Source organism: Mesorhizobium sp. CA10 (genome assembly GCF_020165285.1).
In the GTDB taxonomy this organism is placed as follows: Bacteria; Pseudomonadota; Alphaproteobacteria; order Rhizobiales; family Rhizobiaceae; genus Mesorhizobium.
Map to the genome: position 1 here is coordinate 113,651 of NZ_JAIUHV010000002.1, position 57,069 is coordinate 170,719.

Annotated in this window: 54 protein-coding genes and 1 tRNA gene (2 of these 55 only partly in view); 37 read left to right on the top strand and 18 right to left on the bottom strand. The window is 64.7% G+C overall.

All coding sequences use genetic code 11. From position 1 onward, the window contains the following. A protein-coding gene (locus tag LB535_RS04035; RefSeq protein WP_140843796.1) for a hypothetical protein crosses the window boundary here: on the bottom strand, positions 1-271 show its 5' portion. It extends 926 nt beyond the left edge of the window; the window shows 271 of its 1,197 coding nt (coding positions 1-271); the start codon lies at positions 269-271; its stop codon lies off the left edge, out of view. A gap of 337 nt (positions 272-608) precedes the next feature. On the opposite strand from LB535_RS04035, the gene LB535_RS04040 reads away from it, so the two are divergent. From LB535_RS04040 to LB535_RS04080, 9 genes are all read left to right on the top strand, one after another. Then, positions 609-684 (top strand) — tRNA-Thr (locus LB535_RS04040). 1,500 nt (positions 685-2,184) lie between these two features. Then, positions 2,185-2,373 carry a YodC family protein gene (locus tag LB535_RS04045; RefSeq protein ID WP_095766010.1) on the top strand — a complete coding sequence of 63 codons (189 nt, stop codon included), beginning with the start codon at positions 2,185-2,187 and terminating at the stop codon, positions 2,371-2,373. Positions 2,374-2,527: 154 nt separating this feature from the next. Next, positions 2,528-2,971, top strand: a complete 444-nt coding sequence (locus tag LB535_RS04050) for an EF-hand domain-containing protein (protein ID WP_224631262.1) — start codon at positions 2,528-2,530, stop codon at positions 2,969-2,971. Between the two features lie 45 nt (positions 2,972-3,016). Further along, positions 3,017-3,556 carry an RNA polymerase sigma factor gene (locus LB535_RS04055; protein ID WP_224545200.1) on the top strand — a complete coding sequence of 180 codons (540 nt, stop codon included), beginning with the start codon at positions 3,017-3,019 and terminating at the stop codon, positions 3,554-3,556. Between the two features lie 74 nt (positions 3,557-3,630). Further along, on the top strand, positions 3,631-4,080 hold the full coding sequence (locus LB535_RS04060; RefSeq protein WP_224631263.1) for a hypothetical protein: 450 nt from the start codon (positions 3,631-3,633) through the stop codon (positions 4,078-4,080). After that, a complete protein-coding gene (locus LB535_RS04065; protein WP_224631264.1) occupies positions 4,077-4,520 on the top strand; it encodes a periplasmic heavy metal sensor in 444 nt (147 codons plus the stop codon). The genes LB535_RS04060 and LB535_RS04065 overlap by 4 nt, the downstream gene beginning before the upstream one ends. A 110-nt stretch (positions 4,521-4,630) precedes the next feature. Further along, a complete protein-coding gene (locus LB535_RS04070) occupies positions 4,631-4,918 on the top strand; it encodes a GCG_CRPN prefix-to-repeats domain-containing protein (protein ID WP_224603094.1) in 288 nt (95 codons plus the stop codon). Positions 4,919-5,015: 97 nt separating this feature from the next. Continuing rightward, complete coding sequence (locus LB535_RS04075) at positions 5,016-6,467, top strand: DUF1800 family protein (protein ID WP_224631265.1); 1,452 nt, start codon at positions 5,016-5,018, stop codon at positions 6,465-6,467. Between the two features lie 19 nt (positions 6,468-6,486). Beyond that, a complete protein-coding gene (locus LB535_RS04080; protein WP_224631266.1) occupies positions 6,487-7,725 on the top strand; it encodes a DUF1501 domain-containing protein in 1,239 nt (412 codons plus the stop codon). A gap of 348 nt (positions 7,726-8,073) precedes the next feature. On the opposite strand, the gene LB535_RS04085 is transcribed toward LB535_RS04080, so the two are convergent. Then, entirely contained in the window at positions 8,074-8,340 is a 267-nt protein-coding gene (locus LB535_RS04085; protein WP_224631267.1) for a GCG_CRPN prefix-to-repeats domain-containing protein, read from the bottom strand. Between the two features lie 271 nt (positions 8,341-8,611). Between LB535_RS04085 and LB535_RS04090 the strand changes: the two genes are divergently transcribed. Next, a complete protein-coding gene (locus tag LB535_RS04090; protein ID WP_224631664.1) occupies positions 8,612-9,058 on the top strand; it encodes a pyridoxamine 5'-phosphate oxidase family protein in 447 nt (148 codons plus the stop codon). A 24-nt stretch (positions 9,059-9,082) separates the two neighbouring features. Here LB535_RS04090 and LB535_RS04095 read toward each other — a convergent pair whose 3' ends face one another. The 5 genes from LB535_RS04095 to LB535_RS04115 form a co-directional block, all read right to left on the bottom strand. Further along, positions 9,083-10,657 carry an indolepyruvate oxidoreductase subunit beta family protein gene (locus LB535_RS04095; RefSeq protein ID WP_224631268.1) on the bottom strand — a complete coding sequence of 525 codons (1,575 nt, stop codon included), beginning with the start codon at positions 10,655-10,657 and terminating at the stop codon, positions 9,083-9,085. Next, a complete protein-coding gene (locus LB535_RS04100) occupies positions 10,650-12,803 on the bottom strand; it encodes an indolepyruvate ferredoxin oxidoreductase subunit alpha (protein WP_224631269.1) in 2,154 nt (717 codons plus the stop codon). Before LB535_RS04100 ends, LB535_RS04095 begins: the two co-directional genes overlap by 8 nt. A 45-nt stretch (positions 12,804-12,848) precedes the next feature. Then, the gene (locus LB535_RS04105; protein WP_140724517.1) at positions 12,849-13,331 is read right to left on the bottom strand and encodes a MarR family winged helix-turn-helix transcriptional regulator; all 483 of its coding nucleotides are present in this window, start codon (positions 13,329-13,331) and stop codon (positions 12,849-12,851) included. Beyond that, the gene (locus tag LB535_RS04110; RefSeq protein WP_224631270.1) at positions 13,331-14,902 is read right to left on the bottom strand and encodes a phytoene desaturase family protein; all 1,572 of its coding nucleotides are present in this window, start codon (positions 14,900-14,902) and stop codon (positions 13,331-13,333) included. The genes LB535_RS04105 and LB535_RS04110 overlap by 1 nt, the downstream gene beginning before the upstream one ends. A gap of 345 nt (positions 14,903-15,247) precedes the next feature. Then, positions 15,248-16,039 carry a cyclase family protein gene (locus LB535_RS04115; RefSeq protein ID WP_224631271.1) on the bottom strand — a complete coding sequence of 264 codons (792 nt, stop codon included), beginning with the start codon at positions 16,037-16,039 and terminating at the stop codon, positions 15,248-15,250. 121 nt (positions 16,040-16,160) lie between these two features. Here LB535_RS04115 and LB535_RS04120 point away from each other — a divergent pair, with 121 nt between their 5' ends. From LB535_RS04120 to LB535_RS04180, 13 genes are all read left to right on the top strand, one after another. Continuing rightward, positions 16,161-17,735 carry a phytoene desaturase family protein gene (locus LB535_RS04120; protein ID WP_224631272.1) on the top strand — a complete coding sequence of 525 codons (1,575 nt, stop codon included), beginning with the start codon at positions 16,161-16,163 and terminating at the stop codon, positions 17,733-17,735. A gap of 91 nt (positions 17,736-17,826) precedes the next feature. After that, positions 17,827-19,356, top strand: a complete 1,530-nt coding sequence (locus LB535_RS04125) for an ABC transporter substrate-binding protein (RefSeq protein ID WP_224631273.1) — start codon at positions 17,827-17,829, stop codon at positions 19,354-19,356. A 70-nt stretch (positions 19,357-19,426) separates the two neighbouring features. Further along, positions 19,427-20,434 (top strand): ABC transporter permease, encoded by a 1,008-nt coding sequence (locus LB535_RS04130; protein WP_224631274.1) that lies wholly within the window; start codon positions 19,427-19,429, stop codon positions 20,432-20,434. Further along, entirely contained in the window at positions 20,427-21,275 is an 849-nt protein-coding gene (locus tag LB535_RS04135) for an ABC transporter permease (protein ID WP_224631275.1), read from the top strand. Before LB535_RS04130 ends, LB535_RS04135 begins: the two co-directional genes overlap by 8 nt. Next, positions 21,272-22,150 carry an ABC transporter ATP-binding protein gene (locus tag LB535_RS04140; RefSeq protein ID WP_224631276.1) on the top strand — a complete coding sequence of 293 codons (879 nt, stop codon included), beginning with the start codon at positions 21,272-21,274 and terminating at the stop codon, positions 22,148-22,150. The genes LB535_RS04135 and LB535_RS04140 overlap by 4 nt, the downstream gene beginning before the upstream one ends. Continuing rightward, positions 22,143-22,967: an ATP-binding cassette domain-containing protein gene (locus tag LB535_RS04145; protein ID WP_224631277.1), complete on the top strand. Its 825-nt coding sequence runs from the start codon at positions 22,143-22,145 to the stop codon at positions 22,965-22,967. The genes LB535_RS04140 and LB535_RS04145 overlap by 8 nt, the downstream gene beginning before the upstream one ends. A gap of 79 nt (positions 22,968-23,046) precedes the next feature. Beyond that, positions 23,047-23,646, top strand: coding sequence for a VOC family protein (locus LB535_RS04150; protein WP_224631278.1), 600 nt, complete (start codon positions 23,047-23,049; stop codon positions 23,644-23,646). A gap of 192 nt (positions 23,647-23,838) precedes the next feature. Continuing rightward, positions 23,839-26,133: a bifunctional salicylyl-CoA 5-hydroxylase/oxidoreductase gene (locus LB535_RS04155; RefSeq protein ID WP_224631279.1), complete on the top strand. Its 2,295-nt coding sequence runs from the start codon at positions 23,839-23,841 to the stop codon at positions 26,131-26,133. Next, positions 26,130-26,903 (top strand): SDR family NAD(P)-dependent oxidoreductase, encoded by a 774-nt coding sequence (locus tag LB535_RS04160; RefSeq protein WP_224631280.1) that lies wholly within the window; start codon positions 26,130-26,132, stop codon positions 26,901-26,903. Before LB535_RS04155 ends, LB535_RS04160 begins: the two co-directional genes overlap by 4 nt. Then, positions 26,897-27,361 (top strand): MarR family winged helix-turn-helix transcriptional regulator, encoded by a 465-nt coding sequence (locus tag LB535_RS04165; RefSeq protein WP_140629264.1) that lies wholly within the window; start codon positions 26,897-26,899, stop codon positions 27,359-27,361. Before LB535_RS04160 ends, LB535_RS04165 begins: the two co-directional genes overlap by 7 nt. Beyond that, positions 27,358-28,170: an enoyl-CoA hydratase family protein gene (locus LB535_RS04170; protein ID WP_224631281.1), complete on the top strand. Its 813-nt coding sequence runs from the start codon at positions 27,358-27,360 to the stop codon at positions 28,168-28,170. The genes LB535_RS04165 and LB535_RS04170 overlap by 4 nt, the downstream gene beginning before the upstream one ends. Positions 28,171-28,401: 231 nt before the next feature. Further along, a complete protein-coding gene (locus LB535_RS04175; protein WP_224631282.1) occupies positions 28,402-29,550 on the top strand; it encodes an acyl-CoA dehydrogenase family protein in 1,149 nt (382 codons plus the stop codon). Positions 29,551-29,579: 29 nt separating this feature from the next. Beyond that, a complete protein-coding gene (locus LB535_RS04180; protein ID WP_224631665.1) occupies positions 29,580-29,975 on the top strand; it encodes a RidA family protein in 396 nt (131 codons plus the stop codon). Here the strand turns inward: LB535_RS04180 and LB535_RS04185 are convergent, their stop codons facing one another. After that, positions 29,976-31,067: an LLM class flavin-dependent oxidoreductase gene (locus LB535_RS04185; RefSeq protein ID WP_224631283.1), complete on the bottom strand. Its 1,092-nt coding sequence runs from the start codon at positions 31,065-31,067 to the stop codon at positions 29,976-29,978. A 119-nt stretch (positions 31,068-31,186) separates the two neighbouring features. Between LB535_RS04185 and LB535_RS04190 the strand changes: the two genes are divergently transcribed. The 5 genes from LB535_RS04190 (at position 31,187) to LB535_RS04210 (ending at position 36,412) form a co-directional block, all read left to right on the top strand. After that, on the top strand, positions 31,187-31,957 hold the full coding sequence (locus tag LB535_RS04190) for an HpcH/HpaI aldolase family protein (protein ID WP_224631284.1): 771 nt from the start codon (positions 31,187-31,189) through the stop codon (positions 31,955-31,957). Between the two features lie 160 nt (positions 31,958-32,117). Beyond that, the gene (locus LB535_RS04195) at positions 32,118-33,317 is read left to right on the top strand and encodes a pyridoxal phosphate-dependent aminotransferase (RefSeq protein WP_224631285.1); all 1,200 of its coding nucleotides are present in this window, start codon (positions 32,118-32,120) and stop codon (positions 33,315-33,317) included. A gap of 73 nt (positions 33,318-33,390) precedes the next feature. Further along, positions 33,391-34,188 (top strand): ABC transporter substrate-binding protein, encoded by a 798-nt coding sequence (locus LB535_RS04200; RefSeq protein ID WP_224631286.1) that lies wholly within the window; start codon positions 33,391-33,393, stop codon positions 34,186-34,188. A gap of 216 nt (positions 34,189-34,404) precedes the next feature. After that, positions 34,405-35,079: an amino acid ABC transporter permease gene (locus LB535_RS04205; RefSeq protein ID WP_095766038.1), complete on the top strand. Its 675-nt coding sequence runs from the start codon at positions 34,405-34,407 to the stop codon at positions 35,077-35,079. A gap of 43 nt (positions 35,080-35,122) precedes the next feature. Further along, positions 35,123-36,412: a cysteine desulfurase-like protein gene (locus tag LB535_RS04210; protein WP_224631287.1), complete on the top strand. Its 1,290-nt coding sequence runs from the start codon at positions 35,123-35,125 to the stop codon at positions 36,410-36,412. 208 nt (positions 36,413-36,620) lie between these two features. On the opposite strand, the gene LB535_RS04215 is transcribed toward LB535_RS04210, so the two are convergent. Genes LB535_RS04215 through LB535_RS04235 form a run of 5 tightly spaced genes read right to left on the bottom strand, consistent with a single transcriptional unit; the run spans position 36,621 to position 41,860 of the window. Next, positions 36,621-37,445, bottom strand: a complete 825-nt coding sequence (locus tag LB535_RS04215) for a dipeptide ABC transporter ATP-binding protein (RefSeq protein ID WP_224602721.1) — start codon at positions 37,443-37,445, stop codon at positions 36,621-36,623. Beyond that, on the bottom strand, positions 37,442-38,293 hold the full coding sequence (locus LB535_RS04220; protein ID WP_095766041.1) for an ABC transporter ATP-binding protein: 852 nt from the start codon (positions 38,291-38,293) through the stop codon (positions 37,442-37,444). Before LB535_RS04220 ends, LB535_RS04215 begins: the two co-directional genes overlap by 4 nt. Further along, entirely contained in the window at positions 38,293-39,201 is a 909-nt protein-coding gene (locus LB535_RS04225; protein ID WP_224602717.1) for an ABC transporter permease subunit, read from the bottom strand. The genes LB535_RS04220 and LB535_RS04225 overlap by 1 nt, the downstream gene beginning before the upstream one ends. Before the next feature lies 1 nt (position 39,202). Beyond that, positions 39,203-40,210, bottom strand: coding sequence for an ABC transporter permease subunit (locus LB535_RS04230; RefSeq protein ID WP_224631666.1), 1,008 nt, complete (start codon positions 40,208-40,210; stop codon positions 39,203-39,205). A 51-nt stretch (positions 40,211-40,261) separates the two neighbouring features. After that, positions 40,262-41,860 (bottom strand): ABC transporter substrate-binding protein, encoded by a 1,599-nt coding sequence (locus tag LB535_RS04235; protein WP_095766043.1) that lies wholly within the window; start codon positions 41,858-41,860, stop codon positions 40,262-40,264. A 457-nt stretch (positions 41,861-42,317) separates the two neighbouring features. Between LB535_RS04235 and LB535_RS04240 the strand changes: the two genes are divergently transcribed. The 6 genes from LB535_RS04240 (at position 42,318) to LB535_RS04265 (ending at position 47,846) form a co-directional block, all read left to right on the top strand. Continuing rightward, positions 42,318-44,267, top strand: a complete 1,950-nt coding sequence (locus LB535_RS04240) for a long-chain fatty acid--CoA ligase (protein WP_224631288.1) — start codon at positions 42,318-42,320, stop codon at positions 44,265-44,267. Next, positions 44,264-44,965, top strand: coding sequence for a class I SAM-dependent methyltransferase (locus tag LB535_RS04245; RefSeq protein WP_411969525.1), 702 nt, complete (start codon positions 44,264-44,266; stop codon positions 44,963-44,965). Before LB535_RS04240 ends, LB535_RS04245 begins: the two co-directional genes overlap by 4 nt. A 160-nt stretch (positions 44,966-45,125) precedes the next feature. Continuing rightward, positions 45,126-46,004, top strand: a complete 879-nt coding sequence (locus LB535_RS04250; RefSeq protein ID WP_224631289.1) for an alpha/beta fold hydrolase — start codon at positions 45,126-45,128, stop codon at positions 46,002-46,004. Positions 46,005-46,045: 41 nt separating this feature from the next. Beyond that, on the top strand, positions 46,046-46,372 hold the full coding sequence (locus LB535_RS04255) for a hypothetical protein (protein WP_224631290.1): 327 nt from the start codon (positions 46,046-46,048) through the stop codon (positions 46,370-46,372). Positions 46,373-46,382: 10 nt separating this feature from the next. Beyond that, entirely contained in the window at positions 46,383-47,279 is an 897-nt protein-coding gene (locus LB535_RS04260) for a DMT family transporter (protein WP_224602706.1), read from the top strand. Positions 47,280-47,291: 12 nt separating this feature from the next. Further along, positions 47,292-47,846 carry a CGNR zinc finger domain-containing protein gene (locus LB535_RS04265; protein WP_224631291.1) on the top strand — a complete coding sequence of 185 codons (555 nt, stop codon included), beginning with the start codon at positions 47,292-47,294 and terminating at the stop codon, positions 47,844-47,846. 24 nt (positions 47,847-47,870) lie between these two features. Here the strand turns inward: LB535_RS04265 and LB535_RS04270 are convergent, their stop codons facing one another. After that, positions 47,871-48,596, bottom strand: a complete 726-nt coding sequence (locus LB535_RS04270; RefSeq protein ID WP_140724452.1) for an HAD family hydrolase — start codon at positions 48,594-48,596, stop codon at positions 47,871-47,873. Positions 48,597-48,602: 6 nt separating this feature from the next. Then, positions 48,603-50,246 (bottom strand): glucose-6-phosphate isomerase, encoded by a 1,644-nt coding sequence (gene pgi / locus LB535_RS04275; RefSeq protein WP_318012016.1) that lies wholly within the window; start codon positions 50,244-50,246, stop codon positions 48,603-48,605. A gap of 432 nt (positions 50,247-50,678) precedes the next feature. Between pgi and LB535_RS04280 the strand changes: the two genes are divergently transcribed. Both LB535_RS04280 and LB535_RS04285 read left to right on the top strand, forming a co-directional pair. Continuing rightward, on the top strand, positions 50,679-52,172 hold the full coding sequence (locus LB535_RS04280) for a PLP-dependent aminotransferase family protein (protein ID WP_095766049.1): 1,494 nt from the start codon (positions 50,679-50,681) through the stop codon (positions 52,170-52,172). A 221-nt stretch (positions 52,173-52,393) separates the two neighbouring features. After that, a complete protein-coding gene (locus LB535_RS04285) occupies positions 52,394-53,983 on the top strand; it encodes a trimethylamine methyltransferase family protein (protein WP_224631292.1) in 1,590 nt (529 codons plus the stop codon). 5 nt (positions 53,984-53,988) lie between these two features. Here the strand turns inward: LB535_RS04285 and LB535_RS04290 are convergent, their stop codons facing one another. Continuing rightward, positions 53,989-54,387 (bottom strand): hypothetical protein, encoded by a 399-nt coding sequence (locus LB535_RS04290; protein WP_224631293.1) that lies wholly within the window; start codon positions 54,385-54,387, stop codon positions 53,989-53,991. 131 nt (positions 54,388-54,518) lie between these two features. Further along, positions 54,519-56,324 (bottom strand): IlvD/Edd family dehydratase, encoded by a 1,806-nt coding sequence (locus LB535_RS04295; protein WP_224631294.1) that lies wholly within the window; start codon positions 56,322-56,324, stop codon positions 54,519-54,521. Between the two features lie 150 nt (positions 56,325-56,474). On the opposite strand from LB535_RS04295, the gene LB535_RS04300 reads away from it, so the two are divergent. Then, positions 56,475-56,924, top strand: coding sequence for an SRPBCC family protein (locus tag LB535_RS04300; RefSeq protein WP_224631295.1), 450 nt, complete (start codon positions 56,475-56,477; stop codon positions 56,922-56,924). Positions 56,925-56,943: 19 nt separating this feature from the next. On the opposite strand, the gene LB535_RS04305 is transcribed toward LB535_RS04300, so the two are convergent. Continuing rightward, positions 56,944-57,069: the 3' end of an Mrp/NBP35 family ATP-binding protein gene (locus LB535_RS04305; protein WP_224631668.1), read on the bottom strand. 1,053 nt of this gene lie beyond the right edge of the window; the window shows 126 of its 1,179 coding nt (coding positions 1,054-1,179); its start codon lies beyond the right edge, outside the window; the stop codon is at positions 56,944-56,946.

Sequence of the window (57,069 nt, forward strand, 5' to 3'; positions counted from 1 at the left end):
GGTCCGGTGCGCCATTGCCGGCGGGCGCGACGTTTTCCGGCGGCAGCGTCACCTCTGGCACGGCCGGCAGGAACTCCGATTCGATCTCGGTGATCTTGGCCTGGACTGCCTTGCGGCGGCTGATGGCGGCCTCGACCGTGACGTTCGGATTGGCCTGCAGGACGCGGTCGAGCGCGGCAAAGGCGGATCGATAGACCCTCTCGCGGAACGCCCGGTCCTCGGCATTGCCTTTCTCGAAGGCATTGCGGATCGCTTTCTCGATAGGGTCCAAGCGAGCTCCCTCTGCGCGTTCGCTCCCGGTTGTCTGGTCGTCAGCCGCAGACGACCGATCGATCAACGGCGAGCGGCTGCCTTGCCGGCCAAAGCCATTTCGGCATTTTTTGTTGAAGAATCAACATTTTTCGTCACCGCGGCTGCAGCCGCGCCGGCCAGCCGGATGCGAAGGACCGCTTACTCGCACGCCGCCGCGGGCCGCTCCGGCGCCCGTCGCGCGGTAACCGTAGATCGGAATTGCCGCCGGCGAGGCCGGAATTCACTGCTGCCCATCTTGAATTAGCGAGCGGTTGAGTCTATCACCCAGCCCATTCTGGAAGCTCAGCGCTTCCCGGGCCGCTTTAGCTCAGTTGGTAGAGCACATCATTCGTAATGATGGGGTCGCGTGTTCGAGTCACGCAAGCGGCACCAAAATTCCAATAACTTAGCCGATCGCCTCGCCGGATTTGTACAGAAACCGCACAGAAACACCTGATGCCGAAGGCTGTAGACCTGAGCGACCGCGAACTTCACCGTCTGATCAGCTAACTTTCTCCCCTGCTCGCCTAGACCGTGCTTCGGAATTTCCTTTAGCTCTAACATTTGTAGGCGCGACCAGTTCGGCCGTGTGCACATGATAGGGCGCTCGGTCCTGGCGGGGCCGAGCCCAACCACCTTCACCCGCTGGCTTCGGCCGGCGGGTTTTTTCATTCTGTTCCAGCTCGGCGACAACCGTCTGGGCATTCCAGTCAATGGACTTCGGTCGTATGTACTTTAAGACTGTGGCCCGAGTGCGGAACAAATACCACAAAGTTCTCTTTTCTTCCGAGTGAGAACTCAAGAAAAGGAGAAAAGCCATGTCTGACGGCCCTACAGTCGTAAACTCTGGTGGTGGCGGAACAGCCGTTGCGATAATCCTTGGCATCATCGCAGTTGTTGCCCTACTATTCTTCACGGGGGTGATAAACATAAATGGGGGCGGAGGTAAGGATGTGAACGTTAGCGTGAACACGCCCAAGGTTGAGGCGCCGTCCGCACCGTCCGTCTCCAAGCCCGCTGCTCCCGCCAAACCGGCACCGGCACCTGCTAACGGGGGCTAGGGCGGATCTTCCTCACAGGCTCCGGCGAAATGCTGGGCCTGTGAGGTCCAGCGGTTCACGTCCCGCGATTCGCCGGTCCCCGCCATCTCTGCCCAGGCGCATTAGCGGAGGCCGAGCGCTTGAGCGGTCTGCCGTGAACCATGGGCCATCGGCGGATGACAAAAAGTCACCGGCGGGGGCAACCTGCCCCAACGGAATAAGGGGCTATATCTTTGGTCCTTTCGGACCAATGCGTTCGGCAGGATGGACCTCGGTCGATTGTGGGCTGGCGGGCAAATCAGACAGTGTCGCGATCGCACCGGCTGATAACCCCAAGCCCCCCGCCCTATCGGTCGGTGCATGCCCGGCTTGCGGACCTCAAAATCCTAACCACAAAAGCGAGCCGGGCTTCCATCCGCGTGTCCACGCCGAGACGCAATTTTTGTCGGAATTCAATGAGGAGTTGGACGGTCTATCACGTCGGTTTCAGAGCAGGGGGCGGCAGACCGCTTCTAACTGAAATCGGAAGCGTTGAAGCAGACGATCTTTTGGCAGCGGTGACGAAGGCACAAGCGTTGTGGCCCGATGAAAGGTCTATGACCGTCCGCCCAGCCGAAGACAACCAATCGGCACAGCCGCCGGGTCCACAGCGCGACACCGATTGAATCCGAGGAGCGATCGGGCCGCTCGCTTCGGCTCCAGAATCTCGAGATGATCTGGCCACGCCCGGCGTGTCTCACAAGCGGCGTCATGTTCACGCCTTCCCAGGCTGCACCACGTGATCGGCGCATCTCGGCCATTGTCGGGAACAGCTGTTGGTGGGAAACTCCCTTTGTCAGCATGGGAGGTCGAAATGCCCAATAGTTTCAAGACCGGAGACGTCGTCAGGCTGAAGTCCGGAGGCCCCGAAATGACTGTCAGCGACGGGGCGGCTTCCGGCACGTATCTGTGCCACTGGTTCAACCGCGAGGGCGACGTCTGGACGCCGCAACATGCAGGTTTCAAGCAGGACCAGTTGGTGGCGGTCGACCAGCCGAGATAGCCGTCGCCTCCTGTCCTTAGCAATCCTTCGATCCGGCTGCGCCGGATCCGGTACGTTGGTGTCCGGTCGAAAAAGACCGACGGATTTTGCTCTGTCTCGCGTTCAACGGTTAAAGCGTGGCCGCCAATGGCCGCGCCCAGCCGGAGACGAGAGAATGATCCGCCCCACCATATTCGTCGTTGCCCTTGGCCTGCAGACAGCGGCCGCGGTCGCCCAGACAACGAAGCCGCCCCCTGCCCCGGCCCAGACGGCGCCGAGCAGCCCGGCTCCGGCCGCCAAGTCTGACCAACCCAAATCCGGCCTGACGCTGGAAAAGTTCGAGGCGCGCCGGGAAAGGGCGTTCATGCGGGCCGACACAGACAATGACGGCAAGGTCAGCCTCACCGAATGGACCGCTTTCCAGACCACGCGCAAGGCCAAGGGCGATCCGGCCAAATCCTTCGCGCGCATCGACACCAACAAGGACGGTTTCGTCGACAGGGGCGAGCTCGACGCCTTTCTCGCCGAGCGCTTCGCCAGGCTCGACAAGAATAGCGACGGCGTGCTCGGCGCCGACGAGAGGCCGGGCCATAAAACCGCTCCCAATCAGGAGCAATGACCAAGAGGCTATGCCGCACAATGACAGCTGCGAGCGCCCGACGTGATGGGCGCCGATCCGGACGAGGAACTGGTACGCCGCATCGGCGCCGGCGACACCGCCGCGGTGCAGGCGATGGTGGCGCGCAAGCTGCCGCGCATCCTGGCCCTGGCCGCCAGGATGCTTGGCGACCCGGCGGAAGCAGAGGACGTCGCCCAGGAGACTTTCGTGCGCATCTGGCGCCATGCCTCGGGCTGGCGCCAGGGGCACGCACGCTTCGACACCTGGATTCACCGCGTCGCGCTCAACCTCTGCTACGACCGGCTGCGGCGCCGGCGCGAATGGACGACGGACGAGCTGCCGGAGGTGGCGGACGAGGCGCCGCTTCCCGATGTCATGCCGGGCGACGAAGAGCGCAGGGTCAACCAAGCGCTGCAGCGGATCGCGCCACGCCAGCGCGAGGCCATCGTGCTGGTGTATTATCAGGAGCTGTCCAACATCGAGGCCGCCGGCGCCATGCAGGTCAGCGTCGATGCGCTGGAAAGTTTGCTCGCGCGGGGTCGTCGCTCGTTGCAGGCCATGCTCGTTGGAGATGGCGATGATTGAGACCGTGAGGGGACTGCGAATTCCGAGGACTGCGGCGTGGGGGGCCACGCTGGAACGGCGGAAGGGGGAACGACATGGCTGAGAAAACTTCGGACGGGCCTATGGATGCCCGGCGTTTCGCCGCGCTGGCGGATGCTTATGGCAGCGCCTTGCACCGCTGGCCGCCGGCCGAGCAGGCCGCAGCGATACTGTTTGCCGAGACCGACGAGGGCCGCGCCGTCCTGCGGCGCGCCGGCAGGCTCGACGCCATGCTCGACCGCCATCGGGTCGAAGCCCCCGGGGCGGCCCTGCATCGCACGATCGCCGCCAGCGCTGCCACCCAGGTCAGGCAGAGCCGCCGCCGACGGTTCTGGTGGCTGGGCTTCGGGCTTGCGGGTGTCGGCCTGGCCGGCGCCGTGGCCGGGCTGGCGCTGGTGGCCGTCGTCAGCCCGGATATGCAGCCCGACCATTATGTGATGGATGCCAACGCGACGTCGTTCGGCGATGCCGGTCCCGACGCCGATCCTTACGAGGAAGATTTATGAGCCCCCGTCTTGTCGCGGCATCGCTGGTGCTGAATGTTTTTCTGATCGGCGCGGTGGCCGGCGGCGCCGGCTGGCTGATCGGCAAGTCCAATCCGGGCTATTCGCTGGAATCGGCCGGCGGCAGGTTGCCGGCCGCCGACCGCAAGGTCTTCCGCCAGGCGTTACGCGAGGTGCGCCGGGAGTCGCGGGACGTGATCCTCGACGGACAGGCCGCGCGGCGCGAGGCGGCAAACCTTCTGCAACAGCCGGCTCTCGACACCAACGCGCTTGCCGCCGCCCTGGAGCGCGCGCGCAATGCCGATGTCACCGTGCGCACCCGGATCGAGCAACGCATCATCGTGTTCGCCGCATCGGGCTCGCCGGAGGACCGCCGGCTGCTGGCGGACGCCTTGTTGCGACGCGCCGGCCGGCAGCCGCCGCCTGCAAAAAAATCGCCATAGGCGGCGACGGAAACGGCGAGCACGCCCCGTTCAAGGGAAGAGGGACAGGCCTGCGACCGCCTTTGGCGGCGGCAGGTTCTCTTCAACCTCGACACTCTCGGGAGTATCGCATGAACAGTCTGGCAAAATATTCGATCGCGGCTGCGCTCGCCCTCGGCGGAACGGCCGCCGCAAGCGCCGCCTCTGCGATGCCGATCGCACCGGTTGCGCCCTCACCGGCGCTTGTCGAGCACGTCGCCTGGGGCTGCGGCCCGGGCTGGCATCCTAACCACTGGGGCCGCTGCGTGCCCAATCGCCGCGTGATCTATCCCGGCTATTACTACTGGGGCGGACCGCGCGTCTATATCGGCCCCGTCTGGCATCCCTACCATCGCTGGCACCACTGGCGCCGCTGGTAACTACCCTTCGCGATGCCGGTGCTGCGGCCGGCATCGTGAGTATCCCCGATGATCCATGAAACCGACGCGATCTGCGCCGGGTTCAACGGAGGCTTCGTTGGCCGCACCGTTTGCAAATTCCGTCTCGCCGGACCCCGCCCTGGTGGCGCTCCACCGCTTCGGCCTCGGCGCAAAAGCCGGGGACGATTTCGGAAAGATCGCCGCCGATCCGCGCGGCTACCTCGAGGCCGAGCTCAAGCAGCAGGACATCGCGCTCATTTCCCCCGACGACCCACGGAATGCCGGGCTGCTGGACAGCACCGCGGCGATCCAGGCCAGCATGGCGGCAGCCATGGAGCGCAAGGCGGCGCGGGCCGAGAGGGCGACGGCTGTCATGCAGCCGATGGCGGCGGATGATCCAGCCGGCCCGGCCGTGGCAAAAGCCAAACCCGCGGTGCCGCGTGTCGAGGCCTATCGCGACGAGGCGCAGGCCCGGTTCGACAAGGCGCTCACTGCGGCGCCCGGCTTCGTGGAGCGCCTGGTCGGCTTCTGGTCGAACCATTTCTGCGTCTCCGTCGCCAAAGCGCCGGTCGTGCGGGCCTGCGCCGGCGCCTTCGAGCGCGAGGCGATCCGGCCCTTCGTGCTCGGCCGCTTCGCCGATATGCTTTTGGCCGTCGAGCACCATCCGGCCATGCTGTTCTATCTCGACAACCGGCAGTCCATCGGCCCCGATTCCCGCGCCGGCAAGCGGCGCGGACGCGGCCTCAACGAGAACCTCGCCCGCGAGATCCTGGAATTGCACACGATGGGCGTCGACAGCGGCTATGCCCAGGCCGACGTCACCAGTTTCGCGAACATGCTGACCGGCTGGACGATGGCCGGCCGCGAGGGGCGGCTGGGCGAGCCGGGAAGCTTCGTCTTCAACGCCAATGCGCATCAGCCGGGCAAGGCGGTGCTGCTCGGCAAGACCTATCCCGATGGCGGCATGGGCCAGGCGGAGGCCGCGCTCAACGACATTGCCCGTCACCCGGCCACCGCGCGGCACATCGCCACCAAGCTTGCCCGCCATTTCATCGCGGACGATCCACCGCCGGCGGCGATCGCCCGCCTGGCCACGATCTTCACCAAGACCGACGGCGACCTGCGCGCGATCGCGTTGACGCTGATCGACATGCCGGAAGCCTGGTCGACGCCGCTCACGAAGCTGCGCTCGCCGTTGGACTATGTCGTGGCGCTGCGGCGGGCGGTCCGCGCTACCGCCGGCAACGAACCGCAACGATCGCTTCGCTGGCTGAGCGTGCTCGGCGAACCGCTGTGGCGACCGCCGGGGCCAAACGGCTTTCCCGACCGGACGGACGCATGGGTTTCCGCCGAGGGCCTCAAGACGCGATTGGACATCGCCTGGCAGGCGGCGAAGCAGGCGGACGATATCGGCGATCCAGACGAGATGCTGGCCGCGCTGATCGGCACATCCGTCTCGGCCGAGACGCGGCAGGCGATTTCGCGCGCGGAGTCCAAGCAGCAAGGCCTGGCGCTGCTGCTGATGGCGCCGGAATTCCAGCGCCGGTAACAGTGATGGAGATGCGGCCATGAGCCTTCTTTGCGAAACCCCCAGCCTGTCCCGGCGCGCGGTGCTGATGAGCGGCGGCGCGCTGTTTGCCTGGGCCTATCTGCCGCGCTTCGCGCGCGCAGCCGACAATCGCGACCCGCGCCTGATCGTCGTCGTGCTGCGCGGCGCGCTGGACGGGCTGTCGACGGTCGGGCCGGTCGGCGATCCGGACTATGCCGGCCTGCATGGCGATATCGCGCTTTCGCTCTCAGGCGCCAACCCGGCATTGCCGCTCGACGGTTTCTTCGCCGTCAACCCGGCAATGCCGGTGTTTGCGCGCCTGTTCAAGGCAGGCCGGGCGGCCGTCGTGCACGCGGCCGCGACCGGCTACCGCGACCGCTCGCATTTCGACGGCCAGGACGTGCTGGAAAGCGGCTTGCCGGGCCCCGGCAATGCCACCACCGGCTGGCTCAACCGGGCGTTGGCCAGCCTGCCGGCGGGCGACAGGATCGCGAGAGCCGGCGGGCTGGCGGTCGGGCCCTCGACGCCGCTGGTGATCCGTGGCGCCGCGCCCGTGCTCGGCTGGGCACCGCAGGCGCTGCCGACGCCCGGCGATGCGCTGGCGGAGCGTGTGCTCGATCTCTACAACCATCGCGATCCTGCGCTGGCGGCCGCGCTTCAGAAAGGGCTCGACGCCGACCGCATGGCGCTGGGCGACCAGCTCGACGGCAAGGCGATGAAGCCGAAGGGCGGCCTCGACAATGCCGCCGGCATGCGGCAGTCGGCGCAAGGCGCGGCGCGGCTGATGGCTGCCGACGACGGGCCGCGCATCGCGGCGCTCGCCTTCGACGGCTGGGACACCCATGTCAACGAAGGCGGCGCCACAGGGCGGCTCGCCAATCTGCTCGGCGGCCTCGACGGGGCGTTCGAGGAGCTCGAGAAAGGGCTTGGCGAGCGTTGGCGCGACACCGCGGTCGTCGCCATCACCGAGTTCGGCCGCACGGCGCGCATCAACGGCACGGTCGGCACCGACCATGGCACCGGCACGGTGGTGCTGCTCGCCGGCGGCGCGATCAAGGGCGGCCGCGTCATCGCCGACTGGCCGGGGTTGAAGCCGGCGCAGCTCTACGAACAGCGCGACCTGGCGCCAACCAGCGATGTGCGTGCAGTGCTGAAGGGGCTGCTGGCCGACCAGTTCGGGCTGTCGCCGGCCGTGCTTGGCGACAAAGTGTTTCCGGAGTCGGCGGCGGTGAAGCCGATGCGGGATCTGGTGGCGTGAGTCGTGAGTTTGCCGGTCAGCGATAGGCTGGCGGCGCCAGTCAGTTCGTCATCCACGGGCGGAGCGGGAGCGAAGCGGACGCGGAGACCCGAGGATCCATTCCGTGACTTTGATCGTGGGTACTGCGGAGCAGAATTCTGAACCGTGGCAACGCCTGAACGTCACGGAATGGATCCTCGGGTCTGCGCTGCGTCGCTTCGCTCCTTGCTCCGCCCGTGGATGACGAGGCTGAGGAGCCTCGGCCAATCACCAACGCTGGCGCGGAGGTTTCGAACCTGTGCGTGGGACCTTAGCCAAACCGCCCGCGCCGTTGCCAGCGCGGGCATCGACCGCGATCCTCTCGACGGATCACCAGCTCCAATAGCCGGGGTGCCAGCGGTGATGCGCCCAAAAGCCGGGATGCCAATGGCGCGCCGGCCGTATGATCACGCGGCGGTTCGGCACGCATCTGCCCCAGCGGTTCACGTGCCAGCCGGGCCCGCAGCGCCAGCCGACGGTTTCGATGGGCAGCGGCGAAGCACCTGGCTTGGCCATCGGCATGGCCTGCGAGCCTACACTGGACAGCAGCAACGTGCCGGCGGCCATCGCGAGAGGCAGAAAATATCTCGTCATCATAAGGTTGGTCTCCGTGGTTCAATCCCTACCGCCGTGAAACGGAGGACAGGGCCGAATTCCGTCGGAGCGGTTTGGATCACGTCTTCGTTAGATCAATTCGCCACGCAGTTTGGGTCGGTGCGGCTCTGCAAGGCACGGCTGGCCTCGGCCTTCGCTCATAACGAATTGATCCATATCAACGAGCCAGGACGTGTCCTGAGCTAGCGTTGAAAGAACCGACCGACAAAGATTCTCGAGGCCGAAGGCCGGCTGAAAACGGGAGATCATGCCGATGATGATCCGCACACTCTCCACCTTGGAATGCACGAACATGCTGATGGCCAGCCGCACCGGACATCTGGCCTGCGCGAAGGATGGGCAGCCCTATGTCGTGCCTTTCAACTACGCCTATGCCGACAGCCACCTCTATGCCTTTTCCCTGCTGGGCAAGAAGATCGACTGGATGCGGGAGAACCCCCTGGTGTGCGCGCAGGTTCAAGAGCGCACGCAGGGGCGCGGCTGGAGAAGCGTGATCGTCGAAGGCCGCTATGAGGAACTGCCGGACCGGGTCGGTCACAAGGTCCTGCGCGACCATGCATGGGCGGTGCTGAGCAAGCACACGGACTGGTGGGAACCCGGCGCGCTCAAGCCCGTCGCGCCTCCAGTGTCAGACAGCCTGCCGCACGTCTTCTTCAGGATCCTTGTCGAACAGGTCTCGGGACGGGAAGCAACCGAATAGGCTGCTCGACGGTTATTAAGCCGGCTATCCGCCAAGCGTCGCTACGGTCTTCAGCGCGCCGTCCAGCATGTCGCCTTTCTCGTCCTTCAGCGCCGCCTCGCGCAGGCGGCGGATCCAGTCGGCGGCGTCCTCCCTGCCCTCGAGCGTCGGCAGCGCCGAGAGCACGCGGTCGAACTTCGACTGGGCGCGGGCATGGGTGTCGCTGTAACCCTTGATCAGCCGGCGGCAATTCAGGACCTCGGTGGCAAGCCCGTAGTCCTGGGGCACATAGCCGAGCGCCAGGCCATACCAGCGTTCGAGATGCTCGACCTCGACCCTGTGGCGCAGCAGGCGGCGGCGCCAGCGGCGCAGGCCGCCGATGAACCAGAGCATGGCGAAGCCGGTGAAACTGTCGGTGCGGATGTGGCGGCCGCGGTTGATGCGGCGGTCGAGGAAGGCGGCGAGTTTCGGGCGGTTCTCGATATAGCTGCCGAGTCCCGCCGGCAGCGTGCCGCAGAACTCCTCGATGCGCGGGTGGAAATATTCGGTGACCTGCAGCACCGCCCCTTCCTTGACGCCGACCTCCCTGCGCACCCGCTTGTCGCGGGTCGAGCGCGTCTTGAGATCGGCGACGCGGATCATGTCGTCGTAGCACATGGCATTGGCAAGGTGCTTTGCCGCGGCGATCGATAGCGCGTAGCCGCGCTCCGCATTGTCCAGCGCCACCGCTCGGTCCAGCCGGTCGAGATACTCGCCGCCATAGGCGATGTCCTGGTAATCGACGACCTTCTTCAGCCCGAGCTCGGCCATGTCGCGCACGGGCTCAGGGAGCGACGCGACGCGAGCGGCAAGCGCCTGCCAGCCCTTGAGCAGGGTTTCCGGGCCACTGACCCTCCCCGTTGGCCTGGGCTGGGCAACGGGGGGTTCCGCCGCCGCTTTTTCCCCGGCCGGCGCTGCCGCGATCCCGCGCGCGCGGTCGTAGGCCGCGCCGAAGGCGGCGAGGCTCGGCTCGACGCCACGGCCGCTGGCGCCGATCGCCTGCTCGTAAGTTTCGCGGGTGAAGGGCAACGCGTCGGAGCCGGCCAGCGCGCCGAGCAGGCTGGCCGAGATCATGGTGCCGTTGTCGGCGGCGATCTTTTCCATGTCGAAGGCGATGAAGCGCCTGGCCGCCGCTTGTGCCGTCGCGTGCACTTTTTCCGACGAGGCGCGGCCGTCGCCCGGCTCGATCTTTTCCGAGACGGCGGCGATGCGGTGTGAAGAGGTGATCAGCGTCGTGCGCTCGGGCGTGACGAAACCGCGGATGATGGCGCGGCCGGCCTCCATCAGTTCGGCGGCGATCAATATGTCGACGTCACCCTGCGAGGGCGACAGCGCGAAAACCGGCAGCCGGCCGGTGTCGCGGGCCATCTCGATGTAATAGATCGTGGCGCCGGTGCGCTGCGCGACGCCGGCCACGGAGGTCGATTGGGCGATATAGCCGTTGCGCTCGGCGACGTCGGTGATCCAGTCGGCGAGCACACCGCCGCCCTGGCCGCCGACCGCGAGCATGGCGAGTTTTATCACCCGCTCGTCGTCAGAGGCGCCCGCCTTGGGGCGCAGGGGAGAAGCCTGATCAAGCATCGGCGAACGTCAATCTGCGGCTCTCGCGGCGACGCTGCAGAAGGCCGATCGCGGCGCGGCGCGCGCCTTCCAGGAAACGGTCCCATCGGCCTGGATTGTGGACGACGTCGGCGCGGTAGAAGGACGGGCAAAGCACGGCCGCATCCGCCACCTCGCCGCAATTGCCGCAACCGACACAGTTCTGGTCGATCGACGCGACCGGATCGTCGCGCAGCGGATCGTCGAGCGACTTCACCGACAGCGACGGGCAGCCGGACAGCCGCATGCAGGCATGGTCGCCCGTGCAGATGTCCTCGTCGACGCCGAATTTCGGCTTGACCACGCGCTCGCCGCCCTTGATCGCCTTGTCGACCAGCGGCTTCTCGCGGCGCTGGCGGTTGAGCATGCACTCGGACGAGGCGACGATGACCTTCGGACCCTTCTCCTCGGTGGTCAGCGCCTCGCGCAGCGCGGCTTGCATCTTACCGACATCATAGGTGCGGTCGATGTGGCGCAGCCATTTGACGCCCATGCCCTTCACCGCTTCATCGATCGGATGCTTGGTCGATTTGGTGCGGTTGTTGGCGCGCGAGGACAGGATATCCTGGCCGCCGGTAGCCGCCGAGTAGAAATTGTCGACGATGACGATGACGCCGTCATTCTTGTTGAACACGGCGTTGCCGATCGAGGAGGTCAGCCCGTTGTGCCAGAAGCCGCCATCGCCGACGAAGGAGATCGAGCGGCGTTTTGCCTCCGGCGAGTTGAAGGCGGAGGCCGAGGCCGGCCCCAGCCCATAGCCCATGGTGGTGGCGCCGAGCTCGAAAGGCGGCATGATCGAGAACAGGTGGCAGCCGATATCGGAGGCGATGTGGTGCTTGCCGAGCTCCTGCTCGACCAGTTTCGTCGCAGCGAAGATCGGCCGTTCGGGGCAACCGATGCAGAAGCCCGGCGGACGCCCGGGAACGACATTGACGAGGTCGGCCGTGTCGACGCCCTCGCCCGCCTTGTTCGGCGCGCGCACCTCGCCCGGCAGCAGATGCGGGGCATTGGCGCGCAGGAAGGAGCCGATGCCGTCGAGCATCACCTGGCCGGTATATTCGCCGGCCATCGGCAGATGCTCTTTGCCGACCAGCTTGGTGCCGCGCCCGGCTTTGTGTAGCATCGCGGCGAAAGCCTGCTCGATATAGTTGGGCTGGCCTTCCTCGACGACCAGCACCGCCTGCTTGCCTTCGCAGAAGGCGAGAAACTCATCGTCGACCAGCGGGTAGACGGCGTTGAGCACGTAAAGCGGCACGTCGGTCTCGCCGTAGGTGTCGGCAAGGCCGAGCCGCTGCAGCGCGCGGATGACCGAATTGTACATGCCGCCCTGCATGACGATGCCGACCGAGCCGTGGTCCGAGCCGAAGATCTCGTTGATCTTGCGGGTTTTTATGAAGTCAATCGCGGCTGGCCAGCGCTTGGCGACCTTTTCCTTCTCATGCAGGAAGGAGGCGGGCGGCAGCACGATGCGGCCGGTGTCGCGGCGAGGCGCCGACAGCGCATCGGCGACCGACATCGGCGGGCGCTTGTTGTCCTTGGCGATGAAATGGCCGTGCACATGGCAGCAGCGGATGCGCACCTGCAGCATCACCGGCGTGTTCGAGACCTCCGACAGCTCGAAGCCGTCCTCGACCGCCTTGACGATCGAGGGCAGGTTCGGGCGAGGGTCGAGCAGCCAGACCTGGCTCTTCATGGCGAAGGCGTGGCTGCGCTCCTGCATGATCGAGGAGCCCTCGCCATAGTCCTCGCCGACGATGATCAGCGCGCCGCCGGTGACGCCGCCGGAGGCGAGGTTGGCCAGCGCGTCGGAAGCGACGTTGGTGCCGACCGTCGACTTGAAGGTGGCGGCGCCCCGGATCGGATAATGCACGGAGGCGGCCAGCATGGCGGTGGCAGTCGCTTCGGAAGCGCTCGCCTCGAAATGCACGCCGAGCTCGCCCAGAATGTCCTGCGCGTCGGCCAGCACATCCATCAGATGGCTGATCGGCGCGCCCTGGTAGCCGCCGACATAGCCTACGCCGCACTGCAAGAGCGCCTTGGTGATGGCGAGGATGCCCTCGCCGGCGAATTCCTCGCCGGCGCCAAGCCTCAGCTTTTCGACTTCCTTGGCAAAAGACCGTTCGGCCATCTCCGCCTCCTTCCGTTGCCGCCTTCCATGGGGCGGCGCGTGCATCTAGATCTCGTGCTTGCGGATGTTCTTCAGCATTTTTTGCAACGTCGCGATCAGCGCGGCGTATTCGGCATCGTCGATACCGTCGAACATGGCTTCGAAAGCGTCATGCATTGCGGGCCAGGCGCGCGTGAACAGCGCTCGCCCGTCATCGGTAAGAAAAACATGGCGGATGCGGCTGTCGGTGACGCCCTGCTCGCGCCGCACCAGGCCCTGGCCTTCCAGCGTATCGAGCGTGCGGCTCAAGGTCGACTGCTCGATGACTGTGTAGACCGAGAGATCGTTGACGGTGACGCCGTCGGCGACCGACAGCACGGCCAGCGTCCGTACCTGCGGGATGGTCAGGCCCTGCTTGCGGAAGTCGTCGCGCAAAGTGGCGTTGTAGCGGCCCATGATGCGGTTCATCAGATAGGGCGCGAATTGCTGCAGGCCGATCTGGCCGAGGGTCGAGATGCGCTGGCGCTTTTCGGCGAGCTTCTGTTCCATCACAGCCTCCCCGCCAGAAGGAAGCCAGAACCGCCGCCGAGGCCGGCGCCTGGATGCGTGGAAGCGCCGATATGGTAGAGGCCTTTGATGCCGGTCTCGTGGTTGCGGCTCGCCTTGAACGGCCGCCACAGGAAGGACTGGTCGATGGTCGACGAACCGCCATAGGGATCGCCGCCAACAAGGTTGATGTTCATGGCTTCGAGATCGGCCGGCGAATAGGCGCGACGCGCAATGACCGTCTCGCGGAAACCGTCGATGTGGTTGGCGAGGATCGCCTCGACCCGGTCGGCATAGGCTTCGCGCAGCGCTTCGGTCCAGCGGCCGTCGGCGGGCGCTTCAAGCTTGCCGGCGGCATCGCCCTTGATGTGGCGCGGCGCCTCCGGCAGTTGCAGCCACAGGATCGCCTTGCCATGGGGGCAGCGCGACGGGTCGAGCGCGTGCGGCTGGCCGACGCAGATGGTCGGCACTTCCGGCAGCAGGCCGCGCACCGCCTCGTTGCAGGCTTTCGAAACGCCATCCAAACCCGGCGTCAGATGCAGCAGCGCCACCTTGTCGAGGCCCTCGCCGCGCCAGGCCGGCGGCTTGTCCAGCGCGTAGTGGATTTGGAAGTTGCCTTTGCCGTAGCGATAGGACTGCGAGGCTTTGGTTGTCGCTTCCGGCGCCTCCTTGCCGAGTAGCCGGCCATAGAGCTGTGTCGGCGTGACCGAGCAGATGACGCTCTTCGCAGCGCTCAACGTTTCGCCGGAAGCGAGCCGCACGCCGGAGGCGCGGCCGCTGGCCTGGACGACCGAGGCGACATCGGCGTTGACGCGGATCTCGCCGCCACGCTCCCTGATCAGCGCCTCGAAGGCGGCGAGCAGGTTTTTCGCGCCGCCCTTGACGATCGGCGCGCCGGCAGCCTCCAGCGCGAAGGCGATGACCTTGGCGATCTGGCCGGAGAAGGCGTCTTCCGGGCCGAGCCCGGCATGCAGCACCCAGGGCGCCCAGAGCGCGCGGACGAGGTCGGAAGTGTAGGTCGTTTCCAGCCAGCCGCGCGCAGGCACCAGCGCCTCGCCCATGAAGGCGGCCAGATCGCGCGGGCCGCGCCGCCAGGCCTCGCCGGCGATGAGCTTCGTCGTCGTATAGGACCAGAGCGCGCCGCCGAGCAGGCCGAACAGCAGCCCGGCATTGCGCTCGATGCTGCCGACATCGCCGCCATGGCGGTCGCCGTCGCCGGAGGCGATCCGGTTCAGCGCCGCGATGTTGGCGGCACGGTCGGTGGTGAGCACGGCATGGCTGCCGTCGGGCGTGAGCACGCCTGTCGGCGTGGCGGTAAGGCAGAACTCCAGCCCATGCCGTGCAAGGTCCTTGCCGAGCGCGGCAAAGGCCGGCGAGGTGATGAACAGCACGAAGGTCGTGGCCATCACATCATGGACGAAGCCAGGCGCCGTGATCTCGTCGGTGCGCATGCAGCCGCCGAGACGATCGTTGCGCTCGAGCACGAGCACCTTGGCGCCCTTGGCGCCCAGCATCGCCGCGCAAACCAGGGCGTTGATGCCGCTGCCGACGATGATGTGATCGGGGGCGGTCATTGGAGGCTCGCGGGTACGAGGGCGTCAATCGCGCGAAGCCGAGTTCCTTCGCGCCCCCCTCTGTCCTGCCGGACATCTCCCCCTCTAGGGGGGAGATCAGCAGTTTTGGCGCCCCACATCGTGCTGCGACATGGGAGATTGGCAGTTTTGGCGCCCCACATCGTGCTGCGACGTGGGAGATTGGCGAAAGCGGGGGTGACATCCAATCTCCCCCCTAGAGGGGGAGATGTCCGGCAGGACAGAGGGGGGCGCCGTAGAGCGCTGGCCTTGCCAGGCTGCCGCCCTCTCGCTGTCATCACTCCATCGCCCGCAAGCATGATCTTCTCCCGAAGACCGTCGCCTCGCCTATTTGCCCGGCACCAGCGCCAATGCGCGGATCGGGCTACCGGTGCCGTGCTCGATCTTGAGCGGGGCGGCGATCAGGATCGCGCCCTTCGGCGGCAGCTGGTCGAGGTTGCAGAGGCTGGCCAGGCCATAACGGTTGGCCTTGTGCATCAGCGTGTGGGCCGGGAACGGCGGCTCCATGCCGCCGGCCTTGCCGGCGTCGGTACCGATCGTTTCCGAGCCCCAGCCCTTGATGTCCTTGGCTATCAGGAACTGGATGGCCTCGGCCGTCGGGCCCGGCGTGTGCGGGCCGGTCTCGTTGGCGTTGAGGAACTCGGCCTCGGAGCCGTTGCGCTTGTACCAGTCGGTGCGCATCACCACCCACTCGCCGGGATTGATCGCGCCGTGCCTCGTTTCCCAGGCCTTGATGTGATCGACGGTAAGCAGGAAGTCGTGGTCCGCGGCCGCTTCTTTCGAGCAATCGATGACGTTGACCGGGCCGATGAAGTTCTGCGCGGGGATGGTGTCGGTGGCGCCGTCCGGATAGTCCTTGCCGGTGATCCAGTGCTGCGGGGCGTCGAAATGCGTGCCCGAATGCTCGCCGAGCTTCAGCCAATTCCATGCCCACCACGGGCCGTTCTTGTCGTATTTGGAGATCTCGTGGATCTCGACTTTCGGCGTGTCGACGGCGAGTTCCGGCGGTAGCTTGATCAGCGGCGTGTTCGGCCCGAGCGGCGCCGTCAGATCGACCACCTTGATGGCGCCCGAAAGCAGCTGGCCGGCGACCTCGCCGAGGAGTTCTTGCGTGTCCATGGTCTTTTGTTCCCTCTTGTTCGTGACCTTCAAGGCTCGTTGCGGCCCTTAATATACCTACTAGACGAAAACATATGCATCTGCAATTATCTTTAAGCATAAAGCATTTTTGGGGCAGGGCGTGAGCGAGTTCGACGCCATCTTTGTCGGGGCGGGCCACAACAGTCTGGCATGCGCCGCGCATCTGGCGCTCAAAGGCTGGAAAATAGCGGTTTACGAGCGCGGCGAGGCGATCGGCGGCGCGGTACGGACCGCGGAGTACACGCTTCCCGGCTTCCGGCACGATTTCGGCGCGATGAATTTGAGCCTCTTCGCCGGCTCCGCCTTCCACCGGAAATATGCAAATGAATTGAAAAGCCGCGGCCTGGAGTTCGCGCCCGTGGCCGACTGCTTCGCCAGCGCCTTCCCGGACGGGACATGGTTCGGCGTCAGCAACGACCTGGAAAAGACGGCATCGCGGCTGGCCGCCTTCTCGGCGGCGGATGCAGACACGTGGCGCCGGCTGGTCGGTGCTTTTCCAGGCGAGGCCGAGCATCTGTTCCGCCTGCTGGGTTCCCCGATGAGCGCAAGGGCGCTGGCCGGCAGCGCGTGGAACATCTGGCGCAAGAAGGGCCTGGCCGGCGCGCTCGATACGGCTCGATTGCTGTTGTCATCGCCGCGCGCGTGGCTCGAGGAGAATTTCGAAACGCCGCATGTGCGCACGACACTCGCGGCCTGGGGCATGCATCTCGATTTCGCTCCCGACATCGCCGGGGGTGCTGTGTTCCCCTATCTGGAATCGATGGCCAACCAGAGTTTCGGCATGGTGCTCGGCAAAGGCGGCGCCGATACCATTATCCGGGCGCTTGCGGGCATGCTCAAGGCGGCCGGCGGCAAGATCGTAACAGGCGCGGAGGTGTCGGAGATCACGATGGCCGGCGGCCGAGCGACGGGGGTGCGGCTGGCATCCGGCGAAACGCATGTCGCGGCCAAGGCCGTCATCGCCGGCGTCGCGCCCAAGGCGCTGGCAGGCGGGCTGCTGCCCAATGGTTCCGGTGACGCCGGTTTCGATGCGGCGATGAAGACATTCCGCCACGCGCCGGGCACGATGATGATCCATATGGCGCTGGACGACTTGCCCGACTGGAGCGCCGGCGCCGAGCTTCGCCAATTCGCCTATGTACATCTGGCACCGTCGCTCGACGCCATGTCGCGCGTCTATCAGCAGGCGATCGCCGGGCTGCTGCCTGACCAGCCGGTGCTGGTCGTCGGCCAGCCGACGGCGGTCGATCCGTCGCGCGCACCGCCAGGCAAGCATGTGCTGTGGGTGCAGGTGCGCATGCTGCCGGCGGAGATCGTCGGCGATGCCGCGGGCAAGATCGCGCCCGCGCACTGGGATGCGGTCAAGGACGCCTATGCCGAGCGCGTGCTCGACATCATCGAGAGCTATGCGCCGGGATTGCGCAAAAAAATCCTCGGCCGCGCGATCTTCTCGCCGCTCGACCTCGAGCGCGAGAATCCGAACCTCGTCGGCGGCGACCAGATCTGCGGCAGCCATCACCTGGCGCAGAATTTCCTCTTCCGCCCGACGCGGGGCTTCGCGCGCTGGAACACGCCGGTCTCGAACCTTTACCTCACCGGCGCCGCGACATGGCCCGGCGCCGGCACGGGCGCAGGCTCGGGCTACATGCTCGCCCAACAGCTGGGAGGAAGTTGAGCCGAAGAAATCCGGGATGGACAAGGCGCGGTTGCCCACCACCGAATGAAAACGCCGCGCAGACAAATGACAACCAACAAGGGGAACGACCATGACCATCAACAGACGTGACTTGCTTGGATATGGCGCAGCGGCGCTCAGTGCCGCCACGTTTGGCCTGCCGAGGGCGGCAAAGGCGGCGGACGAACTCACCATCGCCTACAACGTCAACCTGCCTTCCTGGGACCCGACGACCGGCCCCTCGGCCGTCAACCCGACCATCCAGGGCCTTTATCAATCGGTGTTCGACCAGATCATCGGACAGAAGCCGGACCTCTCCTTCACGCCGGGCCTGCTCACCGAATGGGGCTGGAACGACGACCGCACCAAGGTGACGATGACGGTGCGTGACGGCGTGAAATGGCACGACGGCTCGCCGTTCACGGCGGAGGACGTGGTGTGGTCGCTGACCCGCGCCGGTGACGAGAAGACCGGCAACCCGATCCAGTTCGTCTGGAAGAACGTCAACAATTTCAAGATCGACGGCAACAAGATCACCGGCGACGTCGTGCAGTTCGACCCGGTCTATTTCAAATGGATGTCGTTCCTGACCGGCTACATCCTGCCCAAGGCCTATTACGAGAAGGTCGGCGCGGAAGGCTTCGAGAAGGCGCCGATCGGCACCGGTCCCTATATGGTCGACAAGTTCGAGCGCAATGCCTTCCTGAGGCTGAAGACCAATCCGCATTACTGGGGCACGAAGCCCGCCTTCGAGAATGTGACGATCAAGTTCGTCACAGACGCCGCAAGCCGCGTCGCCGAGATCGAATCCGGCTCCTCGCAGGTGACGCTCGAAATCCCCTACGAGGAATATGACCGGCTGATCGCCAAGGACGGGCTGGCCGGCTCGATCAAGAATGTTTCCGACATCGGCATGATCTTCTTCAACGACATCGAGGCGATGCTGGACAAGAACGTCCGCCAGGCGGCCGTGATGGCAGTGGACAAGGAGCTTCTGGTCAAGCGGCTGCTGCGCGGCTACGGCCAGCCGATCGCGACGCTGGAGACGCCGGAATACGCCGCCTTCGATCCATCGATCAAGGTCGAGCACAATCCCGAGAAGGCCAAGGAGCTGCTCGCCGCCTCCGGCTATTCGCCCAAGAAGCCGGTCAAGTTCACCATCCAGACGACCAAGGGCTTCAAGCCCAAGGACTACGAGATGATCCAGGCGATCGTCGGCATGTGGCGCAAGGTCGGCATCGAGGCCAATATCGAGGTCTACGAGATCGCCAAGCATTACGAGCTGCGCGCCGCCGACAAGCTGGCGCCGGCCGCCTTCTACAACTGGGGCAACTCGATCGGCGATCCGACCACCTCGACCGGATTTGCCATGTATGGCCCAAGCCCGCATTCGGTGTGGGACAGCCAGGACCTGATCGACATGATCAACCCGTTGTGGGGCGAAAAGGACGAGGCCAAGCGCATCGCGGGCTGGAAGGCCGTCGACAAATACATCGCTGAGCAGGCCTATGTGCTGCCGCTGATCCAATATGCGCAACCGATCTTGCATTCGAAAAAGGTCAATGTCGTGCAGCATGTGTCCGGCGCGCTGCTGCCGGCGCTGATGACCCCGGCCGCCTGATCAACGGTCTTGGATTGCCACGCGCGCCGTCCGCAAGACGGCGCGCATTTTCATCCAGGCATATGGGCGCATGCTGCTGCAAAGATTCCTCGTTCGTCTGCTGACGATGCTGGTGACGCTGTTCGGCGTCGCCGTCGTCGTTTTCGTCGTCATCCGCGTCGCGCCGGGCGATCCGATCGCGATGATGCTGCCGCCTGGCGCCAGCAATGACGACATTGCGCGGCTGCGCGCGCTCTATGGACTCGACAAGGGCATCGTGCAGCAATTCTTCATCTGGCTCGGCGGCGTGCTGCATGGCGATTTCGGCACCTCGATCTCGCTGCGTCAGGGTGTGCTCGGCCTCGTCTTCAACCGGCTGCCGGCTACGCTGGAGCTGGCGACCGTGGCGCTGCTGATGGCGATCGCGATCGGCACGACCGCCGCGATCCTCGGCGCGCGCTCACGCGGCACGGCGATAGAGGCCGGCATCGACATCGTGAGTGGCGCGACGCTCTCCATCCCCGATTTCCTCTGGGGTCTTGTGCTGATCCTGCTGTTCGGCGTGCTGGTGCCGGTGTTCGACATTTCGGGCCGGGTGTCGCCGCAGCTCGATCTGCCCTTCGCCACCCAGTTCTATCTGGCCGAGAGCATTCTCAGGCTGCGCTTCGATCTCACCTGGGACCTCATCAAGCACATGCTGATGCCGGCCGTGGCGCTGGGACTGCCGCTGGCGGCGATCATCGCCCAATTGCTCAAACAGTCGCTGAAGGAAGTGCTCGATCTCGACTATGTGGTGCTGGCGCGCGTGAAAGGTTTTTCGGAGACACAGGTGATCCTGCGCGAGGCGCTCAAGAACGCGGCGCTGCCGACGCTGACGCTGGTCGGCGTTCAGTTCACCTTCCTTATCGGCGGCACCGTCATCGTCGAGCGGCTGTTTTCCTATGAAGGCCTCGGCAATATGGCGATCGACGCGGTCATCAATCGCGACCTGCCGCTGATCCAGGGCATCGTGCTGGTATTCGCGCTGCTTTTCGTGCTGATCAACCTCGCCGTCGACATGATGTATGCGTTGCTCAATCCGAGGCTGCGCCATGGGTGAGGCGCGCATTGCCCGGCGCGGCTCGAGCCCCAGGCTGTGGCTAGCCGGCGGCTGGCTTCTATTGGCGCTGTTTGCCGCCGTCTTCGCGCCGCTGATCGCGCCGCAGGATCCGCTGGCGCAGGATCTGATGCTGGAGCGGCTGCCGCCCTTCTGGCTGGACGGCGCCGAGCCCGACTATTGGCTGGGCACCGACAGCCTGGGACGTGATCTGTTGTCGCGGCTGATCTTCGGCGGCCGCATCGCCTTCATCGTCGCCTTCGCGGCGGCGACGTCCGCCTGTATTCTCGGCTCGGCGCTGGGGTTGATCGCCGGCTATTTCGGCGGCTGGCCCGACCGCATCATCTCGCGCATCGTCGATGTGTGGATGGCCTTCCCGCCGGTGCTGTTCGCGATCCTGCTGGTGGCCGTGCTGGGCACCGGCCTGAGCTCCGTCATCCTCGCCATCGCGATCATCGACTGGACGCGCTTCTGCCGGGTGATCCGCGCCGAGGCGATGAGCCAGGCGCGCATGGATTATGTCGAGAGCGCGCGTATCGCCGGCTATGGCCGCATGGGCATCATGCTGCGCGAAGTGCTGCCCAATGTGCTGCCGTCGGTGGTGGCGCTGCTGTCGCTCGAAATGGGCATCGCCGTGATCGTCGAGGCGATCCTGTCCTTCGTCAATCTGTCGATCTCGACCGACGACCCGACCTGGGGCAGCATCATCGCCGAGGGGCGACTGTCGATCCACCAGGCTTGGTGGGTGCTGGTGTTCCCGCTCATCACGCTGATCCTCACCGTTCTTTCCTTCAGTCAGTTCGGCGAGGCGCTGAAGGCGCGCTTCGATCCGGTGCTGCGATGAGCGCGTGCCTCGACATTCGCGGCTTAAGCGCCGTGCTGCCCAACGGCCAGCGCGTGCTGCGCTCGGTGTCGCTTGCCGTGCAGCCGGGCGAGGTGCGCGCGCTGGTCGGCGAAAGTGGCGCCGGCAAGACGATGATCGGCAAGGCGGTGCTCGGCGTGCTGCCGAAAAGCGTGCGCATCGTCGAAGGCGAGATGCTGATCGAGGGCGAGGACCTCGGCCGCCTCGATGCCAAGGCGCGGCGGACCCTGATCGGCGCGCGAACGGCGCTGATCCCGCAGGATCCGCTCACCGCGCTCAACCCGTCGCGCCGCATCGGCCCGCAGATGACCGACCGGCTGGTGCGCATCCTCGGCTGGAGCGGCGAAAGGGCGGACCGGCGCATATGGCAGTTGCTCGACGAGGTGCAGATCCGCGATCCCGAGCGCGTGCTGAAGAGCTATCCGCATGAATTGTCCGGCGGTATGCGTCAGCGTGTGCTGATCGCGGCGGCTTTCGCGGCGGAGCCCCGATTGATTGTCGCGGACGAGCCGACGACGGCGCTGGACGTGACGGTGCAGAAACAAATCCTGCGGCTCATCGCGCAACTGCAGCGCGATCATGGCACGGCGATCCTGTTCGTCACCCATGACCTCGGCGTGGTTGCCAAGATCAGCCAGAAAGTGTCGGTGCTCTATGCCGGCAAGGTGGTCGAAGAGGCCGAGACCGAGGCGCTGTTTGCGGCACCGCAGCACCCCTATACGCGCGCGCTGATGGCGGCGACACCGCGCTACACCGACCCATACGCCTCGCTGAAGCCGGTGGACGAAAGCGTGCTTGCCGGATTGGCCGTAGAGATCGCCGCCGCCGACAAGGACTGGAGGTCCGGCCATGGTTGAGCCGCTGATTTCCGTGCGCGGGCTGAAGGTGGCGCTGCCCGACATGACGCGCAAGCCGATGATCGGCCGCGCGCCGCTGGCCGAAATCCTGAGAGGGCTCGACTTCGACCTGCCAAAGGGATCTGTCACCGGCATCGTCGGCGAGTCCGGCTCGGGCAAGTCGACGCTCGGTCGCGCGCTGGTCAGGCTGATCGAGCCTAGCGCGGGTTCCATCGGCTTCGAGGGGCGCGACATCAGCCGTCTTTCGGAAACCGAGCTGAGACCGCTGCGCCGCGACCTGCAGATGATCTTCCAGGATCCAATGTCATCGCTCAATCCGCGGCATACGATCTTCAACATCATCGCCGCACCCTTGCGGCAGAACGGGCTTGGCGGCAGGCTGAAGGAACGCGTCGCGGAAGCCCTGCAGCGCGTCGGCCTGCCGCAGAGTTTTGCCAGCCGCTACCGCCACGAATTGTCGGGCGGCCAGCGTCAGCGTGTCGGTATCGCACGAGCGCTCGCGCTGTCGCCGAAATTCGTGCTGGCCGACGAGATCGTCTCCGGCCTCGACGTCTCGACGCAGGCGCAGATCCTGACGCTGCTGGAAAAGCTGGCGGCCGAGATGGGGCTGACGGTGGCCTTCATCAGCCACGACTTGTCGGTGGTCCGGCGGCTTTGCCAGCAGGTCATCGTGATGCGCGAAGGCAGGATCGTCGAGGCCAGCGCCACGGACGCGCTGTTCGAGAACCCGAAGGAGACCTACACGCGCGACCTGCTCGCCGCCATTCCGCTGCCGGAAATCGACCCGGACTGGCTGCGGCCCAAGGCATCGGCATGACGTGAGTTTTTGATCCGCACGCCGACCAGCGGGCCTCGGATGTGCGCAAGGACAAGTCAGCCCGCCAACGGAGGGTGACATGAAATACGCAATACAGGCGGCGATCCTCGCGGCCTCTTTGTTCGGCGCAATGGGAGTGGCTTCCGCGGATTCGATCCCCGGCATGCGCGGGCACGACCACACCGGCATCACCGTGCCCGACATGAAGCAGGCCGTCGACTTCTTCACCAATGTCGTCGGCTGCAAGAAGGCGATGTCCTTCGGGCCGTTCGCGGACGACAAGGGTACCTTCATGCAGGATCTGCTTGGCGTCGATCCGAAGGCGGTGATCGAGGAGATCACCTTGGTGCGCTGCGGCTATGGATCGAACATCGAACTGTTCAAATACACGGCGCCCGACCAGAAGGATTTGACGCCGAAGAACAGCGATATCGGCGGCTTCCACATCGCCTTCTATGTCGACGACGTCGCCGCCGCGAAAACCTATCTCGAGGCCAAGGGCGTGAAGACCCGGATGGGGCCGCTGCCGGTGAAGGAAGGGCCGGCTGCAGGCCAGACCATCCTCTATTTCCAGGCGCCGTGGGGGCTGCAGCTCGAGGCGATCAGCTACCCCGAAGGGATGGCGTATGAAAAGGGCGCCGAGACGGTGCTGTGGAGCCCAAAGGATCCGACCAAGTGACTAACCAAACAGGCTGGCGTAGATCATTCAATTATAAAACTTTAAGCTTGAAATAATGGCCGGCCAGCGCGATACTGACAGTTGGGTCGCCGGCTTGCCGGCGTTCCCGATGCCTTAGAGCGTTTCATGCAATTCCGGACGGAAAACCGTTACGCGCTTTTCCTGGAATTGCCCTAGAGGAGATCGCAAGACATGAAGGTTGCGGTTCTCGGCGGCGGACCAGCCGGCCTCTATTTTGCCATCTCGCTCAAGCTGCGCGATGCCGCGCATGAGGTGACGGTCTATGAGCGCAACCGACCGGACGACACGTTCGGCTGGGGCGTGGTTTTGTCGGCGGAGACGCTGGAGAACCTGACCAGGAACGACCCGGTCAGCGCCGTCTGGATCAAGAAGCATTTCGCCTATTGGGACGACATCGCCGTCATTCATGACGGCGTGCGCACGGTGTCTTCAGGTCATGGCTTTTGCGGCATCGGCCGCAAGCGGCTCCTGATCCTCTTGCAGCGGCGCGCCCGCGAGCTCGGCATCAAGATGATGTTCGAGACCGATGTTTCCGACCCGAAACCCTTTATGGAAACGCATGACCTGGTGGTCGCCGCCGACGGGTTGAACTCGAAGTCACGCGCGGCCTTCGCCGATGTCTTCAAGCCGGACATCGACACCCGCAAATGCAAGTTCGTCTGGCTCGGCACCACGCAGAAATTCGACGATGCCTTCACCTTCATCTTCGAGAAGACGGAGCATGGCTGGGTATGGGCGCATGCCTACCAATTCGACAGCGAGACCGCGACCTTCATCGTCGAATGCAGCGAGCAAACCTGGCAAGCGTTCGGCTTCGGCCAGATGACGCAGCAGGAATCGATCGCGGTCTGCGAGCGCATCTTCGCAAAGCATCTCGGCGGCCATCCGCTGATGACCAACGCCAACCACATCCGCGGGTCCGCCTGGATCAACTTCCCGCGCGTGCTTTGCGAGCGCTGGTCGTACAAGAACCTGGCGCTGATGGGCGACGCTGCGGCTTCAGCCCATTTCTCGATCGGCTCCGGCACGAAGCTGGCGCTGGAGAGCGCGGCGGCGCTTGCCGACTATGTCGAGTCAGAGCCCGACCTCGAGGCGGCCTTCCGCAAATATGAGGATGCGCGGCGCACCGAGGTGCTGAAGCTGCAATCGGCGGCGCGCAATTCGTTGGAATGGTTCGAAGAAGTCGAACGATATCTTGGTTTAGATCCAGTTCAATTCAACTATTCGCTGCTCACCCGCTCGCAGCGCATCAGCCACGAGAACCTTCGGCTGCGCGATGCCGAATGGCTGGCGGGCGCCGAAGAATGGTTCCAGCGCAAGGCCGGCGCCGGCGGCAACAGCTTACGCCGCGCGCCGATGTTCGCGCCGTTCAAGCTGCGCGACATGACGCTCAGCAACCGCATCGTCGTCTCGCCGATGGCGCAGTACAAGGCCGTCGACGGCTGTCCGACCGACTGGCATTTTTCGCATTATGCCGAGCGCGCCAAGGGCGGCGCCGGCCTGCTCTATATCGAGATGACCTGCGTCAGCCCGGAAGGGCGCATCACGCCCGGATGCCCAGGCTTCTACAGACCGGAGCATGAGGTCGCCTGGAAGCGGCTGGTCGATTTCGTCCATGCCGAGACCGAAGCAAAGATCTGCGCCCAGATCGGCCATTCCGGCGCCAAGGGCTCGACCCGGGTGGGCTGGGAAGGAACCGACGTGCCACTGCCGGACGGCAACTGGCCGGTGATGGCGCCTTCGGCCGTGCCATGGTCGCCGAAGAACCAGGTGCCGAAGGCGATGGACCGCGCCGACATGGATCTGGTTCGCGACCAGTTCGTCGCCTCGGCCGAGATGGCCGAACGCTGCGGCTTCGACATGCTGGAGATCCATGCCGCGCATGGCTACCTGCTGTCGGCCTTCATCACGCCGCTGACCAACCGCCGCACCGACGACTATGGCGGCTCGCTGGAAAACCGCATGCGCTATCCGCTGGAAATCTTCCATGCGGTGCGCGCAGTGTGGCCGGCCGAGAAGCCGATCTCGATGCGCATCTCGGCCAATGACTGGGTGGGCATCGAAGGCGTCACGCCTTCGGATGCGGTCGAGATCGCGAAGATGCTGCACGAAGCCGGCGTCGACCTTTGCGACGTATCGGCCGGCCAGACCTCGATCGCCGCCAAGCCGGTCTATGGCCGCATGTTCCAGACGCCGTTTTCCGACCGCATCCGCAACGAGGTCGGCATGGCGACGATGGCGGTCGGCAATATCTACGAGCCCGACCACGCCAACTCGATCCTGATGGCCGGGCGCGCCGACCTGGTGGCGCTGGCAAGGCCGCATCTTGCCGATCCCTACTGGACGCTGCACGCGGCGGTGACGCTCGGCGACCGCGGCGTCAAATGGCCCGATCCCTATCTGCCGGGACGCGACCAGATCTACCGGCTGGCCGAGCGCGAAGCGGCTGCGGGGCTCAAAGTATGAGCGCCGTGCGCGAAATTGCCGGCAAGCACGCGCTGGTCACCGGCGGCGGCTCCGGCGTCGGCAAAGCCATTGCGCAAGCGCTGGCGGCAGAAGGTGTGGCCGTCACCATATGCGGGCGGCGCGAAGCGACGCTGGCTGAGGTTACAAAGGAAAACGACCGCATCTTTGCCGTCACCGCCGATGTCACGAACGAGGCCGCCATGGCGGACGTGTACCAGAAGGCGGAAGCCGCGCGCGGACCCTTCGACATCGTAGTGGCCAATGCCGGCATGGCGGGCAGCGTGGCGGCGCACAAGACCGCGCTGGCCGACTGGCAGCGCACGCTCGACGTCAATCTCACCGGCGCGTTCCTGACCGTGAAGCCGGCGCTCGCCGGAATGCTCTCGCGAAAGACAGGCCGGATCATTTTCATTGCCTCGACCGCAGGCCTCAAGGGTTATGCCTATGTCGCACCTTACGTCGCGGCCAAGCACGGCGTTGTCGGCCTGATGCGGGCCTTGGCTGCCGAGACCGCCAAATCCGGTGTCACCGTGAATGCCGTGTGCCCGGGCTTCGTCGAAACCGAGATGCTAGAGGAGTCCGTCCAGCGCATCGTGGAGAAGACCGGACGTTCCACCGACGAGGCGCGCGCGAGCCTTGCGGCGACGAACCCGCAGGGGCGGTTCATCCAGCCGGAAGAAGTCGCGGCGGCGGTGCTTTGGCTATGCAGCGACGCCGCGCGGTCGATCACCGGGCAGGCCATTTCGATCTCGGGAGGCGAGACATGGTAGCGGGACCGACTTCCGCCGGACCGGGCAAGGACAGGCTGCGGCTGTGGATACGCCTGCTGCGCGCCTCGCGCACCATCGAGGCGGAGCTGCGCGAGCGTTTGAAGAAGGAGTTCGACACCACGCTGCCGCGCTTCGACGTGATGGCGGCGCTCTACCGCTCGCCGGAAGGCATGCTGATGAGCGACCTGTCGCGCTTTCTGCTGGTGTCGAACGGCAATGTGACGGGCATCGTCGACCGACTGGTGTCCGAAGGGCTGGTGATGCGGGCGCGCCGCAACGGCGACCGCCGCACCTCGATGGTGCGGCTGACCGAGGAAGGCTCGAAGTCTTTCGCCGCGATCGCCGCCGCGCATGAGAATTGGGTCGGCGAGCTGCTCGGCAATGTCAGCGAGGACGAGGCGCGGCAGCTGACCGGCATGTTGAAATCGTTCCGCAGCAATTGGGAGGGACGCGAATGAGCGCCATGGCCAAGCTCAAGCCGAAGCATTTCCTCTGGCAGGTTGAAGGCAAGATCGCGAAGATCCGGCTCGACCGGCCGGAGCGCAAGAACCCGCTGACCTTCGACAGCTATGCCGAGCTGCGCGACACGTTTCGCGAACTCGTCTATGCCGACGACGTCGATGCCGTGGTGTTCCTGCCCAATGGCGGCAATTTCTGTTCGGGCGGCGATGTCCACGACATTATCGGGCCGCTGGTCAAGATGGACATGAAGGCGCTGCTCGCCTTCACGCGCATGACCGGCGACTTCGTCAAGGCGATGCTCAACTGCGGCAAGCCGATCATCGCGGCCGTCGACGGCGTCGCGGTCGGCGCCGGCGCGATCATCGCCATGGCCTCCGATATCCGCATCGCCACGCCGGAGGCAAAGACCGCCTTCCTGTTTACGCGCGTCGGCCTCGCCGGCTGCGACATGGGCGCCTGCGCGGTCCTGCCGCGCATCATTGGCCAGGGCCGCGCCGCCGAACTGCTCTACACCGGCCGCGACATGAGCGCCGCCGAAGGCGAGCGCTGGGGATTCTACAATCGGCTGATCGAGCCCTCGGCGCTGGAGGACGACGCGCTCGACATGGCGGCGCGCATCGTCTCCGGCCCAACCTTCGCGCATGGCATCACCAAGACGCAGCTCAACCAGGAATGGTCGATGGGCCTCGACCAGGCGATCGAGGCGGAAGCGCAGGCACAGGCGATCTGCATGCAGACCGGCGATTTCAAGCGGGCGTACAAGGCGTTCGCCGCGAAGGAAAAGCCGGTGTTCGAGGGGAGTTGAGGATGGGTGTGTTCTTGGAGAGGTTGGCGGGACAGCGCGCCCGTCTGGCCTGCCGGCCATCTCCCCCTCTAGGGGGGAGATCGAATGTCGCCCCCGCGTTCGCCAACCACCAACGCCGCAGGATTGAGCGGGACGCCAAAACTGCCAATCTCCCCCCTAGAGGGGGAGATGTCCGGCAGGACAGAGGGGGGCGCCGTAGAGCGCAACGCCCTAAGCACTGCGGAGGTGCAAATGCCTGACCGCACCTTCCTCTCGTGGCCCTTCTTCGAAGATCGCCACCGCCAACTCGCCGAGCGTCTCGAAGCCTGGTGCCAACAAAACCTTCCCGTCGGCCACCACGATGTCGACGCCGCCTGCCGCGATCTCGTGGCGATGCTCGGCCGCGACGGGTGGCTGAAGCCGACGGCGCTCGACCCGGCCAAACCCGGACCGCTCGATGTGCGCACGCTCTGCATCACGCGCGAGACGCTTGCCCGCCACGACGGACTCGCCGATTTCGCCTTCGCCATGCAGGGGCTGGGCACCGGCGCGATCACGCTGTTCGGCACGCCGGACCAGCAGCGCTGGCTGGAGAAGACGCGGGCCGGCCAAGCGATCTCCGCCTTTGCGCTCTCCGAGCCACGCTCGGGGTCGGATGTCGCCAATATGGAAATGACCGCTGTCCGCGAAGGCGGCGACTATCTGCTCTGCGGCGAAAAGACCTGGATCTCCAATGGCGGCATCGCCGACCTCTACGTGGTGTTCGCCCGCACCGGCGAGGCGCCCGGCGCCAAGGGGATTTCCGCTTTCGTCGTGCCGGCGGAGACGAAGGGGCTCAGCGTCGCCGAGCGGCTCGAGGTCATCGCCCCTCACCCTCTGGCGCGGCTCTCCTTCGATAATGTGCGCATTCCGGCTTCCGCGCTGATCGGCAAGCCGGGCGACGGTTTCCGCGTCGCCATGTCGGTGCTCGACGTGTTCCGCTCGACGGTCGGCGCGGCGGCCCTCGGCTTCGCGCGGCGCGCATTGGACGAAAGCATCAAACGCGCGACCGAGCGAAAACTGTTCGGCGCGCCGATGGCGGAGCTGCAGATGGTGCAGGGTCACCTCGCCGACATGGCGCTGGATGTGGACGCCGCTGCGCTCCTCATCTACCGCGCCGCATGGACCAAGGATATGGGCGCCACGCGGGTGACGCGCGAGGCCGCCATGGCCAAGCTCTTCGCCACCGACAAGGCGCAGGAGGTGATCGACAGGGCGGTGCAGTTGCATGGCGGCGACGGCGTGCGCAAGGGACACATCATCGAGAGCCTCTATCGCGAGATCCGGGCGCTGCGCATCTATGAGGGCGCCTCGGACGTGCAGAAGGTGGTCATCGCCAGGCAGGTGATGGGCGGGGCGTGACAACGAGTTTGAACCAGGGGGAACTGGACGTGCACACCATCCTGCAGCCGGAAGGCTGGGCCAAACCGATCGGCTACGCCAATGGTGTGGCCGCGCATGGCCGGCTCGTCTTTATCGGCGGCCAGGTCGGCTGGAATGCCGAATGCCGGTTCGAGACCGACGACTTCGTCGGCCAGGTGCGCCAGACGCTCGCCAACATCGTTGCCGTGCTCGCCGAAGCCGGCGGCGAGCCGCGGCACATCACCTCGATGACTTGGTACTTTACCGACAAGGCCGAATATGTCGGCAACCTCAAAGGCATCGGCGAGGTCTATCGCGACGTGATCGGCCGGCATTTTCCGGCGATGGCGGCGATGCAGGTGGTGGCGCTGGTCGAGGACCGTGCGAAGGTGGAGATTCAGGCGACGGCTGTTATCCCCGAGTAGTTACTCGCGAAGCCCGGCCTGCCGCAGCAGCGGCAGAACATGGTCGCAGAAATAGGGCAGTTCCTGGGTGTAGTTGACGAAGGACAATGCGATGCCCTGGTAGCCATGCCCGGCAATGGCGACCATATCGGCGGCAATCTTTTCAGGGGTTCCGATCAACGGATAAGTGCCGGCGCCGCCGGCAAAGCGCTGGCGGTAGCGGTCATAGGCGTGCGGGTCATGCGACTGGGAGAATTCCTTCTTGCCGGCCATATGGGCGTCGACGGCTTCGTGGTCGGCCATCGTGACGGCGTAGCGCGTGTAGTAGGCCTGCGCCTCTTCCACTGTCGGGCGGCAGACGACATGCGCAACCGTATAGACGCCGACATGGCGGCCCGCCTTGTCGGCGCGCTCACCGATGTCGGTGACATGCTTGCCGGCATCGTTCATCTCGGAAAAGGTCGTGAACAGAAAGTCGCATCTGGCAGCGGCGAAATCCCGGCCCGGGCCGCCGAAAGCGGCATTCATCGTCACCGGACGCGGAACCTGAAGACTGGCCGGCCGGCTCACCGCCTCCTTGAGCCGATAATAAGCGCCTTCGTAGTCGAGAGGCTCGCTCGATGCATAGAGCCGCTCGAGGATTTCAATCCATTCCGCCGCCTGGTCATAGCCCTTCTCGACCAACGGCGTGCCGAACATGCCGAATTCCTTCGGGTTCCAGCCGCAAACGATGTTGAGCCCGGCGCGGCCCTGGCTGATGTGGTCGACCGTCGCCAGCGCCTTGGCGGCGTAGAGTGGATGCACCAGCGGCACATGCACCGTCATGAACAGGCCGATCTGCTCGGTCACGGCCGCGAGCGCCGCCGCCCAGGTGAAGGTTTCGAAGGAGAATTCGCGGACCCTGTTGCGACCGCCGAAACCGCGCCAGCGCGCTATCGGCAGCATGAATTCGAGGCCGGCGCGGTCGGCTATCTGGGCGGCCGTCAGATTATCCCGCCAGCTTGCGGTCCAGCGTTCCGGCACGTCGGTGATGGCAAGCCCGCCATCGGCGTTGGTCGAGAAGACGCCGAGCTTCAGTCTGTTCGGGCCGTGCAGGGGATGGGCTTTGATCATCTTGGTAACTCGCGGCGGGACGCCACACGCTAGGCTGGCGTGAAAATATTTCAAGCCTGAAATAGCTTCGCCTCGCCGTCATTTGCGGGTATGCATTGGCAACTCAAAAAGGGGATGGCATGGAGTTCCGCCAGAAATGCATCGGCAAGACGAACCTCATCGGGTCATTCGCCGCCATTCCCCATCCGGTCGCCGTCGAGGTGATGGCGCTGTCCGGCCTCGATTTCCTATGCATCGACTGGGAGCACGCGCAGATCTCGCGCGACATGATCGAGGCCATGGTGCGGGCAGCCGACGTGCATCGCGTGCCGGCGATGGTCCGGGTTCCCGGCCATGCGCCGGAAGCCATTCAGGCGGCGCTGGACAGCGGCGCGCAAGGCGTGCTCGTGCCGCGCGTCTCGACGGCGGAGCAGGCCGCGATGGCGGTGAAGGCCTCGCGCTATCCACCGCAAGGCGCGCGCGGTGTCGGTCCCGGCCGGGCCGCGGGCTATGGCTATCGCATTCCCGAATATCTTGCCTCCGCCAACGACCGGACGATCGTCGCGGTCCAAGTCGAGACATCGGAGGGGCTGGCCAACATCGAAGCGATCGCGGCCGTCGACGGCATCGACGTGGTCTTCGTCGGCCCTGGCGATCTTTCGGTGTCGATCGACGCTGTCGGCCCGGCAGGCGCGGACAAGCTCTCCGAGGCGATCGGAACAATCATTCGCGTAACGATCGCACATGGCAGGACTGCCGGCATATTTTGCGCCAGCGCGCAGACCGTCACCCGATGGGCAGCCATCGGCGCGAGTTTCTTCGTGCTGGCCAGCGATACGATGTTTCTCGGCGCCGGCGCCGCGGCCAACGGCACCGCCGCCCGCGCCGAACTGGCGCAAGGAGCCGGCTAGGCGAAAGAGCATATCTGCAGGACACGGGGCCACCAAACTTTAAGCTTAAAACTTTCGCCTTGAAAAGCGCCGTACTTTGGATAGCATCAAGATCGCGACTGTCCGGCTGGAGGGGCTTTTCCGGTCCATCGCAGTGTTCCGGGTGAGAGGGGTTCGGTCCTTGTCGTTCATACTGCCCCATTCATCGTCCAGCGCGCGCTATGCCTTCGATGGCGTGCGTGCCCAGATTCGCGATCTGCACACCGAAAACATCGCCAACCTCGCGGTTCGCGCGCGGGAACTCGGCGATGTCATCGCGCTCTGGTACGGCGAAGGCGATATGGTGACGCCAGCCTTCATCCGCGACGCGGCGAAGGCCGCCTTCGACGAAGGCCTGACCTTCTACGTTCCCAACATGCGCGGGCACGGCCCGCTGAACGAGGCGCTTTCAGAGTACCAGACGCGCATCCACGGCCGCTCGATCCCGATCGCGCGGACCACGGTGACGCCGGGCGGCATGCAGGCGCTCTATCTGGCGCTGGAACTGCTGGTCGATGCCGGCACCAACGTCGTCTATGTCGCGCCGCAATGGCCCAACATCCACAACGCCATCCATCTGATCGGCGGCGAGCCGCGCCCGTTCTCGCTCGACTTCAAGGGCGACTGGCAACTCGATCTCGACCGATTGTTTGCAAGCTGCGATGCGCGCACCCGCGCGATCTTCCTGTCGACGCCGTCCAATCCGACCGGCTGGACCGCGACGCGCGAGGAGATGCAGGCGCTGCTCGACTTCAGCAGGCGCACCGGCATCTGGATCATCTCCGACGAGGTCTACGGCCGGCTCTATCTCGAGGGCGACGTCGCTCCTTCCATCCTGCAGATCGCCGAGGACGGCGACAGGGTGCTGTCGGTCAACAGTTTTTCGAAGGCTTGGGCGATGACCGGTTGGCGCATCGGCTGGCTGACCCATCCGTCGGGCGTTGCCGACCAGCTCGGCGCGATGACGCAATATGTCAACAGCGGCACCGCCGCGCCGATCCAGGCCGGCGCCGTCGCCGCCATCCGCCAGGGCGAGCCGCTGGTCGAGGAAATCAGGCAGCGGATCAGGATAGGCCTCGACCTCGCCTATGAGCGGCTGGCGCAAATCCCAGGCACCATCCTGCCGACCAAGCCGCGCGGCGGCATGTATGCGTTCTTCGCCCTGGAGGGCGAGAACGACGCGCGCCGCGCCTGCGCCCGCATTCTGGAGACGGCGCGGGTCGGGCTTGCGCCCGGTCACCTGTTCGGAAATTCGGCGGCGGCGTTCCTGCGCATGTGCGTGTGCCGCGACAGCAACCAGATAGAAACGGCACTTCAACGCATGACCGCCGCAATGAATTGACGCCCTGCCGGAAGCGGGGCGGCAAAAACCCGTGCGGGGAAAACCCGCCCGTTCAACAACAGAGGGAACAGAAATGAGCTTTACTCGTCGCAACCTGCTTCTCATGGCCGCCGCTATCGGCATCGCCGCCGGCCCCGCCACCGCTTACGCCGCGGATGTGCTCAATGTCGGCGCTTACCCGACCAATCCACCTTTCGAATACAAGAACGAGAGCGGCACCTTCGAGGGTTTCGAGGTCGACATCGTCAACGAGGCGGCCAAGCGCATCGGCATGACCACCGACATCGCCGATCTCGGGTTCCAGGCGCTGTTCGCCGCTACCACCTCCAAGCGCATCGACGTCGCCATCTCCTCGATCACCATCACGCAGGAGCGGCTGAAGTCGCAGTCCTTCACGCAGCCCTATTATGACTCCGACATGGGCATCGCCACCAAGGCCGACAGCCCGATCAGCACCGAGGCGGACCTCAAGGGCAAGGTCGTCGGCGTGCTTTCCGGTTCCACCGGTGAAACCTGGGTCAAGGACCATCAGCAGGCCGACGGCTTCAGCGACGTGAAGGGCTACGACACGCAGCAGAACCTGTTGCTCGACCTCAGCGCCGGCCGCGTCGATGCCGCCGTCAGCGATATCCCCGGCATGCAATATTCCTTCAAGAAGATGAAGGACCTCGTCGTCAAGCAGCGCATCAAGACCGGCGAGCAATACGGCCTGATGATGACCAAGGACCACCCGCTGCTCGGCAAGCTGAACGACGCGCTGACCGGGATGAAGAAGGACGGGACGCTGGCCGCGATCCACAAGAAGTGGTTCGACAGCGATGCTCCGGCAGACTCCTCCACGGTCAAGGAAATGCCGCTGCCCAAGGCCTGAGCGGCGACGAACGCAACAGGACGTGCCGGCGCGAGAGGCCGGCACGTCCGTTTTTTCACGGATGAGCCCTGCCATCGCCGAAGCCGGTGCGGCAAAATCGGTGTCGGCGCCTGGCTCTGGCGTCTGTCTCCTTGATTTGATGCAATTGCGGACGAAAAGCCGTTTCGCACTTTTCGTGGAATTGCTCTGGACGCAAAACGGTTCGGGAACGCTCCCATGTCGCTGATCGACACCTTCTTCAATCCCGGCGTTATTGCAGCCAGCCTGCCAGCGCTGCTGCGCGGCTTTCTCAACACGCTGCTGCTTGGGGTGATGAGCATCGTCATCGGCATCGCGGCGGGGCTGGCAATCAGCCTCGTGCGGCTCTATGCGCCGAAGCCGCTGCGGCTGCTCGCAGTCGGCTACACCGACATCTTTCGCGCTTTGCCGGTGCTGGTGGTTTTGATCCTGATCTACTACGCGCTGCCCTTCCTCGGCATACGCCTGTCGTCCTGGGCGTCCGCCGTGACGGCTTTCGCCATCATCATGTCGGCTTACTCGGCCGAGGTATTTCGCTCCGGCATCGAAAGCATTCCGCGCGGCCAGTTCGAGGCGGCGCAGGCGCTTGGCCTGCCGTTCATGCTGACCCTGCGCAAGGTCGTGCTGCCGCAGGCGATCCGCGTGGTCATCCCGCCGATGACCAGCAACTGCGTCTCGATGTTCAAGGACACCTCGCTCGCCTCGACCGTGGCGCTGCCGGAGCTGCTCAAGGAAGCGACCAATGCGCAGTCGCTCTACGCCAATCCCTCGCCGCTGATCGGCGCGGCGCTTGTCTACCTCATCTTCCTCTGGCCGATGGTGCGCCTCGTCAGCCTGCTCGAGCGCCGCTTCCAGACCGAGAAGACGCGCTGAACCCCGTCCACCGATCGTCCAAGTCCCCCGCAGGAGCCTGCCCGTGAACAAGCACCAGTCCGACAATACCAACGCCGCCGCGTTCCCGCTCGAGAAGATCCGCGCAATGTTTCCGGCGCTTCAACAGGCCGGCGACTTCATCTTCCTGGACAATGCCGCCGGCGCGCAGATCCCGCAAAGCGTGCTCGACGCCGTGACCAATCATCTGGTTTCACACAATGTGCAGCGCGGCGGCCGCTATGGCCGCAGCGTCACCGTCGATCAGTCGGTCGCCGACGCACGCGAGAGTGTGGCGCTGTTGATCAATGCCTACAGTCCGTCCGAAATCTGCTTCGGCATGAACGCCACCTCGTTCATCCGCCTGGTCAGCCTCGGCATCGGCCAGATGCTTTCCAACGAAACGGTTGGGGGGCGCGACGAGATCGTCGTTACCGACATGGATCACGACGCCAACATCGCCACCTGGCTGGCGCTGGAATCCGCCGGTGCCAAGTTCAAATGGTGGCGCATGCGCGAGGACGGCAATCTGCATGTCGACGACCTCAAGCCGCTGGTGTCGGAGCGCACGCGCCTCGTCGCCTGCACGGTGACGGCGCATTCGATCGGCTCGATCGTCGACGTCGCCTCGGTGGCCACGATCGCGCATGCGGCCGGCGCCGAAGTGTTCCTGGATTGCGTGCATTACGGCCCGCATGGGCTGATCGACGTGCAAGCCTGGCAATGCGACTATCTCGTCTGCTCCGGCTACAAGAATTTCTCGCCGCATATGGGCTTCCTATGGGGGCGCTTCGACACGCTGAAGCGGCTGCCGACCTTCCGCGAGGACTTCATTCCCGACGAGCCGCCCTACAAGGTCGAGGCCGGCACCTTCATCTATGAGAACGTCTCCGGCATGGACGCGGCGGTGCGCTATCTGGAATCGATCGGCCGCAACTTCCTTCCCGAAAACAACCGCTCGCGCCGCGACAACATCGTCGCCGGCATGAACGCCATCCGCGATTACGAGCTGATGCTGGCGCGCGCAATGCTGAAGGTGCTGAAGGATTGCAATGCCACGATCTACGGCGTCGCTGACGAGGCGCGCATCACCGAGCGCGTGCCGACCTTCTGCTTCAACATCGGCAAGCTGTCGCCGCAGCGGATCGTCGAGGAGATGGCCGCCGTGCAGATCGGCATACGCGACGGTCACATGTATGCGCCGCGGCTGATGAAGCGGCTGAATCTGTCGATGGACAGCGGCGCCATTCGTGCCTCGCTGGTGCATTACAACACGGTGGAAGAGGTGCACCGTTTTGGGGAAGCGCTGCGGGCGGTTATTGCGAAGTTGCGGTGATCCCGACCACCTCCGCGTCGTCATCCACGGGCGAAGCAAGGAGCGAAGCGACGCGCGCAGACCCGAGGATCCATTCCGTGACATGAGAGCGCCGCTCACGGTGCAGAAATTCTACTCCGCTGCATTCTTCGGCTGAGGTACCGGCATGGATTCTAGGGTCTTCGCGCCGCTTCGCTGCGCTCCGCCCTAGAATGACGAAGCAGGAGGCCTACGCCGCCTTCTTCGCCAGCCGCGCCTTGATGCTGGCGATGTCGGCGCGCGGCGTCGCGGCGAAGAGCGTCTTGGTGTAGGCGTGCTTGGGGTCGGAGAAGACCTCGTCGCGCGGGCCGTATTCGACGGCTTCGCCGAAATACATGACCATCACGTCGTCGGCGATATAGCGGACCACCGAGAGGTCGTGGCTGATGAAGACATAGGTCAGCTGGAATTCGTCCTGCAGGTCGGCAAGCAGGTTCAGCACCTGCGCCTGCACGGAGAGGTCGAGCGCCGAGACCGGCTCGTCCAGCACCAGCAGGCTCGGGTTCAGCATCAGCGCCCGGGCAATGGCGATGCGCTGGCGCTGGCCGCCCGAGAACATATGCGGATAGCGGTTGTAGTGCTCGGGTCCGAGACCGACCTTCTTCAGCATCTTCATCGACAGGTCGCGCCGCTCTTCGGCAGGCTTGTCGGTGTTGATGAGCAACGGCTCGCCCAGCACATCGCCGATCTTCTGGCGGGGATTGAGCGAGCCATAAGGATTCTGGAACACGATCTGCACCTTGCGGCGCATTTCCTTAGTGAGCCCGTCCCTGGCGATATCGACCTTGTTGCCGTCGATGAAGAGCTCGCCGGAGGTGGCCGGATCGATCAGCGTGATGATGCGGGCGAGCGTGGACTTGCCGCAGCCGCTCTCGCCGACGACGGCAAGCGTCTTGCCCTTCTCGACGCTGAAGGACACGCCCTTCACCGCATGGACGGTGCGCGCGCCGCGGAACAGGCCGCCGCCGACATGGTAGTCGCGCTTGATGTCCTTGCCTTCGACGACCTTGGTCATGCGCCGGCTCCTGAAGGTGCGGGCTCGAACAGCATGTCGGAGACGGTCGGCAGCCGGTCGCCGACGGCGTTCTCCGGCAGCGCCGAGAGCAGCGCGCGCGTATAGTTGCTCTTCGGCGATTCAAAGAGCGACAGCACGTCGGCCTCTTCCATCTTACGGCCCTTGTACTGGACGATGACGCGGTCGGCGGTTTCGGCGACCACGCCCATATTGTGGGTGATCATGATCAGGCCCATGCCGTATTTGGCCTGCAGCGAGACCAGCAGGTCGAGGATCTGCTTCTGGATGGTGACGTCGAGCGCGGTGGTCGGCTCGTCGGCGATCAACAGCTTCGGATTGCAGGCGATCGCCATGGCAATCATGACGCGCTGGCACTGGCCGCCCGACATCTGGTGCGGGAAGGAATTCAGCCGCTCCTCCGGTTCCGGAATGCCGACCTGCTTGAAAAGCTCGATGGCGCGCGCCCGGCGCTCGGCCTTGTCCATGCCCATATGGAAACGCAGCACTTCCTCGATCTGGAAGCCGACGGTGAAGCAGGGATTGAGGCTGGCGACCGGCTCCTGGAAGATCATGGCAATGTCCTTGCCGATGATCTTGCGGCGGTCGGCCGGGTCGATCTTCAACAGATCGCGGCCGTTGAAGGCCATGCGGTCGGCGGTGACGGTCGCCGTCCATGGCAGCAGGCCCATCACCGCCAGCATCGACACCGACTTGCCGGAGCCGGATTCGCCGACGATGGCGAGCACCTCGCGCTCGTCGACATGGAGCGAGACGCCGTCGACGGCGCGGAACGGACCGGACGCGGTCTGGAATTCGACGACGAGGTTCTGGATGTCGAGCAGCGCCATCACGACCTCCTGAGCTTGGGATCGAGGGCATCGCGCAGGCCGTCGCCGACAAGGTTGATGGCAAGCACGGTGATGAGGATGGCGAGACCCGGGAAGGTCACCACCCACCAGGCGCGCAAGATGAATTCGCGCGCCGTGGCAAGCATGGTGCCCCATTCCGGCGTCGGCGGCTGGGCGCCGAGACCAAGGAAGCCGAGCGCGGCGGCTTCCAGGATAGCGTTGGAGAAGGACAGCGTGCCCTGGACGATCAAAGGCGCAAGGCAGTTGGGCAGGATGGTGGCGAGCATCAGCCGCAGATGGCCGGCGCCGGCGACCTTCGCCGCCACGACATATTCGCGGCTCTTCTCGGCCATCACGGCGGCACGCACCAGGCGGGCGAAATGCGGCTGCAGGACCAATGCGATCGCTAGCATGGCGTTGAACAGGCCCGGGCCGAGAATGGTGACAAGCACCAGCGCCAGGAGCAGCGACGGAAAGGCCAGGATCAGGTCCATGACGCGCATGATCGCAACGTCGACCCAGCCGCGGAAATAGCCGGCCAGCAGGCCGAGCGTGATGCCGCCGGTGAGCGCCAGCGTGACCACCACGGCGCCGATCAGCAGCGAGAAGCGCGCGCCGTAGAGAAGGCGCGAGAGGATGTCGCGGCCGACCGGGTCGGTGCCGAGCAGATATTGCGTCGAGCCGCCGGCCTGCCAGGCGGGGGGCCGCAGAAACGCGGTCTTGTCCTGGACGTCGGGCGCATAAGGCGTGAGCAGCGGCGCGAACAGCGCGGCGAGCACCAAAAGGAGGAAGACGAACAGGCCGATGACGGCGCCGCGGTTGACGGAGAAATAGTGCCAGAAGGTCTTGAGGCCTGTGAGCCGATCCGGGCTGCCGGCGGCCATCGGGGCGATTTCGGTCTGGGTCATTTTATGCCGCCCTGATGCGTGGGTTGATGACGGCATAGAGCACATCGACGATGAGGTTCACCGCCATGACGATGAGCGCGATCAAAAGCAGACCCGACTGCACGACGACATAGTCGCGCTTGAAGATGGAATCGACCATCCACTTGCCGATGCCTGGCCAGGCGAAGATGGTCTCGGTGAGGATGGCGCCCGCAAGCAGCGTGCCGACCTGCAGGCCGACGGTGGTGACGACCGGGATAAGCGCGTTGCGAAGCGCATGCACGCCGATGACGCGCGCTGCCGAAAGGCCCTTGGCGCGCGCGGTGCGGACATAGTCCTCGCCCAGCACCTCGAGCATGGCCGAGCGCGTCTGGCGCGCGATCACTGCCAGCGGAATGGTGCCGAGCACGATCGCCGGCAGGACGAGATGGCTAAGCGCGGAGCGGAATGCATCCCACTTGCCATAGAGGAGGCTGTCGACGGTCATGAAGCCGGTGATCGGCTTGAAAAAGAACTGCAGGCCGATGCGGCCCGAGACCGGCGTCCAGCCGAGATAGCCCGAGAAGAAGATGATGAGCAGCAGGCCCCACCAGAAGATCGGCATGGAATAACCGACAAGGGCCGTGCCCATCAGCGACTGGTCGAACCATGAGCCGCGCTTGACGGCGGCAAAAATGCCGGCGGGAATGCCGATCACCATGGCGAAGATCATGGCGAAGAAGGACAGTTCCAGCGTCGCCGGGAAGAGCGTCTTGAATTCCTCGAGGACCGGCCGCTTGGACGAGATGGAAACGCCGAAATCGCCGGTGGCGACCTCACCGACATAGCGCGCATACTGCTCCCAGATCGGCAGATTGTAGCCGAACTGTTGCTTGAGCTCTTCGTAGCGGGCGGGGGCGACGCCATGCTCGCCGGCCATAGCGAGGATCGGATCGCCCGGCAGCAGCCGGACAAAGGCGAAGGCACAGATGGTGATGCCGACCAGGGTCGGAATCAGGAGGGCGATTTTGTTGAGAAGATATCGGAGCATCATCAAATGGAACGGGGCGGCGCTGGAAGTTGCGCCGCCCCGTTCGCAATATTACTCGGACTTGTCAACGCCGTCGAAACGGTGAATGCCGAGCGGGTCCATCTTGAAGCCGGTGACATTATTGCGAACGACCGCGTAAACCTGGCTGTGAGCCAGCAGGAAAGCGGGCGCTTGCTTGGCGAAGATCACCTGCGCCTGCTCATAGAGCTTGGTGCGCTCGGCCTGGTCGCTGGTCTTTTTGGCCTTCTGGATCAGGTCCTCGAAATCCTTGTCGCACCAGCTGGAGTAGTTCGAGACGCCGATGGCCGAGCAGGCGAAGAGAGTGGCGAAGAAATTGTCCGGGTCGCCATTGTCGCCGGTCCAGCCGATCTGGAAGGCGCCGGGACGGTCCTTCTTCTTGCCTTCCTCGCGATACTTCGTCCACTCGTAGTTGACGATGTTCGCCTTGACGCCGACTTTGGCCCAGTCGGCCTGGATCAGTTCAGCCGCGCGCTGGAAGTTCGGATTGTAGGGACGAACGCGGTCGGCAGCCCAGAGCTGGATTTCCTTCAGGCCGGCATCGGCGAGAACCTTCTTGGCCGCTTCCGGATTGTAGGTGTCGGTCTTCACGTCCTTGTTCCACGACCACATGGTCGGCGGGATGAGGTTCTCGGCGGGCGTCGCGCCGGCATCCTGGAACAGCGACTTTATCAGGGCCTCCCGGTCGATTGCCTGGTTGAGCGCATGGCGCACTTCCGGCTTGTCGAGCGGCGGGATCGTGGTGTTGTAGCTCATATAGCCGATGTTCAGGCCGGCCTGATCCATCAGCGTCACGTCCTTGTTGGTCTTGATGGTGGCGATGTCGGCCGGGTTCGGATAGGGCGCGACGTCGCATTCGCCGGCGAGCACCTTCTGGATGCGGGCGGTCGCGTCAGGCGTGATGGCGAAGACCAGATCGTCGATCTTTTCCTTGCCCTTGAAGTAGTCGGGATTGGCCGCGTAGCGGATGACCGAATCCAGCTGGTAGTCGACGAACTGGAACGGGCCGGTGCCGACCGGCTTGGTCGAGAAGTCGGCCATCTTGCCGTCCTTCTGGAGCTGGTCGGCATATTCCTTCGACACGATCGAGGCGAAATCCATGCCGAGATTGGCCAGCATCGGCGCGTTCGGCTCGGTCAGCGTCAGCTTGACGGTGAGGTCGTCGACCTTCTCCCACTTGGCGACGTATTTCGGCATGTCCATGCCGGTGTAATAGTCCCAGGTGAGGTTCGGCAGATACTTGTCGCCGTTCCACGGATTCTGCTTGTTGAACTGGCGATCGAAGGAGAAGACGACGTCATCGGCGTTGAGGTCGCGCGTCGGCTTGAAATAGTCGGTGGTCTGGAACTTCACGCCCGGATGCAGATGGAAAGTATAGACCAGGCCATCGTCAGAGATTTCCCACTTGTCTGCCAGGCCGGGCTCGATCTCGGTGCCACCATGCTTGAATTCGACCAGGCGGGAATAGACGGTACGCGAAGACGCGTCGAAGTCGTTGCCGCCGGTCGTCGTACCCGGATCGAAATTGGCCGGCGACGCTTCCGAGCAATAAACGAGCGTCTTAGCACTGGCCATGCCGCTGAGGACGCTTGCAGCCAGCAACGCGGCTGCAAAAGTCATTGTCTTTTTCATTGACCACTCCCTGATGTTCTCTCAAGCCCCTCTATCAGGCTCGCGAAGGGCGCATATAAGCACCGTTTCTTCGCCTTTGGAACACCTCGTTTGCGTACCCCATGGGAAGCAGGAAAAGAATCTAGCGTTTGCTCAAACCGCAGAAAAAATGAGTAGTTTTTTCTGCTCACAACATTATTAACGACGGCATTTTTTTATTGATCGCCCACCTGTTAAAACGAGCCGACAGACCCCGACTGCCGGAGATCTGCCCGCCGCCGGACATGCTGCGGAATTGTCCGGATCATCAGATTTCGACGGCAAATCTTTCCCCACCCTGCCGCTGGGGCAAGGCTTGCACCGTCGCCGATAGAGGCAATACATAGACTGTGGGCGGGATTTCCCGAAAATCCGCGACGGCGTGGAGGACGCTTCCCTGGAAGCGGACGCCGAGATTGAAGGCGACAGGGAGAGACAGGTGGCAAAAGCAGCCAAGACGACAGCCCCGGTGAACGCAAAGGCCAAGGGCGCCGCCGCAAGCGATGCGCCCAAGACTGCCAAGGCCGCAGCCGCACCGAAGGCGAAGACGACCGCAAAGTCAGCCCTAAAGCCGGCCGCTGCCAAGCCCGCGGCGGCAAAAGCCGGAAAAGCGGCCGCGAAGTCGCCCGCCGCGAAGACGGCGCCAGCGACGGGCAACGCGAAGCCTGCCTCGAAGAGCCTGCCGAAGGCGATCACCGAGCTCACCGTCGGCCTGCCGGAAAAGCCGTGGCTGAAAAGCTATCCCAAGAACATGCCGGCCGAGATCGGCGCCCTGCCCTACAAGTCTATCGGCGAGTTCCTCGTCGGCGCCTGCAAGCAATTCGCCGGGCGGCCGGCTTTCGTATGCATGGGCAAGTCGATCACCTATGCCGAGGTCGAACGGCTGTCGGCCGCGTTCGGCGCCTATCTGCAGGCGAGAGGCCTGGAGAAGGGCGCGCGCGTGGCGCTGATGATGCCGAACGTGCTGCCATATCCGGTGGCGATGATGGGCATACTGCGCGCCGGCTACACCGTAGTGAACGTGAACCCGCTCTACACGCCGCGCGAGCTGGAACACCAGCTGAAGGATTCCGGCGCGCAGGCGATCGTCATCCTCGAGAACTTCGCCGGCACGCTGCAGGCGGTGATCGCCAGGACGCCGGTGAAGCATGTCATCGTCGCCGCCATGGGCGACATGCTGGGCGGACTCAAGGGCGCCATCGTCAACCTCGTGGTGCGACGGGTTAAGAAGATGGTTCCGGCATGGTCGCTGCCTGGCCATGTCAAATTCAACGCCGTGCTCAAGACCGGCGCGAGCATCGCCTTCAAGCCGCCCACGGTCTCCGGCGACGACATCGCCTTCCTGCAATATACGGGCGGCACCACCGGCGTCTCGAAGGGTGCTGTGCTGCTGCATCGCAACGTGCTTTCGAACGTCGCGCAGAATTCGCTGTGGGTGGAGGACGCCTATACGGTCAAGCCCAAGCCGGCGCATCTCAACTTCATCTGCGCGCTGCCGCTCTATCACATCTTCGCGCTGACGGTGAACGCGCTGATGGGCATGCAGCAGGGCGCGCAGAATGTGCTGATCCCCAACCCGCGCGACATTCCGGGCTTCGTCAAGGAACTGGCGAAACACCCGATGCACATCTTTCCCGGCCTCAACACGCTGTTCAACGCGCTGCTCAACAATGAGGAGTTCCGCAAGCTCGACTTCAAGCCGCTGATCCTGACGCTGGGCGGCGGCATGGCGGTGCAGAAGGGCGTGGCGGAGCGCTGGAAGGCGCTGACCGGCTGTCCGGTGAGCGAAGGCTATGGGCTCTCCGAAACCTCGCCGGTGGCGACCGCCAACAAGTTCAGCTCGGCCGATTTCACCGGCACGATCGGCCTGCCGCTGCCTTCGACCGAGATCGCCATTCGGGACGACGACGGCAACAACGTGCCGCTCGGCGAAGTGGGCGAGATCTGCATCCGCGGCCCCCAGGTTATGGCCGGCTACTGGAACCGGCCCGACGAGACCGCCAAGGCGATGACCGAGGACGGCTTCTTCAAATCCGGCGACATGGGCTTCATGGACGAGCGCGGCTACACCAAGATCGTCGACCGCAAGAAGGACATGATCCTGGTCTCCGGCTTCAACGTTTATCCAAACGAACTGGAGGAGGTGGTGGCGCATCATCCCGGCGTGCTCGAAGTGGCGGCCATCGGCGTGCCGGACGAGCATTCCGGCGAAGTGCCTAAATTGTTCGTGGTGAAAAAGGATCCGGCGCTCACCGTCGAGACGTTGATGGCCTATTGCCGCGAGAACCTGACCGGCTACAAGCGCCCGCGACATATCGAATTCCGCACCGAGCTGCCGAAGACGCCGGTCGGCAAGATCCTGCGGCGGGCGCTGCGGGACCAGGTTTGAGCGATTATTCCGCCGGCAAGACACCGGGGCGAGGCAAGCGGCTCGATCCGGCGGACTTCATCAAGGCGAACATGCGGCTGGCGCCGGTACCGTCAGTGCCGGAGGTCCGACTCTACCAGGCGCATCCCGGCAGCGGCTTGCGGCGGCTGCTCGAACCGGAAGACGAGAGCGATGGAAGCCGGCCTGACCCACAGCCGCCCTATTGGGCCTATGCCTGGGCCGGCGGCACCGTGCTGGCGCGCTATATCCTCGACCGTCCGTCGATCGTAGCCGGCAAACGCGTGCTCGACCTCGGCGCCGGCTCGGGGTTGGTCGGAATCGCCGCAGCAAAAGCCGGAGCGCGCGCGGTGATCGCAGCGGAGATCGACCGCAATGGCGCGGTGGCGCTCCGCCTCAATGCGCAAGCCAACGGCGTCGCCATCCAGACACGCGACGAGGACCTCACCGACGGCCCCCCGCCGGTGGTCGACCTGGTTCTCGCCGGCGACGTCTTTTACGCGCAGGATGTCGGGCAACGGATGATCCCGTTCCTCGACCGCTGCCTAGCCGCCGGCATCGATGTGCTGGTCGGCGATCCCGGCCGCGCCTGGCTGCCCAGGCCACGGCTTTGCCTGCTCGGCGAATATCACGTGCCGGATGTCGGCGGAAACGGCGGCAGCGAACCCAGGCCCAGCGCGGTGTTCGCCTTCGTCCGATAAAGGGTGGCTGAGGAGTCCAGCAATCGCCCCTCGCCTCACATCGGGCGCCACCGGTCATACAGCACTTTCTTACTCATGGTTCCGAAAGCAAAGCTCGGAACAGGGACCAGCTAAACCCGTTTTACCAGTTCTAACGGATAGAACGAAAAACGGAGAGGTCATGGAAATCCACGACACAAATCACCGTCGATCAAAGATCGGCGGCCACACGATATTTCTGCGGGAAGCAGGACCGCCCGATGCTCCCGTCCTTCTTTTGCCGCATGGCTACCCGTGCTCGTCTTACCAGTTCAGACGCCTGATGCCGGGCCTGGCCGACCGCTGGCGGACAGTAGCTTTCGACTGGCCTGGATTCGGCTACAGCGACACACCGGACCCCGCCGAGTTCGACTATGATTTCAATGCCTATGCCGGCGTTCTCGCTGACGTTGCCGATGCGCTGCATTTGGAGCGTTATGCGCTCTGGCTCCACGATTATGGTTCTCAGATCGGCCTCCGTCACGCGATAGCGCATCCTGACAGGATCGCGGGCCTGGTCATCCAGAACGGCGACATCTACGAGGACGTGCTCGGGCCGAAATACGACACGATCAAAGCCTGGTGGGCGGACGAATCGGCAGAGAGGCACCGCCCACTCGAGGAGGCGGTCAGCGAGGAGGGTTTCCGCAAGGAGTTCATCGGCGAGGTCTCGGAAGAAGTCGCCAGCCGCGTCCCTCCCGATCTGTGGAAGCTGCATTGGCCGCTGATGAACACACCGATCCGGAAGGCGGTGTCGGTCCGGCTGATGGAAAAGCTCGAGCAGAACATCGAATGGTTCCCGCGATACCAATCCTATCTGCGCGAGCACCGTCCGCCGACACTCATCGTCTGGGGACCGCAGGACGGCTACATGCCCGAGCAGTCGGCGCTCGCCTATCGACGCGACCTCCCGAATGCGGAACTCCATATCCTCGACGATGCCGGCCATTGGCTGTTGGAAACACATTTCGAGGAAGCCCTGCGGCTGGTGCGCGACTTCCTCTCGCGAACGCTGCCGTAAGCACGGCTCTCCGCCACATCCAGAACCCAAAGGAGACGAACATGGCGACGAAACCAACCATCGCACGCATCTGGCGCGGCCGCACCCGTCGCGACGTCGCGAACAGCTACGAAACCTATTTGAAGGCAGAAGGCATTCCTCCGCTTCAGCGGGTTGCGCTCGGCGTCCAGCTCTTTCGCGAGGACCGGGAAGAGGAGACCTGGTTCACGACCATCTCCTACTGGCCCGATATCCAGGCGATGACCGCTTTCACCAAGGGCGACCCGATCAAAGTCCATCATCTGGACCGCGACCCCGAGTTTCTGATCGAACTGCCCGAGCGCATCGAGATCCACCGCATCCTCGTCGACGACCAGGATCTGCGCTGACGTTGCCGTCATGAGCAACCTCGCCCTGTTCGGCCTCATGGCACTGATCTGGGGGCTGACCTGGGCGGCAGTCAAGATCGGCCTGGATGCGGGCGTCCCCCCGATTCTTCTGGCGGGGCTGCGCTATCTGCTGACTGCGGGAATCCTGGCATTTTGGACACATGGAGCCCTATCGGCATTCGCGGAAGGCCGGTCGATGCGAGTCATCATATCGGCCCTGCTGACGAATGCCGGAACCTACGGACTGCTGTTCTGGGGCATGCAAACGGTCCCCTCCGGCCTATCCGGCTTGGTCAATCTCGCGCTGGTTCCGGTGCTTCTGTTTGGCTTGGCAGTCCTGCTCGGAGAAGAGCGGCCCACTTGGCGGCACGGCCTGGCGCTGGCGCTCGGCTGCACAGGTCTCCTTGGCCTCTTCTGGACGCGTCTTGTCGAACAGGAATCCGGAAACGGATTGGGCCTTGCCGCTATCGTGGCCGGCACGGCGTGCTACTGCGCGGGGAGCGTCATTGCGCGGCCGCTGATCGGCCCGATCAAGCCTCTGACACTCACCGCGATCCACGCCGTTCTCGGCGGCGCGGCGCTGATCGTCGTCTCATTCCTTCTGGGCGAGGTTTCGGCGACGCTGCCAGGAAGGATCGATGTCGCTCCGGCTGCGGCAAGCCTGTTGTTCCTCTCCCTCCTCGGAACCATCGTAGCCTACACGATCTATCTGTGCCTGCTTGAACAATGGGGCACCGCCCGCGCCGGGCTCTATGCCTTCATCTCGCCCATCGTTGCACTGGCCGTAGGCGTTTGGCTGTTCGGCGAAAAGGTCGGAGCGGCCGAGATCGGCGGCGCCGCACTGTTGTTGGTAGCCGCAGGATTGGCGTTGTTTGGGCGCGACCGCCCCAACGCAGCGAGGAAATGAAAGCCGTCGCCAATGTCACTTCCCCATCGTATCGCCGGCAACCTGGCCCTTGATCTCGCCAACACCATCAGTCGGCGCGGCACCGACCGGGAAATCGACCATCTCGCGACGGCGGCGGACATCCTGGCGTGGTCAAGGCAAACGGGCCTGATCGACGATGATTTCGCCCTTCCTTCGGCCGACCACGAAGCTTTGGTCAAAGACGTTCTCGCCCTTCGCCGCGCCGTAAGCGACACCGGCTCGGCAATCGCTCATGGCGACGAACCTCCCGCTGCCGCGCTCGATACCATCAGAAAATACGCGGCCGAAGCGCTCAGAACCGCCGCGCTCGCTGGATCGCCGGTGTCGTTGCATTTCCTAGGCGCCAATCGCATCACCGGGGCAATCGCGTGGTCGGCTCTCGACCTGCTTCGCGGCGACGAACTATCGCGTCTCAAACAATGCCCGCCGCACGACTGCCGCTGGCTTTTCATAGATCGCACGAAGAACGGTTCGCGACGGTGGTGCGAGATGAACAGCTGCGGCAATCGGGCCAAGAAGCAGTCGCATCGGAAAATGGCTGACTGAGGCGTCTTCCTGGGCGGCGACTGGTTAGCCCGCCGGCACGTTCACCCGCGCAGTCAGAAAATCCGGCAGGTCGGCGACCGAGTCCAGAACGACGTCCGCCATCGGCGCCAGCGAGTCGCGCGTGCCGGTGCCGGAGAGCACGCCCACCGCCAGGCCGCAGCCGCCGGCGCGCGCCATCTCCAGGTCATGGCGGTTGTCGCCGACCATGGCGATCTCGCCCGGCTTCAACCCGGTCAGGTCGCAGAAAGCGACGACCGTGTCGGGCGCCGGCTTGGAGTTGGCAACAGCGTCATAGCCGAAGGCGGCATCGAAGAGCTGCGCGATGCCCAGCGTGGCCAGCGTCTTTTCGGCGCCGCTGGTCGAATCGTTGGTGGCGACGCCCATGCGATAGGATCGTTTGTGCAAGGCCCGCAACGAGTCGACGACGCCCGGCAGCGCGACCGCCATGGCCGAACCTTGCGCCGAAGTGATCTCGTTGAAGCGGGAAACGGCGTGCATCTGGTCCTCCTCGGACAGACGCGGGAACCAGAGCTCGACGACGTCCATGTTCGAGCCGGAGGCGAAGATCGAATCCGGCTTGAAGCGCTTCGTGACGAAGTCGAAGCCGGCGGCGGCGAGCAGTCGATCCGCCTTCCAGCGATCGCCCTCGGCGGCATCCATCGCCATGAAGTCGGCGACGCCGAGCCAGGTTGCGTTGAAGTCGACAAGCGTGCCGTCCTTGTCGAACAATATTCCCTTGATATCCGCCAATCCCGTTTACTCCGCGCCGCGCAATTGGTGGATATGTCCCACCAGCCCGGCAGTCGAGGCGTCGCGTTTTGCGGCAGTCTCCTTGCCTTCCACAACAGGCAGCAGGCCTGTCGCCAGTTCCTTGCCGAGCTCGACGCCCCATTGGTCGAAGGAATTGATGTTGAACAGCGTGCCTTCGACGAAGACGCGGTGCTCGTAAAGCGCGATGAGCCGGCCGAGCGTGCGCGGGTCGAGCTTTCTGTAGAGAATGGTCAGCGAGGGGCGATCGCCCGAGAAGACGCGGTGCGGCGCGATGCGGTCGACGTCGGCCGGCTTCATGCCCTTGGCCAGCATCTGGGCGCGCGCCTCTTCCAGCGTGCGCCCCTTCATGAGGGCCTCCGACTGCGCCAGGCAGTTGGCGAGCAAAAGATCATGCTGGTGTTTCAATTCGGGCTCGTGACCGACAGCGGCGGCGAGGAATTCGACCGGGATAAAGTCGGTGCCCTGATGCAGGAGCTGGAAGAAGGCATGCTGGCCGTTGGTGCCGGGCTCGCCCCAGACCAGCGGGCCGGTCGGCGTGGCGACCGCAGTGCCGTCCAGCGTGATGCTCTTGCCGTTCGATTCCATGTCGAGCTGCTGCAGATAGGCCGGCAGGCGCGACAGGCGCTGGTCGTAAGGGATGACGGCGCGGGCCGGATATTTGCAGACGACGCGATGCCACCAGCCGATCAGCCCCAGAAGCACCGGCAGGTTCTTCTGCATCGGCGCCGAGCGGAAATGCTCGTCCATCTCATGCGCGCCGTCGAGGAAAGCGCGGAAGTTGCGCGGACCGACGGAAATCATCACCGGCAGGCCGATGGCGCTCCAGACGGAATAGCGGCCGCCGACCCAGTCCCAGAAGCCGAAGACGCGGTCCTGTTCGATGCCGAACTTCGCCACCAGGTCGAGGGCGGTCGAGACGGCGGCGAAATGCTTGCCGACCGCTTCCTTGCCCAACGCCTTCTGAACCCAATCGCGCGCCGTCTGCGCATTCGTCATCGTCTCGACCGTGGTGAAGGTCTTGGAGGCGATGATGAACAAAGTCGTCTCGGCAGACAGACCCTTCAGCGTGTCGTGGATATGGGCGCCGTCGACATTGGAGACGTAATGCGCGCGCGGCCCGTCATGATAGGGCGCGAGCGCCAGCGTCACCATCGCCGGGCCGAGATCGGAGCCGCCGATGCCGATATTGACGATGTCGGTGATCTTCTTGCCGGTGGCGCCGGCCGCCTTGCCGGAGCGGATGGCGTCGGCGAAGGCGCCCATGGCGTCGAGCACGGCGATCACATCGGCCTTGGTGTCCTGGCCGTCGACGATCACGCTCTTGCCGGTCAGGTTGCGCAGCGCGGTGTGCAGCACGGCGCGGTTCTCGGTGATGTTGATCTTCTTGCCTTGGAACATGGCGGCACGGCGTCCCGCGAGATCGGCCGCACCCGCGAGCTTTTCCAGCATCGTCATCGTATCTGCGTCGACGGCACATTTCGACCAGTCGAGCAAAAGATCGCCATCGGTCGCTGAGAATGTCTCGAAGCGCTTGGGATCGGCGGCGAAAGCCTCGCGCATTGAGCCCTTGGCCGCCGCGCGCTGATCGCGCAAGGCGGCAAGTTGCTTGTCGAAGGATGACTGGTCCACGGGGCAGGCTCCTGGCGGGTTTTTAGACCATTTTAACAGGCCGGATGTTTCCGGCGCGTGTCGGCGCGTCATTCTATCGAGCCGATTTCCATTTCGTTCAAGCGCGGCTTTGCCGCACCGCATTCACGCTTTGATGAGGGGCGGTGTTGGACGGTGAGGTGCGGGAACTCGCGGCGGGGCGCTGGGCGGAGGGCGACGATGCTGTCGCATCGCGCCTTGGAACAGTGCCGCGACGATGCTGCGCATCGCGGGGGCGACGATGCTGCGCATCGCGCCTGAACGCGCGGCGACGACGCTTCGCGTCGCGCTTGATAGATCACTGGCATAAATCCCAGCGATCAGAAAAATTGATTGGCGCAACCCCTTATGCCACCCATACACTCCACTGGTCCAGCCAAGTGAAAACAGCTGGCCGTCCGAGGAAGATTTCCCATGCCACAGCGCAATGACACGGCCATATGGTCCGGCCTGTTCCGGATTTCGGCTGAATCCGGCCAAACCCTCCAGGCGCAGATCCGCCAGGCGATCGTCGCGGCCATTCTCGACCGACAGATCGCCGCCTCGATGCCGTTGCCGTCGTGCCGAATTCTCGCGGAAAAACTCGGGGTTGCCCGCGGCACGGTGGTGCTCGCCTTCCAGCAGCTGGTCGACCAGGGCTTCCTGGTGGCGCGCGAGCGACGCGGCCATTTCGTTAACCCGGACGTGCTGGCCACCCCCGCCAAGCCGCACCAGAAGGCGCCCGACCAGCAGAACGAGATCGACTGGAAGGCGCGCCGGCAGATCGCCGCGAGCGACATGCCGCCGCCGGCCAAGCACGACAACTGGATCAAGTCCTCCTACCCGTTCGTCTACGGCCAGTTCGATCCGGCGCTGTTTCCGACCGCCGAATGGCGCGAGTGCAACCGCATGGCGCTGGCGGTGCTCGAGATCCGCAACTGGGCGTCCGACATGGTGGACCGCGACGATCCGCTGCTGATCGAACAGATCCAGGCCAGGCTTCTGCCGCGGCGCGGTATCTTCGCCAATCCGGACGAGATCATCGTGACGCTGGGCGCGCAGAACGCGCTTTACATGCTTGCGTCGCTGCTAATGACCAAGGGCTCGAAGGTGGCCATGGAAGACCCGGGCTATCCTGACGCCCGCTCGATCTTCCGGCTGGCCGGCGCCGATATCCAGCCGGTTCCGGTCGACCAGTCGGGCATCGTGACCTCGGCGATCCCCAGCGATTCCGGCTTCGTCTTCGTCACGCCCAGCCACCACTGCCCGACCATGGTGCCGTTGTCGGCGGAGCGGCGGCAGGATCTCCTGGCGCGCGCCAACCGCAACAACCAGATCATTATCGAGGACGGCTATGACAGCCAGCTGCTCGATGAGGCGCCGCAGCAGGCGCTGAAGAGCCTCGATCGTTCCGGCCGCGTGATCTATGTCGGCTCGATGTCGAAGACGCTGGCTCCGGGTCTCAGGCTTGGCTACATCGTGGCCTCGGCCGGGCTGATCGCCGAGCTTCGCGCGCTGCGCCGCTTCATGCTCAGGCACCCGCCGGCGAACAACCAGCGCGCCGTTGCGCTGTTCCTGTCGCTCGGCCATCACGAGGCGCTGGTGCGCAGGCTTTCCACCGCCTTCGACGAACGGCGCAAGCGTCTGGTCCATGCGATTTCCGCCTTCTTGCCAGAGTGGCGTTCGACCGACTCGGCGGGCGGCACATCGCTGTGGCTGGAAGGGCCGCGCGGCACTGATTCACGCGGCCTTGCGGAAGCGGCCGCTTCGCGCAGCGTCATCATCGAACCCGGCGACCGGTTCTTCGATCGCAGCGAAAAGCCCTCTCGTTTCATGCGCTTGGGCATCTCCTCGATCTCGCTGCAGCATATCGAGCCGGGCATCCGCGAACTCGCTACCGCCGCCGGACGCAGGCCCGCCGCCGCCTGATCGCCACAGACCTCCTGAAAAAGAGCCGGCACCGCGCCGGCTCTTTTTGTTTGGGCGCATGTTTGCCGCTTTAGCACTCTGGCATATTCGACGGCATTGCTTGGCCCATAGGCTGTGCCAATGCCGGCGGCATAGTCGGAGCCAGAAGGGGACGAGGCAGCCGATGGTGGACCAACCGCCGCGTTCGCCGCGCAGAAAAAGACAAAAGGTGGAGTGCTTCCATGTCAGTGGCTCTCGAGAAGCAGGAATCGTCGTCGGACCAGCGTTCGCGGCGTTCCGGCGGGCGCGAAGCGCGCCGCGCGATGCGGGCAGCGCCCTTGGCCGACGACATCCGTCCGGTGCGGCCGGGGCTTGAAGGCGGCAGCTATGGCCCATTGAGCCAGAACGACCGCGAGCGCATCCACGAAGCGGTGCTGACGCTGCTGGAAACGGTCGGCTTCGCCAATGCCATCCCGTCCTGCATCGAGGCGCTGACCCGGGTCGGCGCCATCCATGGCGATGACGGCCGCGTTCGGCTGCCGCGCGCCTTGGTGCTGGACACGATCAAAAAGGCGGCGCGCAACTTCACCCTCCATGGCCAGGATCCGAAGCACGACATGCTGATCCAGGGCAAACGCGTGCATTACGGCACGGCGGGCGCGGCGGTGCATCTGGTCGATGTCGAGAAGCGCGAATATCGCGAATCGCTGCTGCAGGATCTCTACGACGCCGCCCGTCTCGTCGATGGGCTGGACAACATCCACTTCTTCCAGCGCACCATGGTGCCGCGCGACATTCCCGACCCGCTCGATATGGATTTCAACACGCTCTATGCCTGCGTGATGGGGACGTCCAAGCATGTCGGCACCTCGTTCACCGTGCGCGAGAACGTCAAGCCGGCGCTGGACATGCTTTATGCGATCGCCGGCGGGGAGGAGAATTTCCGGGCGCGGCCGTTCGTGTCGAACTCGAACTGCTTCGTCGTGCCGCCGATGAAGTTCGCCGAGGACGCCTGCGGAGTGTTGGAGGCCTGCGTCGAAGGCGGCATTCCGATCCTGCTTCTGTCGGCCGGCCAGGCCGGCGCCACGGCACCTGCCGCCATTGCCGGCGCCGTCGTGCAAGCGGTGGCGGAAGTGCTGATGGGCCTGGTCTATGTCAATGCCGTCAAGCCTGGACATCCGGCGATCTTCGGCACATGGCCGTTCGTTTCCGACCTCAGGACCGGCGCCATGTCAGGCGGCTCGGCGGAGCAAGCAGTGCTGACCGCGGCCTGCGCACAGATGGCGCAATATTACGACCTGCCCGGCGGCTCGGCCGCCGGCATGTCGGACTCGAAGCTGCCCGACATCCAGGCCGGCTATGAGAAGGGCATCACCAATGTCATGGCGGGCTTGTCCGGCCTGAATCTGGTCTATGAATCGGCCGGCATGCACGCATCACTGCTCGGCTTCTGCCTCGAAAGCCTGATCATCGACAACGACATGCTCGGACATTGCCTGCGCTGCGTGCGCGGCATCGAGGTGACAGACGACGCGCTGTCGATCGACACCATCGCCGATGTCTGCCTCAAGGGCCCCGGCCATTATCTCGGCAACGATCAGACGCTGAAACTGATGCAGACCGAGTATTTCTATCCCGCCGTCGGCGACCGTTTCTCGCCCAAGGAATGGAACGAGAAGGGCCGGCCCGACATCCTGTCGCGGGCAATCGCGGAGAAGAAGCGCGTGCTTGCCGAGCGCTTCCCGCGCCACGTCTCGCGCCTGCTCGACGACAAATTGCGCGCCCGCTTCGGCGAGATGATCAAGCTGCCGCGCAGCAAGATGGGCGGCTAGGACCGCTACTCAGCGCTCAGCGCATAGCGCTCGACGACCTCGGCGTTGATCAGCTTGGCGTGCAGCGTCATCAGCACGATCTGCGCGTCGAAACTGTCGCCGGTCTCCAGCGCCGCCTCGATGCGGCGCTCGACCTGCAATGTCGGCTCGCGGCCGTTGGCCTGCTCGAACACATGGCGTCCGGCGACGCAATAGCCGCAGAGCTGCGCCACGGATGCATAGGCGTCCCCCGGCGGCTCATCGGGCCAGCGGTCGTTCATCAGGTTGACGATGGTGAGTTTCACGCCCTCTGGTACCAGCGCCGGATGCAGGTCGGCCGCACGCAATGCGTCGTCGAGCTGGCGCAGATCGCCGGAGCGGCCGAACATGCCGAGAAAACCGAGGGAAGAGCGCCGTTTCGCCACGATGATCTGTCGCTTCCTGAGCTGCCGAGGTCGAGCTTATCTGTGGGTTCCTTGGAGATGAAACAAGGGCAACAGAAAAGGGCGGCTCGCCGTCGGCAAGCCGCCCCTTTTGATCGGCCGAATATATAGGCCTAGTGATTGTCGCGCGGCACGCCGCTGGTATGGGCGACGTCCTGGTATTTCACCGCCGGTTTCAGCACCATGCCGGCCGAGAACTGGTCGACCATGCCGCGCTGGATCTCCTGCCAAGGCGTCTGGTGCTGGGGATAGTGATAGCCGCCATTGGCCTGCAGCGCGGCGCGCCGCTTGGCGATCTCCTCGTCGCTGACGAGGATATTGGCCGTGGCCTTTTTCAGGTCGATGCGGACGCGGTCGCCGCTCTTGAGCAGCGCCAGCCCGCCGCCGATCGCGGCTTCAGGCGAGGCATTGAGGATCGACGGGGAGCCCGACGTGCCGGACTGGCGGCCGTCACCGATGCAGGCAAGGGCGTGGATGCCCTTCTTGATCAGGTAGGCCGGCGGCTGCATGTTGACCACCTCGGCGCCGCCCGGATAGCCGACCGGACCGGCGCCGCGCATGAACAGGATCGTGTGCTCGTCGATGCCCTGCGCCGGATCGTCGATGCGGGCGTGGTAATCCTCCGGCCCGTCGAAGACCATGGCGTTGCCCTCGAAGGCCTCCGGGTCGTTCGGATTGGAGAGGTAGCGCTCACGGAATTCGGGCGAGATGCCGCTGGTCTTCATGATGGCGGAATCGAACAGGTTGCCCTTGAGGTTGATGAAGCCGGCATTGGCCTTGAGCGGCTTGTCGGCGCTGCGGATGACGTCGTGATTCTCGTTGACGGCATCCCAGCAATTGTCGCCCATCGACCTGCCGTTGGCGGTGACGGCATCGGGATGGGGCAGCAGGCCGCCCTTCATCAATTCGGCGACGACCGCCGGCACGCCGCCGGCATGGTGATAGTCCTCGCCGAGATACTCGCCCGTCGGCTGCAGGTTGACCAGCAGCGGGATGTCGAGGCCGATCTTCTGCCAGTCGTCATTGTCGAGCGGCACGCCGAGATGGCGGGCGATGGCGTTGAGGTGGATCGGCGCGTTGGTCGAGCCGCCGATGGCCGAGTTGACGACGATGGCGTTCTCGAACGCCTCGCGGGTCATGATGTCGGACGGCTTCAGATCCTCATGGACCATCTCGACGATGCGCTTGCCAGTCTCGTAGGAAATCTGGCCGCGCTCGCGGTACGGTGCAGGGATAGCGGCCGAGCCAGGCAATTGCATGCCGAGCGCCTCGGCCAGCGAATTCATCGTGGTCGCCGTGCCCATGGTGTTGCAATAGCCGGTCGACGGCGCCGAGGAGGCGACGATGTCCATGAACTCGTCATAGTCGATCTCGCCGGCAGACAGCCGCTGGCGCGATTCCCAGACGATGGTGCCCGAACCGGTGCGCTTGCCCTTGTGCCAGCCATTCAGCATCGGGCCGACCGAAAGCGCGATCGCCGGGATGTTGACGGTGGCCGCCGCCATCAGCAAGGCAGGCGTCGTCTTGTCGCAGCCGATGGTCAGCACCACGCCGTCGAGCGGATAGCCGTAGAGCACTTCGACCAGGCTGAGATAGGCAAGGTTGCGGTCGAGCGCGGCCGTGGGGCGCTTGCCGGTCTCCTGGATCGGATGACAGGGGAACTCGAATGGGATGCCGCCCATCGAGACGATGCCCTCGCGCACGCGCTTGGCAAGCTCGAGGTGATGCCGGTTGCATGGCGAAAGATCGGAACCGGTCTGCGCGATGCCGATCAGCGGCTTGCCCGACATCAGCTCGGCGCGAGTCAGGCCGTAGTTGAGGTAGCGCTCGAGATAGAGCGCCGTCATGCCCGGATTGTCGGGATTGTCGAACCACTCCTGCGAGCGAAATTTCTTCTTCTTGGTGGGGGCGCCTGCCATGGTGGTCTCCGTATTTGTATGACAAATCGATAGGACAATGCGTCCATGCAGGCAAGAGGCAGGCGCAGCCGGAACCCGGACTTTGGTGCGATAGACTTGTTTCGGGCCGCGCGCTACGACCAACCGGCATCAGCAATACGGGAGGTCTTGATGGCTTTGGTGATCGAAGGCGAGGAGCGGATCGCCGCACCCATCGCGAAAGTGTGGGAAGCCCTCAACGACCCGGAGATCCTGAAGGTGGCGATTCCCGGCTGCCAGAGCCTCGAGAAGAATTCGGACACCGCCATGGCTGCGACCGTGGTGCTCAAGATCGGCCCCATCAAGGCGACCTTCAACGGCGAAGTCACGCTGAAAAACCTCAAGCCACCGCATTCTTACACCATCCATGGCGAAGGCAAGGGCGGCGTTGCCGGTTTCGCCAAGGGCGGCGCCGACGTGACGCTGACCGCCGACGGGGCGGACTCGACAGTGCTCAAATACGCCGCCAAGGCCGAGGTCGGCGGCAAGATCGCACAACTCGGCAGCCGGCTGATCCAATCGACATCGAAGAAATTGGCAGGGCAGTTCTTCTCGACGTTCGGCGAGAAGGTCGGCGCCTGAACCCTCAAAGGAAGGGGCGTTATTCGAACACGATGCTCGGCACGGCGGCTTCAGCGGCGCCGCGCTCTTCCTGGACCCGTTCCCAGACCTTGCTGGCGATATCGCGGTAGATCTTTGCCTCGGCGCCCTCCGGCTTGGAGGCGAC

Bases quoted from the DNA above. Each gene is read 5' to 3' on its own strand.
- LB535_RS04045 (WP_095766010.1), top strand. From the start codon at position 2,185: ATGCCCAATAGTTTCAAGACCGGAGACGTCGTCAGGCTGAAGTCCGGA.
- LB535_RS04050 (WP_224631262.1), top strand. From the start codon at position 2,528: ATGATCCGCCCCACCATATTCGTCGTTGCCCTTGGCCTGCAGACAGCG.
- LB535_RS04055 (WP_224545200.1), top strand. From the start codon at position 3,017: ATGGGCGCCGATCCGGACGAGGAACTGGTACGCCGCATCGGCGCCGGC.
- LB535_RS04060 (WP_224631263.1), top strand. From the start codon at position 3,631: ATGGCTGAGAAAACTTCGGACGGGCCTATGGATGCCCGGCGTTTCGCC.
- LB535_RS04065 (WP_224631264.1), top strand. From the start codon at position 4,077: ATGAGCCCCCGTCTTGTCGCGGCATCGCTGGTGCTGAATGTTTTTCTG.
- LB535_RS04070 (WP_224603094.1), top strand. From the start codon at position 4,631: ATGAACAGTCTGGCAAAATATTCGATCGCGGCTGCGCTCGCCCTCGGC.
- LB535_RS04080 (WP_224631266.1), top strand. From the start codon at position 6,487: ATGAGCCTTCTTTGCGAAACCCCCAGCCTGTCCCGGCGCGCGGTGCTG.
- LB535_RS04085 (WP_224631267.1), bottom strand. From the start codon at position 8,340: ATGATGACGAGATATTTTCTGCCTCTCGCGATGGCCGCCGGCACGTTG.
- LB535_RS04090 (WP_224631664.1), top strand. From the start codon at position 8,612: ATGATGATCCGCACACTCTCCACCTTGGAATGCACGAACATGCTGATG.
- LB535_RS04095 (WP_224631268.1), bottom strand. From the start codon at position 10,657: ATGCTTGATCAGGCTTCTCCCCTGCGCCCCAAGGCGGGCGCCTCTGAC.
- LB535_RS04100 (WP_224631269.1), bottom strand. From the start codon at position 12,803: ATGGCCGAACGGTCTTTTGCCAAGGAAGTCGAAAAGCTGAGGCTTGGC.
- LB535_RS04105 (WP_140724517.1), bottom strand. From the start codon at position 13,331: ATGGAACAGAAGCTCGCCGAAAAGCGCCAGCGCATCTCGACCCTCGGC.
- LB535_RS04110 (WP_224631270.1), bottom strand. From the start codon at position 14,902: ATGACCGCCCCCGATCACATCATCGTCGGCAGCGGCATCAACGCCCTG.
- LB535_RS04115 (WP_224631271.1), bottom strand. From the start codon at position 16,039: ATGGACACGCAAGAACTCCTCGGCGAGGTCGCCGGCCAGCTGCTTTCG.
- LB535_RS04125 (WP_224631273.1), top strand. From the start codon at position 17,827: ATGACCATCAACAGACGTGACTTGCTTGGATATGGCGCAGCGGCGCTC.
- LB535_RS04130 (WP_224631274.1), top strand. From the start codon at position 19,427: ATGCTGCTGCAAAGATTCCTCGTTCGTCTGCTGACGATGCTGGTGACG.
- LB535_RS04135 (WP_224631275.1), top strand. From the start codon at position 20,427: ATGGGTGAGGCGCGCATTGCCCGGCGCGGCTCGAGCCCCAGGCTGTGG.
- LB535_RS04140 (WP_224631276.1), top strand. From the start codon at position 21,272: ATGAGCGCGTGCCTCGACATTCGCGGCTTAAGCGCCGTGCTGCCCAAC.
- LB535_RS04145 (WP_224631277.1), top strand. From the start codon at position 22,143: ATGGTTGAGCCGCTGATTTCCGTGCGCGGGCTGAAGGTGGCGCTGCCC.
- LB535_RS04150 (WP_224631278.1), top strand. From the start codon at position 23,047: ATGAAATACGCAATACAGGCGGCGATCCTCGCGGCCTCTTTGTTCGGC.
- LB535_RS04155 (WP_224631279.1), top strand. From the start codon at position 23,839: ATGAAGGTTGCGGTTCTCGGCGGCGGACCAGCCGGCCTCTATTTTGCC.
- LB535_RS04160 (WP_224631280.1), top strand. From the start codon at position 26,130: ATGAGCGCCGTGCGCGAAATTGCCGGCAAGCACGCGCTGGTCACCGGC.
- LB535_RS04165 (WP_140629264.1), top strand. From the start codon at position 26,897: ATGGTAGCGGGACCGACTTCCGCCGGACCGGGCAAGGACAGGCTGCGG.
- LB535_RS04170 (WP_224631281.1), top strand. From the start codon at position 27,358: ATGAGCGCCATGGCCAAGCTCAAGCCGAAGCATTTCCTCTGGCAGGTT.
- LB535_RS04175 (WP_224631282.1), top strand. From the start codon at position 28,402: ATGCCTGACCGCACCTTCCTCTCGTGGCCCTTCTTCGAAGATCGCCAC.
- LB535_RS04185 (WP_224631283.1), bottom strand. From the start codon at position 31,067: ATGATCAAAGCCCATCCCCTGCACGGCCCGAACAGACTGAAGCTCGGC.
- LB535_RS04190 (WP_224631284.1), top strand. From the start codon at position 31,187: ATGGAGTTCCGCCAGAAATGCATCGGCAAGACGAACCTCATCGGGTCA.
- LB535_RS04200 (WP_224631286.1), top strand. From the start codon at position 33,391: ATGAGCTTTACTCGTCGCAACCTGCTTCTCATGGCCGCCGCTATCGGC.
- LB535_RS04205 (WP_095766038.1), top strand. From the start codon at position 34,405: ATGTCGCTGATCGACACCTTCTTCAATCCCGGCGTTATTGCAGCCAGC.
- LB535_RS04215 (WP_224602721.1), bottom strand. From the start codon at position 37,445: ATGACCAAGGTCGTCGAAGGCAAGGACATCAAGCGCGACTACCATGTC.
- LB535_RS04220 (WP_095766041.1), bottom strand. From the start codon at position 38,293: ATGGCGCTGCTCGACATCCAGAACCTCGTCGTCGAATTCCAGACCGCG.
- LB535_RS04225 (WP_224602717.1), bottom strand. From the start codon at position 39,201: ATGACCCAGACCGAAATCGCCCCGATGGCCGCCGGCAGCCCGGATCGG.
- LB535_RS04230 (WP_224631666.1), bottom strand. From the start codon at position 40,210: ATGCTCCGATATCTTCTCAACAAAATCGCCCTCCTGATTCCGACCCTG.
- LB535_RS04235 (WP_095766043.1), bottom strand. From the start codon at position 41,860: ATGAAAAAGACAATGACTTTTGCAGCCGCGTTGCTGGCTGCAAGCGTC.
- LB535_RS04250 (WP_224631289.1), top strand. From the start codon at position 45,126: ATGGAAATCCACGACACAAATCACCGTCGATCAAAGATCGGCGGCCAC.
- LB535_RS04255 (WP_224631290.1), top strand. From the start codon at position 46,046: ATGGCGACGAAACCAACCATCGCACGCATCTGGCGCGGCCGCACCCGT.
- LB535_RS04260 (WP_224602706.1), top strand. From the start codon at position 46,383: ATGAGCAACCTCGCCCTGTTCGGCCTCATGGCACTGATCTGGGGGCTG.
- LB535_RS04265 (WP_224631291.1), top strand. From the start codon at position 47,292: ATGTCACTTCCCCATCGTATCGCCGGCAACCTGGCCCTTGATCTCGCC.
- LB535_RS04280 (WP_095766049.1), top strand. From the start codon at position 50,679: ATGCCACAGCGCAATGACACGGCCATATGGTCCGGCCTGTTCCGGATT.
- LB535_RS04285 (WP_224631292.1), top strand. From the start codon at position 52,394: ATGTCAGTGGCTCTCGAGAAGCAGGAATCGTCGTCGGACCAGCGTTCG.
- LB535_RS04295 (WP_224631294.1), bottom strand. From the start codon at position 56,324: ATGGCAGGCGCCCCCACCAAGAAGAAGAAATTTCGCTCGCAGGAGTGG.
- LB535_RS04300 (WP_224631295.1), top strand. From the start codon at position 56,475: ATGGCTTTGGTGATCGAAGGCGAGGAGCGGATCGCCGCACCCATCGCG.